At 73.3% G+C, this 55,451-nt stretch carries 58 protein-coding genes (2 of these 58 running past the window's edge); 34 read left to right on the top strand and 24 right to left on the bottom strand.

The window, feature by feature from the left end; genetic code table 11:
- Together ABT095_RS07690 and ABT095_RS07685 are read left to right on the top strand one after the other, a co-directional pair.
- Positions 1-399, top strand: partial view of an FAD-dependent oxidoreductase gene (locus ABT095_RS07690; RefSeq protein WP_350528391.1) — the end only. The gene continues 678 nt to the left of window position 1, outside the view; only the last 399 of its 1,077 coding nucleotides appear in the window; its start codon lies beyond the left edge, outside the window; the stop codon is at positions 397-399.
- A gap of 230 nt (positions 400-629) precedes the next feature.
- A complete protein-coding gene (locus tag ABT095_RS07685) occupies positions 630-1,535 on the top strand; it encodes a hypothetical protein (protein WP_350528390.1) in 906 nt (301 codons plus the stop codon).
- 27 nt (positions 1,536-1,562) lie between these two features.
- On the opposite strand, the gene ABT095_RS07680 is transcribed toward ABT095_RS07685, so the two are convergent.
- From ABT095_RS07680 to paaA, 6 genes are all read right to left on the bottom strand, one after another.
- Positions 1,563-2,051, bottom strand: coding sequence for a phosphatase domain-containing putative toxin (locus tag ABT095_RS07680; protein WP_350528389.1), 489 nt, complete (start codon positions 2,049-2,051; stop codon positions 1,563-1,565).
- A 102-nt stretch (positions 2,052-2,153) separates the two neighbouring features.
- Positions 2,154-3,227 carry a 1,2-phenylacetyl-CoA epoxidase subunit PaaE gene (gene paaE, locus ABT095_RS07675; protein ID WP_350528388.1) on the bottom strand — a complete coding sequence of 358 codons (1,074 nt, stop codon included), beginning with the start codon at positions 3,225-3,227 and terminating at the stop codon, positions 2,154-2,156.
- A complete protein-coding gene (paaD, locus tag ABT095_RS07670) occupies positions 3,228-3,734 on the bottom strand; it encodes a 1,2-phenylacetyl-CoA epoxidase subunit PaaD (RefSeq protein ID WP_350528387.1) in 507 nt (168 codons plus the stop codon).
- Entirely contained in the window at positions 3,728-4,612 is an 885-nt protein-coding gene (gene paaC, locus ABT095_RS07665) for a 1,2-phenylacetyl-CoA epoxidase subunit PaaC (protein WP_350528386.1), read from the bottom strand. Before paaC ends, paaD begins: the two co-directional genes overlap by 7 nt.
- Before the next feature lie 26 nt (positions 4,613-4,638).
- A complete protein-coding gene (gene paaB / locus ABT095_RS07660; RefSeq protein ID WP_502884832.1) occupies positions 4,639-4,944 on the bottom strand; it encodes a 1,2-phenylacetyl-CoA epoxidase subunit PaaB in 306 nt (101 codons plus the stop codon).
- Positions 4,941-5,903, bottom strand: a complete 963-nt coding sequence (gene paaA, locus ABT095_RS07655) for a 1,2-phenylacetyl-CoA epoxidase subunit PaaA (protein ID WP_350528385.1) — start codon at positions 5,901-5,903, stop codon at positions 4,941-4,943. The genes paaB and paaA overlap by 4 nt, the downstream gene beginning before the upstream one ends.
- A gap of 115 nt (positions 5,904-6,018) precedes the next feature.
- Here paaA and ABT095_RS07650 point away from each other — a divergent pair, with 115 nt between their 5' ends.
- On the top strand, positions 6,019-6,639 hold the full coding sequence (locus ABT095_RS07650) for a class I SAM-dependent methyltransferase (protein WP_350528384.1): 621 nt from the start codon (positions 6,019-6,021) through the stop codon (positions 6,637-6,639).
- Between the two features lie 26 nt (positions 6,640-6,665).
- On the opposite strand, the gene ABT095_RS07645 is transcribed toward ABT095_RS07650, so the two are convergent.
- Positions 6,666-7,421 carry a hypothetical protein gene (locus tag ABT095_RS07645; protein WP_350528383.1) on the bottom strand — a complete coding sequence of 252 codons (756 nt, stop codon included), beginning with the start codon at positions 7,419-7,421 and terminating at the stop codon, positions 6,666-6,668.
- Between the two features lie 123 nt (positions 7,422-7,544).
- A complete protein-coding gene (locus tag ABT095_RS07640; protein WP_350528382.1) occupies positions 7,545-8,876 on the bottom strand; it encodes a M20/M25/M40 family metallo-hydrolase in 1,332 nt (443 codons plus the stop codon).
- Between the two features lie 593 nt (positions 8,877-9,469).
- Here ABT095_RS07640 and ABT095_RS07635 point away from each other — a divergent pair.
- From ABT095_RS07635 to ABT095_RS07615, 5 genes are all read left to right on the top strand, one after another.
- Positions 9,470-9,772: a GNAT family N-acetyltransferase gene (locus tag ABT095_RS07635; protein WP_350528381.1), complete on the top strand. Its 303-nt coding sequence runs from the start codon at positions 9,470-9,472 to the stop codon at positions 9,770-9,772.
- Between the two features lie 140 nt (positions 9,773-9,912).
- Complete coding sequence (locus ABT095_RS07630) at positions 9,913-10,281, top strand: (4Fe-4S)-binding protein (protein WP_350528380.1); 369 nt, start codon at positions 9,913-9,915, stop codon at positions 10,279-10,281.
- A 177-nt stretch (positions 10,282-10,458) separates the two neighbouring features.
- Complete coding sequence (locus ABT095_RS07625; protein ID WP_350528379.1) at positions 10,459-11,469, top strand: aldo/keto reductase; 1,011 nt, start codon at positions 10,459-10,461, stop codon at positions 11,467-11,469.
- Between the two features lie 59 nt (positions 11,470-11,528).
- Positions 11,529-12,116, top strand: coding sequence for a TetR/AcrR family transcriptional regulator (locus ABT095_RS07620; RefSeq protein ID WP_350528378.1), 588 nt, complete (start codon positions 11,529-11,531; stop codon positions 12,114-12,116).
- Between the two features lie 376 nt (positions 12,117-12,492).
- A complete protein-coding gene (locus tag ABT095_RS07615; protein ID WP_502884831.1) occupies positions 12,493-14,478 on the top strand; it encodes a putative Ig domain-containing protein in 1,986 nt (661 codons plus the stop codon).
- Between the two features lie 60 nt (positions 14,479-14,538).
- Here ABT095_RS07615 and ABT095_RS07610 read toward each other — a convergent pair whose 3' ends face one another.
- On the bottom strand, positions 14,539-14,805 hold the full coding sequence (locus ABT095_RS07610; protein WP_350528377.1) for a GlsB/YeaQ/YmgE family stress response membrane protein: 267 nt from the start codon (positions 14,803-14,805) through the stop codon (positions 14,539-14,541).
- 192 nt (positions 14,806-14,997) lie between these two features.
- Between ABT095_RS07610 and ABT095_RS07605 the strand changes: the two genes are divergently transcribed.
- The 10 genes from ABT095_RS07605 to ABT095_RS07560 all read left to right on the top strand — a co-directional run bounded on the left by ABT095_RS07605 (position 14,998) and on the right by ABT095_RS07560 (position 22,471).
- Positions 14,998-15,708 carry a response regulator transcription factor gene (locus ABT095_RS07605; protein WP_350528376.1) on the top strand — a complete coding sequence of 237 codons (711 nt, stop codon included), beginning with the start codon at positions 14,998-15,000 and terminating at the stop codon, positions 15,706-15,708.
- A complete protein-coding gene (locus ABT095_RS07600) occupies positions 15,705-17,138 on the top strand; it encodes a sensor histidine kinase (protein WP_350528375.1) in 1,434 nt (477 codons plus the stop codon). Before ABT095_RS07605 ends, ABT095_RS07600 begins: the two co-directional genes overlap by 4 nt.
- A 97-nt stretch (positions 17,139-17,235) precedes the next feature.
- A complete protein-coding gene (locus tag ABT095_RS07595) occupies positions 17,236-17,658 on the top strand; it encodes a hypothetical protein (RefSeq protein ID WP_350528374.1) in 423 nt (140 codons plus the stop codon).
- Positions 17,655-17,867, top strand: coding sequence for a hypothetical protein (locus ABT095_RS07590; protein ID WP_350528373.1), 213 nt, complete (start codon positions 17,655-17,657; stop codon positions 17,865-17,867). Before ABT095_RS07595 ends, ABT095_RS07590 begins: the two co-directional genes overlap by 4 nt.
- A 291-nt stretch (positions 17,868-18,158) precedes the next feature.
- The gene (locus ABT095_RS07585) at positions 18,159-18,644 is read left to right on the top strand and encodes a cysteine dioxygenase (protein WP_350528372.1); all 486 of its coding nucleotides are present in this window, start codon (positions 18,159-18,161) and stop codon (positions 18,642-18,644) included.
- Positions 18,638-19,015, top strand: coding sequence for a rhodanese-like domain-containing protein (locus tag ABT095_RS07580; protein ID WP_350528371.1), 378 nt, complete (start codon positions 18,638-18,640; stop codon positions 19,013-19,015). The genes ABT095_RS07585 and ABT095_RS07580 overlap by 7 nt, the downstream gene beginning before the upstream one ends.
- A gap of 118 nt (positions 19,016-19,133) precedes the next feature.
- On the top strand, positions 19,134-20,171 hold the full coding sequence (locus ABT095_RS07575) for an ABC transporter ATP-binding protein (protein ID WP_350528370.1): 1,038 nt from the start codon (positions 19,134-19,136) through the stop codon (positions 20,169-20,171).
- Positions 20,161-20,829: an ABC transporter permease gene (locus ABT095_RS07570; RefSeq protein WP_350528369.1), complete on the top strand. Its 669-nt coding sequence runs from the start codon at positions 20,161-20,163 to the stop codon at positions 20,827-20,829. The genes ABT095_RS07575 and ABT095_RS07570 overlap by 11 nt, the downstream gene beginning before the upstream one ends.
- Positions 20,826-21,512 carry an ABC transporter permease gene (locus ABT095_RS07565; protein WP_350528368.1) on the top strand — a complete coding sequence of 229 codons (687 nt, stop codon included), beginning with the start codon at positions 20,826-20,828 and terminating at the stop codon, positions 21,510-21,512. The genes ABT095_RS07570 and ABT095_RS07565 overlap by 4 nt, the downstream gene beginning before the upstream one ends.
- Positions 21,513-21,544: 32 nt before the next feature.
- Positions 21,545-22,471, top strand: coding sequence for an ABC transporter substrate-binding protein (locus ABT095_RS07560; RefSeq protein ID WP_350528367.1), 927 nt, complete (start codon positions 21,545-21,547; stop codon positions 22,469-22,471).
- A 60-nt stretch (positions 22,472-22,531) separates the two neighbouring features.
- Here the strand turns inward: ABT095_RS07560 and ABT095_RS07555 are convergent, their stop codons facing one another.
- Positions 22,532-23,146 carry an aggregation-promoting factor C-terminal-like domain-containing protein gene (locus tag ABT095_RS07555; protein ID WP_350528366.1) on the bottom strand — a complete coding sequence of 205 codons (615 nt, stop codon included), beginning with the start codon at positions 23,144-23,146 and terminating at the stop codon, positions 22,532-22,534.
- Between the two features lie 505 nt (positions 23,147-23,651).
- Between ABT095_RS07555 and ABT095_RS07550 the strand changes: the two genes are divergently transcribed.
- On the top strand, positions 23,652-24,449 hold the full coding sequence (locus ABT095_RS07550) for a class I SAM-dependent methyltransferase (protein ID WP_350528365.1): 798 nt from the start codon (positions 23,652-23,654) through the stop codon (positions 24,447-24,449).
- 361 nt (positions 24,450-24,810) lie between these two features.
- Positions 24,811-26,556, top strand: a complete 1,746-nt coding sequence (locus ABT095_RS07545) for a glycosyl hydrolase family 18 protein (RefSeq protein WP_350528364.1) — start codon at positions 24,811-24,813, stop codon at positions 26,554-26,556.
- A 54-nt stretch (positions 26,557-26,610) separates the two neighbouring features.
- On the opposite strand, the gene ABT095_RS07540 is transcribed toward ABT095_RS07545, so the two are convergent.
- Positions 26,611-27,027: a hypothetical protein gene (locus tag ABT095_RS07540; protein ID WP_350528363.1), complete on the bottom strand. Its 417-nt coding sequence runs from the start codon at positions 27,025-27,027 to the stop codon at positions 26,611-26,613.
- Positions 27,028-27,147: 120 nt separating this feature from the next.
- On the opposite strand from ABT095_RS07540, the gene ABT095_RS07535 reads away from it, so the two are divergent.
- Positions 27,148-28,092: a hypothetical protein gene (locus ABT095_RS07535; protein ID WP_350528362.1), complete on the top strand. Its 945-nt coding sequence runs from the start codon at positions 27,148-27,150 to the stop codon at positions 28,090-28,092.
- Positions 28,093-28,183: 91 nt separating this feature from the next.
- Here the strand turns inward: ABT095_RS07535 and ABT095_RS07530 are convergent, their stop codons facing one another.
- Both ABT095_RS07530 and ABT095_RS07525 read right to left on the bottom strand, forming a co-directional pair.
- A complete protein-coding gene (locus ABT095_RS07530) occupies positions 28,184-28,420 on the bottom strand; it encodes a hypothetical protein (protein WP_350528361.1) in 237 nt (78 codons plus the stop codon).
- Between the two features lie 70 nt (positions 28,421-28,490).
- Positions 28,491-29,741, bottom strand: a complete 1,251-nt coding sequence (locus ABT095_RS07525) for a multidrug effflux MFS transporter (protein ID WP_350528360.1) — start codon at positions 29,739-29,741, stop codon at positions 28,491-28,493.
- Positions 29,742-29,922: 181 nt separating this feature from the next.
- Here ABT095_RS07525 and ABT095_RS07520 point away from each other — a divergent pair, with 181 nt between their 5' ends.
- From ABT095_RS07520 to ABT095_RS07510, 3 genes are all read left to right on the top strand, one after another.
- On the top strand, positions 29,923-30,489 hold the full coding sequence (locus tag ABT095_RS07520; RefSeq protein ID WP_350528359.1) for an NADPH-dependent FMN reductase: 567 nt from the start codon (positions 29,923-29,925) through the stop codon (positions 30,487-30,489).
- Positions 30,490-30,535: 46 nt separating this feature from the next.
- The gene (locus ABT095_RS07515) at positions 30,536-31,045 is read left to right on the top strand and encodes a DinB family protein (protein ID WP_350528358.1); all 510 of its coding nucleotides are present in this window, start codon (positions 30,536-30,538) and stop codon (positions 31,043-31,045) included.
- A 99-nt stretch (positions 31,046-31,144) separates the two neighbouring features.
- On the top strand, positions 31,145-31,639 hold the full coding sequence (locus ABT095_RS07510; protein ID WP_350528357.1) for an N-acetyltransferase: 495 nt from the start codon (positions 31,145-31,147) through the stop codon (positions 31,637-31,639).
- A 25-nt stretch (positions 31,640-31,664) separates the two neighbouring features.
- Here ABT095_RS07510 and ABT095_RS07505 read toward each other — a convergent pair whose 3' ends face one another.
- Positions 31,665-32,846, bottom strand: a complete 1,182-nt coding sequence (locus tag ABT095_RS07505) for an acyl-CoA dehydrogenase family protein (RefSeq protein WP_350528356.1) — start codon at positions 32,844-32,846, stop codon at positions 31,665-31,667.
- 221 nt (positions 32,847-33,067) lie between these two features.
- Here ABT095_RS07505 and ABT095_RS07500 point away from each other — a divergent pair, with 221 nt between their 5' ends.
- Complete coding sequence (locus tag ABT095_RS07500; RefSeq protein ID WP_350528355.1) at positions 33,068-34,069, top strand: chitinase; 1,002 nt, start codon at positions 33,068-33,070, stop codon at positions 34,067-34,069.
- A 15-nt stretch (positions 34,070-34,084) separates the two neighbouring features.
- Here the strand turns inward: ABT095_RS07500 and ABT095_RS07495 are convergent, their stop codons facing one another.
- Entirely contained in the window at positions 34,085-34,408 is a 324-nt protein-coding gene (locus ABT095_RS07495) for a hypothetical protein (RefSeq protein ID WP_350528354.1), read from the bottom strand.
- A 222-nt stretch (positions 34,409-34,630) separates the two neighbouring features.
- On the opposite strand from ABT095_RS07495, the gene ABT095_RS07490 reads away from it, so the two are divergent.
- The 5 genes from ABT095_RS07490 (at position 34,631) to ABT095_RS07470 (ending at position 40,154) form a co-directional block, all read left to right on the top strand.
- Positions 34,631-35,761 (top strand): hypothetical protein, encoded by a 1,131-nt coding sequence (locus ABT095_RS07490; RefSeq protein WP_350528353.1) that lies wholly within the window; start codon positions 34,631-34,633, stop codon positions 35,759-35,761.
- A 314-nt stretch (positions 35,762-36,075) separates the two neighbouring features.
- Entirely contained in the window at positions 36,076-36,780 is a 705-nt protein-coding gene (locus ABT095_RS07485; RefSeq protein ID WP_350528352.1) for a carbon-nitrogen hydrolase family protein, read from the top strand.
- Between the two features lie 102 nt (positions 36,781-36,882).
- Positions 36,883-37,248 carry a YrdB family protein gene (locus tag ABT095_RS07480; protein ID WP_350528351.1) on the top strand — a complete coding sequence of 122 codons (366 nt, stop codon included), beginning with the start codon at positions 36,883-36,885 and terminating at the stop codon, positions 37,246-37,248.
- A gap of 165 nt (positions 37,249-37,413) precedes the next feature.
- Positions 37,414-38,700 carry a DUF4190 domain-containing protein gene (locus ABT095_RS07475; RefSeq protein WP_350528350.1) on the top strand — a complete coding sequence of 429 codons (1,287 nt, stop codon included), beginning with the start codon at positions 37,414-37,416 and terminating at the stop codon, positions 38,698-38,700.
- Between the two features lie 59 nt (positions 38,701-38,759).
- Positions 38,760-40,154, top strand: a complete 1,395-nt coding sequence (locus ABT095_RS07470; protein WP_350528349.1) for a class II fumarate hydratase — start codon at positions 38,760-38,762, stop codon at positions 40,152-40,154.
- Between the two features lie 66 nt (positions 40,155-40,220).
- Here ABT095_RS07470 and ABT095_RS07465 read toward each other — a convergent pair whose 3' ends face one another.
- The gene (locus ABT095_RS07465; protein ID WP_350528348.1) at positions 40,221-40,673 is read right to left on the bottom strand and encodes an SPW repeat protein; all 453 of its coding nucleotides are present in this window, start codon (positions 40,671-40,673) and stop codon (positions 40,221-40,223) included.
- Between the two features lie 107 nt (positions 40,674-40,780).
- The gene (locus ABT095_RS07460; protein WP_350528347.1) at positions 40,781-41,812 is read right to left on the bottom strand and encodes a winged helix DNA-binding domain-containing protein; all 1,032 of its coding nucleotides are present in this window, start codon (positions 41,810-41,812) and stop codon (positions 40,781-40,783) included.
- An 89-nt stretch (positions 41,813-41,901) separates the two neighbouring features.
- Between ABT095_RS07460 and ABT095_RS07455 the strand changes: the two genes are divergently transcribed.
- From ABT095_RS07455 to ABT095_RS07445, 3 genes are all read left to right on the top strand, one after another.
- The gene (locus ABT095_RS07455; RefSeq protein WP_350528346.1) at positions 41,902-42,444 is read left to right on the top strand and encodes a PadR family transcriptional regulator; all 543 of its coding nucleotides are present in this window, start codon (positions 41,902-41,904) and stop codon (positions 42,442-42,444) included.
- Positions 42,445-42,466: 22 nt separating this feature from the next.
- Entirely contained in the window at positions 42,467-44,176 is a 1,710-nt protein-coding gene (locus ABT095_RS07450; RefSeq protein ID WP_350528345.1) for an acyl-CoA dehydrogenase family protein, read from the top strand.
- 116 nt (positions 44,177-44,292) lie between these two features.
- On the top strand, positions 44,293-46,056 hold the full coding sequence (locus ABT095_RS07445; protein WP_350528344.1) for a multicopper oxidase family protein: 1,764 nt from the start codon (positions 44,293-44,295) through the stop codon (positions 46,054-46,056).
- Between the two features lie 46 nt (positions 46,057-46,102).
- On the opposite strand, the gene ABT095_RS07440 is transcribed toward ABT095_RS07445, so the two are convergent.
- The 3 genes from ABT095_RS07440 to ABT095_RS07430 form a co-directional block, all read right to left on the bottom strand.
- Complete coding sequence (locus tag ABT095_RS07440) at positions 46,103-46,336, bottom strand: hypothetical protein (protein ID WP_350528343.1); 234 nt, start codon at positions 46,334-46,336, stop codon at positions 46,103-46,105.
- Between the two features lie 141 nt (positions 46,337-46,477).
- A complete protein-coding gene (locus ABT095_RS07435) occupies positions 46,478-48,691 on the bottom strand; it encodes a sensor histidine kinase (RefSeq protein ID WP_350528342.1) in 2,214 nt (737 codons plus the stop codon).
- 97 nt (positions 48,692-48,788) lie between these two features.
- The gene (locus ABT095_RS07430) at positions 48,789-49,460 is read right to left on the bottom strand and encodes a response regulator (protein ID WP_350528341.1); all 672 of its coding nucleotides are present in this window, start codon (positions 49,458-49,460) and stop codon (positions 48,789-48,791) included.
- Between the two features lie 84 nt (positions 49,461-49,544).
- Here ABT095_RS07430 and ABT095_RS07425 point away from each other — a divergent pair, with 84 nt between their 5' ends.
- Positions 49,545-50,438 (top strand): hypothetical protein, encoded by an 894-nt coding sequence (locus ABT095_RS07425; RefSeq protein WP_350528340.1) that lies wholly within the window; start codon positions 49,545-49,547, stop codon positions 50,436-50,438.
- Positions 50,439-50,498: 60 nt separating this feature from the next.
- On the opposite strand, the gene ABT095_RS07420 is transcribed toward ABT095_RS07425, so the two are convergent.
- The 4 genes from ABT095_RS07420 to ABT095_RS07405 form a co-directional block, all read right to left on the bottom strand.
- Positions 50,499-52,802, bottom strand: a complete 2,304-nt coding sequence (locus ABT095_RS07420; protein ID WP_350528339.1) for a right-handed parallel beta-helix repeat-containing protein — start codon at positions 52,800-52,802, stop codon at positions 50,499-50,501.
- A 134-nt stretch (positions 52,803-52,936) separates the two neighbouring features.
- Positions 52,937-53,515 carry a GNAT family N-acetyltransferase gene (locus ABT095_RS07415; RefSeq protein ID WP_350528338.1) on the bottom strand — a complete coding sequence of 193 codons (579 nt, stop codon included), beginning with the start codon at positions 53,513-53,515 and terminating at the stop codon, positions 52,937-52,939.
- 66 nt (positions 53,516-53,581) lie between these two features.
- Entirely contained in the window at positions 53,582-54,688 is a 1,107-nt protein-coding gene (locus tag ABT095_RS07410; protein WP_350528337.1) for a TerD family protein, read from the bottom strand.
- Positions 54,689-54,779: 91 nt separating this feature from the next.
- A protein-coding gene (locus ABT095_RS07405; RefSeq protein WP_350528336.1) for an NAD(P)-dependent alcohol dehydrogenase crosses the window boundary here: on the bottom strand, positions 54,780-55,451 show its 3' portion. It continues 471 nt past the right edge of the window; 672 of the gene's 1,143 nt are visible here — the last part of the coding sequence; its start codon lies off the right edge, out of view; it ends in the stop codon at positions 54,780-54,782.

The raw sequence follows: 55,451 nt of genomic DNA, 5'->3' as shown, positions 1-55,451 counted from the left end.
GGACTGCCGGTGCGAAGCGTGGTGAGCGTGACCGGGCTCGGACCGTCCGTCGCCTTCCGCCGGGCCCAGGAGCTGGGCGCGCTGGAGCGGCGCCCGATGTTCGACCGGCTCACCGAGCGCGGCATCGCCTGGGGCGGGACCGAACTCCCCGTCGACGCCATCGTCTGGGCCACCGGCTTCCGCCCCGAGGTCGGCCACCTGGCCCCGCTCGGCCTGCGCGAGCCGGGCGGCGGCATCCGCCTGGCCGGCACCCGTGCCGCCGCGGACCCCCGCATCCACCTGGTCGGCTACGGCCCCTCGGCCTCCACCATCGGCGCCAACCGGGCCGGCCGGGCAGTCGCCAACGAGCTCGTGGCCCTCCTCCGGGGCGCGCCGGAGCACGCCGGACTCCCCGTCTGAGCCTGCCCGGCGAACCGGGCAGGAGCGCGCACCCGGCGGCCCACGCCGTCGGCGCGCGCCACGCCTCCGCTCCCCCTGTCCCAACTCGCCGGAGCCGCCCTAGGCTTGCTCCGCACCCGAACAAGGGGGGTCGACCGCGAGTCCGGGATGACCACCGCCGTCCCGGCCTTCGCCCTGCGCGCTGCGCCCCGAACCAGGCACCGGATCCCCGCAGGCGAGGAGCCCCGCCGATGACCACCGCCGTCACCACCCTGCTCACGCCGTACCACCAGGCCCTGCCCAACGCCCAACGGATCTGGCTCGCCGAGCAGTTGCTGGACGAGTCACTGGCCCGCTGCACCTGCCGCCGGGGTGCGGCCCGGCACGCGCGGGAGGCGGTGCACTCCGCCGCGTTCACCGAGCCCTGCGCACCCGCGGGCGCGAGCCCCGCGGAGCTCCTGACGGCGGGCCGCTACCCGATGCTGTTCCTCCTGGTCGAGGACAGCCCGGCCGAGGAGGCCCGCTCCCTCGCCGAACTCCTGCGCGAGCCCGCCCGCCCCACCGGCCCCGGCCCCGGCCCCGGCCCCGGCCCCGGCAGCGCCAGCGGCACCGGCACCGGCACCGGCGAGGCGCGATCCCAACTCGACGCCCTGCTGGCCGACTTCGAGCAACGCGGCCTCCCCACCGGCCGCCTCCTCGCCCTGCTCGCCGAGCTCTGCTCCGCCGTCGCGGCCGAGTCGGCCACCGACCCCGCCGCTCCCCCGCCCTCCCCCGAACAGCTGCGCCGGCGGCGGATGGGCACCATCGGCACCTACCCGTACCTGGAGTGCTGGCGACTGCTGCACGGGCTGCCCCCGGCCGACCCGGGCACGGCGGCCGGGCGGCTCACCGACGCGGCGGTGGAGGCGGTCTACCTGGCCGACGACCTGCTCCGGGCCGACGGCGGTCCGGGCCTGGTCCGCGAGGCTGCCGTCACCCGCTACAACGAACTCGTCCACGAGCTGGCCACCGCCCCGAGCGGCCCCTACCCCGGCCTGCTCGCCCGGGTCGTGGACGGCCGTCTCACCGTCCACCGCGACCTCGCCGCCGCCCGCCGGCCGGGCGCGCCACCGGCCCTGACGGACCGCCTGCACCGGGTGGCGGAAGCCTGGGCCTGACCGGGCGGACGTACGTCAGGCCGTACGTCAGGCAGGTTCGAGCAGGCCCGTCGTCCACTCGCGCTGCTCGGCGGTGTCGGGCACGGCGAGGCCTCGCGCCCGCTCGATCCGCTGCCAGGCGGTGTCCGGGTCGGTGCCGTTCAGGATGAGGAGCCCGGCCGCGAGCAGCGACGAGCGGCCGATGCCGGCCCGGCAGTGGGTGACGATGTGCGCGCCCTCGCGCAGCCGCCCGGCCAGACCGTGCAGGGCGGGCAGGACCGCGCGGTGCTCGGGGACGGTGCGGTCGGGAATCGGGATCGCGACGAACTCCAGTCCGGCCGCCTCGGCGGCACGCGGTTCGTCGGTGAGGCCGAGCTCCTGGAGCTCGGGCCCGGTCAGCGCGCAGACCAGGATGTCGACGCCGCAGTACTTCAGCGCGGCCATCTCGTCCTCGAGCCAGTCGTTGCCGCGAGGCCGGGCCATGGTGCTCAGCCGCCCGGGGCCGGGCAGGTCGATGGTGAAGAGCGAGGGTCGCATGTCGGCGAGCGCTTTCGGTCGTCAGGGTTCGGTGAGCACCGACGGACGGAGGTGGAGCGCCGTGCCGGTGGGCACGGCGTTCCACCTCCCCCTAACTGTAGGTCAGCGGTCGAAGTCGACCGTCACCTGGTCGGTCACCGGGCGGGCCTGACAGGTGAGCACGTAGCCGGCGGCCAGCTCCTTCTCCTCCAGGGCGAAGTTGCGCCGCATCTCGACCTCGCCGCAGGTGACCAGCGCCCGGCAGGTGCCGCAGACGCCGCCCTTGCAGGCGAACGGCAGGTCGGGCCGGGCCCGCTGGGCGCCGTCCAGGATGGAGCGGTCACGCGGCAGCGGCAGGGTGGCCGAGCGGCCGTCGAGCACGACGGTGACTTCGCTCAGCTCCCCGTTCAGCGGCTGCTCCTCCCGCTCGGCGACCGGCTCGTCCTCGGCGTGGAAGAGCTCCTGGTGCACTCGGTCGCCGGGAACCCCCAGCTCGGCGAGGAGCTCCTTGGTGCCGAGCACCATCCCGTACGGGCCGCAGAGCCACCAGTGGCCGACCGCATCGACGTCCACCAGCGCGCCGAGCAGCGCCCGCACCCGCTCCGCGTCGAGCCGGCCGGAGAGCAGCTCGGCGTCCCTGGTCTCCCGGGAGAGCACGTGCAGCAGCTGGAACCGGCCGAGGAAGCGGTCCTTCAGGTCGGCCAGCTCGTCGGCGAACATCACGGTGTCGCTGCGCCGGTTGCCGTAGACCAGGGTGACCTTGGAGGTGGTGTCGGCGGCCAGCACCGAGGCGGCGATCGACAGCATCGGGGTGATGCCGGAGCCGGCGGCGATCAGCACGTGCTCGGCGCCGTCGCCCAGCGGCGGGCTGAACAGACCGGTCGGCGGCAGCACCTCGACGGCCTCGCCGACCCGGGCGTCCCGGACCAGCCACTTGGAGAACAGGCCGCCCGGCACCTCGCGGACGCCGATCCGCAGCGGCTCCCCGACCGGCGAGCAGATCGAGTACGACCGCCGCTCGTCGACACCGTCGACCATCCGGCGCAGCGTCAGCGTCTGGCCGGGGCGGAAGGCGAAGTCCTCGGCGAGCGCGGGCGGCACCTCGAAGGTGACGGCCACGGCGTCCTCGCAGAGCGGCTCGACGGCGGAGATCCGCAGCTCGTGGAAGACGGGCCGGCGGACGGCGGTGGCAGTCACTCAGATCTCCTTGATCCGTTCGAAGGGTTCCCGGCAGGCCCGGCAGCGCCAGAGCGCCTTGCAGGCGGTGGAGCCGAAGCGGGAGAGCTCCTCGGTGTCCTGGCTGCCGCACTGCGGGCAGTCGACCGCGTGCCGGGTCGGGCCGAGCGTGAGCCGGGTCGGCCCCGACGGCTGCGACCCGCCCGGGTGCGGGGGCGCGATGCCCGCCTCGGCCAGCTTGCGGCGGCCGGCCTCGGTGATCAGGTCGGTGCTCCACGGCGGGTCGAGCCGCAGCCGCACCCGGACGTCGCGGTAGCCCGCGCCGCGCAGGCGGCGGTCCACGTCGGAGGCCATCTCGGCGATCGCCGGGCAGCCGGAGTAGGTCGGCGTCAGCCAGGCCGTGACCACGCCGTCCGCCTCCTCGACCTCCGCCAGCACGCCCAGGTCGGCGAGCGTGAGCATCGGCAGCTCGGGGTCGGGCACGGCGGCCGCGACCTCCCAGGCGGCTTCCCGCAGGGTGGTCACCACGTCGCCCCCGGGTGTGCGCGGGCCACCACCTGGAGCTCGGCCAGCAGCGGGCTCAGGTGCTCGGTGTGCACGCCGTCCCGGCCGGCGCGGCCGCCGATCCGGGCCAGCGGCAGGGCCTCGGGCACGGTCAGCCCGGCCTCGGTGACGGCGGCGGCCAGCTCGGCCAGCACCGGCTCGCGCAGCTCGGCCGGGTCGACGCCGAGGCGCAGCTCGACCGCGTGCGCGGTGAACAGCTCGTCCATCAGCGGCCAGACCGCCTCGAGGCCGGCCTGCATCCGGGCCGAGGAGTACGGCGTGCCACCGCCCAGGCGCAGCAGCCAGGCGGTCGCGTACTCGCGGTGGTACGCCAGCTCCTTGACCCCGCGCGCCGCGACGGCGGCCACCACCGGGTCGCCGAAACCGGCCGCGAGGCGCTCGTACAGGGCGTGCCGGGCGGCGGAGAAGACCAACAGCCGGGCGATCGAGTACGCGAAGTCCCCGTTCGGGGTCTCCACCAGGCGGACGTTGCGGAACTCGTGGTCCTCGCGCCAGTACGCGAAGGCGTCCTCGTCGCGGCCGCTGCCGTCGGCCTGGCCGGCCCGGGTGAGCAGCAGGCGGGCCTGGCCGAGCAGGTCGAGGCCGATGTTGCTGAGCGCGACCTCCTCCTCCAGCTCGGGGGCGCGGGTGCACCACTCGATCAGCCGCTGGGCCAGCACGAGCGCGTCGTCGCCGAGCATCAGGCAGTACGCGGCGAGATCGGCGCCGTCCAGGCCGGCCGGCACGGTGGTGTCCACGCCGAGCAGCGGGTCGGCGAAGCCGGTGCCGTAGGCCCAGCGCTCCTCACCCTCGGGGCCGTGGGAGGCCTCGGCGAGGCTCAGGTAGACGTGGTCGTCGGACATGCGGTTCCCCTAGCAGCGGTAGGTGGTCAGATGTGCGGGACGCTCTCGGGGATGTCGTAGAAGGTCGGGTGCCGGTAGACCTTGTCGCCGCTGGGCTCGAAGAACGAGTCGCGCTCGTCGGGCGCCGAGGCGGTGATCGCGGCGGAGGGCACGACCCAGAGGCTGACGCCCTCGTTGCGGCGGGTGTAGAGGTCACGCGCGGCGAGCAGCGCCATCCGGTCGTCGGCGGCGTGCAGCGAGCCGACGTGCACGTGGTTGAGGCCGCGCCGGGGGCGGACGAACACCTCGTACAGCGGCCAGTTCGCCTTCACGGTCTGCTTGTTCTCGCTCAACTCTCGCTCCCCTGCTGCTTCTGCTTCTGCGCGTAGGCGAGGGCCGCCTCGCGGACCCAGGCGCCGTCCTCGTGGGCGGCCCGGCGGCGCTCGACGCGCTGTTCGTTGCACGGGCCCTGGCCCTTGATGACCTGCTTGAGCTCCGACCAGTCGGGCTCGCCGAAGTCCCAGCTGCCGCGCTCCTCGTTCCAGCGAAGCTCCGGGTCGGGGAGGGTGACGCCCAGGTGCTCGGCCTGCGGCACCGACATGTCGACAAAGCGCTGGCGCAGCTCGTCGTTGGTGTGGCGCTTGATCCGCCAGGCCATCGACTGCGCGGTGTTCGGCGAGTCGCCGTCCGAGGGGCCGAACATCATCAGCGAGGGCCACCACCAGCGGTCCACCGCGTCCTGCACCATCCGGCGCTGGGCCTCGGTGCCGCGCATCAGCGTCATCAGCAGCTCGTAGCCCTGCCGCTGGTGGAAGGACTCCTCCTTGCAGATCCGCACCATCGCCCGGGCGTACGGCCCGTAGCTGCACCGGCAGAGCGGCACCTGGTTGCAGATCGCCGCGCCGTCCACCAGCCAGCCGATCACGCCGACGTCGGCGAAGCTCAGCGTCGGGTAGTTGAAGATCGAGGAGTACTTCTGCCGGCCGGAGATCAGCTTCTCGGTCAGCTCGGCGCGGTCCACCCCGAGCGTCTCGGCGGCCGCGTAGAGGTAGAGCCCGTGCCCGGCCTCGTCCTGGGCCTTGGCCAGCAGGATCGCCTTGCGCCGCAGCGAGGGCGCCCGGGTGAGCCAGTTGCCCTCGGGCTGCATGCCGATGATCTCGGAGTGCGCGTGCTGGGCGATCTGCCGGATCAGCGTGGCCCGGTAGGCGTCCGGCATCCAGTCGCGCGGCTCGATCCGCTGCTCGGCGGCCACGACGCTCTCGAAGTACGCCTCAGCGTCGGTGTCGGCCACCGCCGCCGTACTCGTTGCCACTGCTTCCACTGCACCCGCCTCCCGACTGACCGTTCGGTCGGTACCATTGTGTGCGGTGAGGGGCCCGAATGACAAGGGACCACCTCGACAAGGCGCGCTGTGACAGAGTCGGCCCATGCCTTTCGATCACAACGACCACTACCACGACCTGCTGCTGCGCCAACTGCCGCCGGGGAGCCGCACGGCGCTGGACGTCGGCTGCGGCACCGGCCGCTTCGCCCGGCGGCTCGCCGCGCTCGGCCTGGAGGTGGACGCGATCGACCCGTCCGCCGAGGTCATCACGGCCGCGCGGGCCCGGTCCGTGCCGACGGGCGGCGCGCGGCCGCCGCGGTTCCGGCAGGGCGACGTCACCACCGCCGAGCTCCCGGCGGGGCACTACGACTACATCTCCTGCCTGGCGAGCATCCACCACGTGCCGTTCGAGACGGTCACCGCGCTGCGGGCCGCGCTCGCCCCGGGCGGCACGCTGGTGATCCTCGGCTGCCACCCGGAGCACAGCCGCCTGGACTGGGCCTGGAGCCTGGCGGCCGTCCCGGTCAACGCCGCCGCCCGGCTGGTGGTGGCCGCGCTGGAGCGGCTGCGCTCCGCCCGCCGCGAGCCGACCCCGGCCCCGGTGGCGCCGCCCGCCGTGCCGCTGGCCGAGATCCGCCGGGAGGCCGCGGTACTGCTGCCCGGTGCGAGCATCCGGCGGCTGCTGTTCTGGCGCTATCTGCTGGTCTTCCGCAACGACGGCTGACCGCCGGCCCTCCGCGCGGCCGGCGGTCAGCCCTCCACGTAGTGGCGCAGCACGGCCTGGTAGTCGGCGAACTCCGGCGAGGTGTGGAGCTGGCCGGCGCCTTGCTTGAGGTAGACCAGACCGGGGCAGGCCGGCTTGGCGGAGCCGCTCAGGTGCTCGGCTCCGAGCTTTTGGCCCGTCCTGGCCTCGTAGACGGTGACTTCGTACTCGCCCTGGTAGAGCTTGATGCTGTCGGCGGTGAACTTGCAGTCGGCCAGGAACCGGCCCTCGTCCGGGGAGCCGAGGCAGGCGATCAGCTGGACGCGGTGCGGGTCCAGCTTGGCGCCGCTCCAGTAGTCGGGCGCGTCGGCAGGCGGGTAGGCCGCCTGCGGCGAGCCGGACTCGGTGACGGTGAACATCGCCACCGGGTGCGGGCCGGGGCCGGTGTGCGGGGCGGCCTGGGTGAAGTACTTGCGGGCCATGTTGCCGTTGCAGCCGTCCTCGAGGTCCGAGACCCGGCTCAGCGCCTTGTCGCTGGCCTTGGGCTCGAACACCACCCAGTACCCGCCGTACCCGACCGCCCCCACCATGGCCAGCGCCGTCAGCCGCAGGGCCACCGTCACGCCCTTGCCGCGCGGCGCCCCGCCACGCCGCCCCCGGGTGGCGGCCAGACAGACCAGGCAGAGCACCGGCGCGGCCGCCACCAGCGCGAAGACCGAGCCGACGAACGGATTGCCGCCGCCGAAGGCGGTGAACGAGAAGATCACCGAGATACCGACGAGCAGCACGACCAGCACGGCCATGGGACTTGACCCTTCCCCCGAGTTGTCCTGACGTGGTCAGAACCTACCGGGAGCAAGGGAGTGCACGAACACCGGCCCGGGGTGCGGCACTTCACCGGCCGCCCGCACCCCGGGCCGCCCGGCTCAGCTCCGCAGGCGCGGCAGCGGGACGGCCAGCAGGGCCGCCAACAGGGCGATGCGCGGGGCGAGTTGGGTGGTGTCGATGTGCTCGGTCCGGGCGTGGGCACCGGCGCCGACGGCGCCGAGGCCGTCGAGCGTGGGCAGGCCGCGGGCACCGGCCAGGTTGGTGTCACCGGCGCCACCGGCCGGGGCGCCGTCGAGGTGCTGGCCGAGCACCGCCGCGAGCGAACGGACGTGCCGCAGCAGCGGGTTGCCGGAGCGCTCGGGCCAGGCCGGACGGCTGGAGAGCACCTCGGTGCGCACCCGGGCGCCGGGCCGCAGCGCGGTCAGGTGCTCCAGGTTGTCGAGGGTGCGCTGCTGGGCCTCGGCCGTCGCGAACCGCAGCCCCAGCTCCGCCTCCGCACGGCCTGCGACCACGTTCGCCCGGCTGCCGCCGGTGATCCGCCCGGCGTTCAGCTCGGTGCCCGGCAGGCCCGCGAGCCCGCGCACCACGACCAGCTGGTCAACCAGTTCGTCCACGGCGGAGACGCCCTGACCTGCGGCATTGCCGGAGTGAGCCTCCCGGCCGGTGACCGAGAGCCGCACCCGGGTGCTGCCCCGGCGGGCGGTCTTCACCCGGCCGTCCGGGTGCGGCGGCTCCAGGCCCACCACGGCCGCGGCGCCGGGCAGATGGCGCTCGAAGAGCTTGCGGCCGTCAGGGCTGCCGACCTCCTCGTCCGCGACCACGACCAGGCGGACGGTGCGGTGCGGGCGCTGCCCGAGATCCGCCAGCAGGGCCATGGCGCCTTCGAGCAGGGCCAGGCCGGCCTTCATGTCGAGCACGCCGGGGCCGCTGAGCAGCCCGGCCTCCTCCTCCAGCGGCCAGTCGGCGAGCGTGCCCACGGGCCAGACGGTGTCGTGGTGGCCGACCAGCAGCAGGTGCGGCAGGCTCTCGTCCTGCCCGGCCCACTCGAGCACCAGGTGGTCCCCCGCCGGGCCCGGCACCCGCTTGGCCTCGGCCCCGGTGGCCCGGAAGCCCGCGGCCAACTCCTCGGCCAGGCAGTTCAACCGCTCGGCGTCCCCGCTGGGCGACTCGATCGCCACCAGATCGGAGCAGCGGCTGAGGACGGCGGCGGCCAGCGTACGGGCGCGGCTGGTGAGAGCCGTCGGGACGCCGGGCAGGGCGGCCGTGCCGGGGGCGGGCGGCGGGGTCTTCGCCGGGGCCGGGCCTTCGGGCCCGGTTGCGACGGCCGCGGCCTCGGTGGCGCTGGTACTGGTGCCGGTGGTGGTGCCGGTGGTGATGCCGGTGCCGGTAGTGGCGCCAGGGGTCGGACCGCCTGCTGTGTGGGAGCTCAACGCACACCTCCGCGGGCGCCGCAGGTATTCAGCGAGCCGGCGACGGGGCCCCGACGGCGCGTGCCCCCACCGGGTACTCCGTGGGGCAATGCCTGGTGGTACGACCTCGGGCTGGGAAACACTGCGTCCTCCTCGCTCGGCCGGTGGCCCCGGCTCGTCCCGGGGCTCCGGGACGGTGGCCTCGGTGCGTCGATGCTGGGGGGCACGGGTGCAGGGAAGCCGAGGCGAGCCTAGAAGATTCGTTCGTTCCCCTGCGAGGTGGCCTGATACTACGTCGCCTTGGCGAACGGCCGGGGCGGGTGTCCACGCGGGCATCGTCCGAGGGGGCGCCCCGGTCGGTGCGCGCTCCCTTCCCACGATGAACCTCCGCCCCACGAACGGCAGCGCGAAACGGCGATACCCCACCCAACTGCCGCCGACAGGTGACGGCGGCTCAGCCTCCGGGCCCGCCCGGGCGTGGCGCGGGCCCGGTGCGAACCCGTCCCGTTCGATGATGGGCACCAGAACTTTTCGCGCTGTTTCCACCGGATATGCCGGATATCGCCGGTGCGGCGGACCTGACGGAACTCCGCCCGGAGAATCGGAGGTCACACATGGCGGTCGACATCAACGACGCCACGGCGAACAACCGCTTCGAAGCCTGGGTCGACGGCGAACTCGCGGGCTTCGCCGAGTACATCCGCAGCGCCGCGCTCGTGGTCTATCCGCACACGATCGTGGAGCGCGCCTTCGAGGGCCAGGGCATCGGCGCCGCCCTCGCCCGGGCCACCCTCGACGACGCCCGCCGACGCGGACTGCCGGTGCTGGCCACCTGCCCCTTCATCAAGGGCTGGATGATCCGGCACCCCGAGTACGCGGACCTCGCGTACGAGAACCGCAGCCAGGTCAGCGACTGAACCGGGGAGGGGCGATGGGCGAGAAGCAGGCACCGCAGGCGCGGTCCAGGTCGGGGTCGGGGTCAGGGTCGGGGTCGTCTTCGACGTCCACAGCGAAGACGTACGAGGCGGCGGCGGACGAGCAGAGCGGGCGGCCCGGGGTGGCGGTCACCTTCGACTCGGCGGTCTGCCGGCACGCGGCGGAGTGCGTGCGCGGGCTGCCAGAGGTGTTCGACACCGGGCGGCGGCCCTGGATCACCCCGGAGGCCGCCGATCCCGAACGGGTCGCGGAGGTGGTCCGGCGCTGTCCGACCGGGGCACTGACCTACCGCTTCTCCGACGGCGGCACGGAGCAGCCGGAGCGGCCGACGAGCGTGCGGCGGCTGCCGGACGGGCGGTTGCTGCTGCGCGGCGAGCTGCGGATCGGCGAGGGCGGCCAGCTGCGGGAAGCCACCCGGGCGATGCTCTGCGGCTGCGGCGCCAGCGCGGAGCCGCCGTACTGCGACCGCAGCGGCCCCTGCGGCGGCTGACTGGTGACCGATGACCACTGACGACGGACGGCGGACGGAGAACGGAGAACGGGCGACCGCTGACCGCTGACCGTTAACAGACAACGACCGACAGCTGTCGGATGACAGATATTGAAATCTGTCATCCGACATGCCATAGTCAATATCTGTCAGCCCATGTCTGTTCAGGAGTTCCCCATGACCGCCACCCGCCCCGCCCGCACCACCCTCGGCCGCACCGGCCCCACCACCTCCGCCCTCGGCCTCGGCTGCATGGGCATGTCAGACCTCTATGGCCCCGCCGACGAGACCGAGAGCATCGCCACCGTCCACGCCGCCCTCGACGCGGGCGTCACCCTGCTCGACACCGGCGACTTCTACGGCATGGGCCACAACGAGCTGCTGATCCACGAGGCGCTGCGCGGCCGTAACCGCGAGGACGTCCAGATCAGCGTGAAGTTCGGCGCCCTGCGCGGCGCCGACAACAGCTGGCTCGGCTACAACGCGAGCCCCGCCGCCACCAAGGCGTCCCTCGCCTACAGCCTGCGCCGCCTGCGCACCGACTACATCGACGTCTACCGCCCGGCCCGCCTCGACCCGAACGTCCCGATCGAGGAGACCGTCGGCGCCATCGCCGACCTGGTCAAGGCCGGTTACGTCCGCCACATCGGCCTCTCCGAGGTCGGCTCCGAGACGCTGCGCCGGGCCGCCGCCGTGCACCCGATCAGTGACCTGCAGATCGAGTACTCGCTCATCTCGCGCGGCCTGGAGGCCGAGGTGCTGCCCACCGCCCGCGAGCTGGGCATCGGCATCACCGCCTACGGCGTGCTCTCCCGCGGCCTGCTCTCCGGCCACTGGAGCAACGAGCGCCAGTTCGCCGCGAACGACTTCCGCAGCTTCAGCCCGCGCTTCCAGGGCGACAACCTGACCCACAACCTGACCCTGGTCGAGGCCCTGCGCTCCATCGCCGAGGCGAAGGGCGTCAGCGTGGCGCAGGTGGCCATCGCCTGGGTCGCCTCGCGCGGCGAGGACATCGTGCCGCTGGTCGGTGCCCGCCGCCGGGACCGGCTCGCCGAGGCGCTCGGCGCCCTCGACGTCACCCTCACCCCGGCCGACCTGGCGGCCATCGAGGCGGCCGTCCCCGCAGGTGCGGCGGCCGGCGACCGGTACGCTGCCGCTCAGATGGCTCACCTCGACAGCGAGCGCTGACCGGGAGAGCCCCGCAGGACCGCACCGCCGAACCGCCGCAAGTTAGGACGTACCTCCCCGTGACCTCGGACAGCAGTCTCACCCCCGAGCAGATCCTCGGCGCGGCCGAGGACGTCCTGCGGCGGTTCGGCCCCGCGAAGGCCACCGTCGTGGACATCGCCCGCACCCTCGGCGTCAGCCACGGCAGTGTCTACCGCCACTTCCCCAGCAAGTCCGCCCTGCGTGAGGCCGTGACCCAGCGCTGGCTCGACCAGGCGCACCACGACCTGTACTCGATCGCCGTCGACCGCGGCCCGGCCGTGGACCGCCTGCACCGCTGGCTCGCCACGCTGTTCGCCGCCAAGCGGCGCAAGGCGCTGGAGGACCCCGAGCTGTTCGCCACCTACCTGACCCTGGTGGACGAGCTGAGCTCGGCGGTCGAGGCGCACATCGAGACGCTCATCGAGCAGATCGCCGAGATCATCCAGGACGGCATCCACCAGGGCGAGTTCCGGCCGACCCACGTACGCACCGTGGCCCGCGCGGTCTTCCAGGCGACGGCGCACTTCCACGACCCGGTGCACTCCGCCGAGTGGGCCTCGCCGAACGCCGAGACCGACTTCGAGGCCGTCTGGTCGCTGCTGCTCACCGGCCTCCGCTCACGCTGAGGCCGAAACCGGCGCCGTCACCAACGCTGTCGATCAACTCCCTTGATCCGCGAGGGAGTTCCATGGAAAAGGCTGGCAAAGCCTACTGCCGCCACCCTTGCCGCCCGTCCGAACCCGCCAGTAGCGTCTTGCCCGCACCCGCCCGGCCCAGCGCCGGACGCGTGCGGGCATCCTGCTGTCATGCGCATGGCGGCACCTGCCCGGCCGCCGAGCTGCGCCCCCGCAGCCGCGGAGCACCTCGCACCAGCGCAACCCGCACACCGGTCCGCGGCCACCAGCCGCGCCCCACCCGCACGTGCCGAGATCCGCACCGGGCCCGTCCCGCCGGCGGCACCCCCACCGGCGTCCCCGGGCCCGCCCCACGGAGGGTTGACCCTTGCGCACCTTCACCCCCAGCAGCCCCACCAGAGTCCGCCGCCTGCTCGCGGCGCTGCCCGCCCTCGCCATGGCGGCGACCGGCCTGATGGCCACCGCCGCCACCGGCGCCCAGGCGGCCGCCACCCCGGCGACCCACCCGGTGACCACCAAGCGCGTCTGCGCCGCCCCCACGCACCCCGGCCAGATGGCCTGTCTGGCCCTGGCCCGCACCGACCTCGCCCCGCAGGGCAGGCTCGCGCCGAACCTGCTCCCGTCCGGCTACGGCCCGAGCGACCTGACCAGCGCCTACAAGCTGCCCGCCGGCGGCTCCGGCCAGACCGTGGCGATCGTCGACTCCAACGACGACCCCAACGCCGAGTCGGACCTCGCCACCTACCGATCGACCTACGGCCTGCCCGCCTGCACCACGGCCAACGGCTGCTTCAAGAAGGTCGACCAGCGCGGCGGCACCAGCTACCCGAGCGCCGACAGCGGCTGGGCGGGCGAGATCTCGCTCGACGTCGACATGGTCAGCGCCGTCTGCCCCTCCTGCCACATCCTGCTGGTCGAGGCCGACAGTGCGACCATGGACAACCTCGGCGCGGCCGTGAACACCGCCGTCTCGCTGGGCGCGAAGTACGTCTCCAACAGCTACGGCGGCTCGGAGGACTCCACCGACCCGGCCTCCGACAGCTCGTACTTCAACCACCCGGGCGTGGCCATCACCGTCTCCTCCGGTGACTCGGGCTACGGCGTCGAGTACCCCGCCGCCTCCCAGTACGTCACCGCCGTCGGCGGCACCAGCCTGAGCCGCAACTCCAGCACCCGTGGCTGGACCGAGTCCGTCTGGGGCACCAGCTCCGGCGGCAACGGCGCGGGCTCCGGCTGCTCCGCCTACGACGCCAAGCCGAGCTGGCAGCACGACACCGGCTGCGCCAAGCGCACCGTCGCCGACGTCTCCGCCGTCGCCGACCCGGCCACCGGCCTGGCCGTCTACCAGACCTACGGCGGCTCCGGCTGGGCCGTGTACGGCGGCACCAGCGCCTCCTCGCCGATCGTCGCGGCCGTCTACGCCCTCGCGGGCGCCCCGGCGGCGGGCAGCAGCCCGGCCTCCTTCCCGTACGCGCACGCCTCCTCGCTGTTCGACGTGACCAGCGGCGCCAACGGCAGCTGCTCGCCGAGCTACCTGTGCACCGCGGCCGCCGGCTACGACGGCCCGACCGGTCTCGGCACCCCGAACGGCACGGCGGCCTTCACCTCCGGCTCCACCGGCGGCAACACCGTGACCGTGAACAACCCGGGCAACCAGTCCACCGCCCAGGGCAGCGCGGCCAGCCTGCAGATCTCCGCGAGCGACTCGGCCTCCGGCCAGACCCTCGGCTACAGCGCGAGCGGCCTGCCCGCCGGCCTGTCGATCAACTCCGGCACCGGCCTGATCAGCGGCACGGCCTCCACGGCCGGCACCTACAACGTCACCGTGACGGCCACCGACACCACCAGCGCCTCCGGCTCGACCTCCTTCACCTGGACGGTCACCGGCGGCGGCAGCGGCTGCCCGCCGGTCAACCTGCTCGGCAACGCGGGCTTCGAGACCGGCTCGGCCAGCCCGTGGACGGCCACCGCCGCGGTCATCGACAACTCCAGCAGCGAGCCCGCCCACTCCGGCAGCTGGAAGGCCTGGCTGGACGGCTACGGCACCTCGCACACCGACTCGATCAGCCAGTCCGTCAAGCTCCCCTTCGGCTGCCACGCGAGCCTGAGCTTCTGGCTCCACATCGACACCTCGGAGTCCGGCACCACGCCCTACGACAAGCTGACCGTGACGGCCAACTCCACCACGCTGGCGACCTTCACCAACGTCAACGCCGCCGCCGGCTACACCCTGCGCACCTACGACCTCTCCTCGCTCGCGGGGCAGACGGTGACCGTCAAGTTCAACGGGGTCGAGGACTCCTCGCTCCAGACCAGCTTCGTGGTCGACGACACCGCCGTGAACGTCTCCTGACCTCCTGAAGCAATGCAGAGGGGCCGCAACGCAGTTGCGGCCCCTCTGTCGGTTCCCGGGTCAGTTGCGCGAGTTGCCGAAGAAGATCCGGTACAGCACCAGCAGCACGAAGGAGCCGGCGATCGCCGCGCCCCAGGTCGCCGGGTCCCAGAAGTGCTTGGCCACCGCGTGGTGGAGGAACCTGCTCGACAGCCAGCCGCCCACGAACGAGCCCGCGATGCCGATCAGCGTGGTGACCACCAGGCCGCCCGGGTCACGGCCGGGCAGCAGGATCTTGGCGATCCCGCCGGCGATCAGGCCGAGGATGATCCAACTGACGATACCCATGACGTGTCTCCCTGTCTGCGCCGCGCCGCCCCTACCGCGGCCCCCCGGCCAAGCTTTCCCTGTTCCACCCACCTGGACGCACGTTCCACCGCCCCGGTTGCAGCGGGCCCGCCGGCCGAGCGCCCCCGGGTGCCGCCCGACCGGGAAAGCGTGAGAGGGTCGGGCACCGACAGGCTGGGAGAGGAGCACCGGATGAGCGCCGGGCGGGTGCTGGTGGCGGACGACGACGCGGCCATTCGCCGTTCGCTCGAGCGCGGGCTGCGCCTGAGCGGCTTCACCGTGCAGCTGGCGGCCGACGGACCGGCGGCGCTGGCCGCCCTCACCGGGGCCGTCGCGCCGGACGTGGTGGTGCTCGACGTCTCGATGCCCGGCCTGACCGGCACCGAGGTCTGCCGCACGCTGCGCGCCCGCGGCGACGAGACCCCCGTGCTGATGCTCTCGGCCCTTGACGAAGTCGCCGACCGGGTCGCCGGACTGCAGGCCGGGGCCGACGACTACCTGGTCAAGCCCTTCGCCCTGGAGGAGCTGGTGCTGCGGCTGCAGGCTCTGCTGCGCCGCCGCCCGGCCCCGGCCGGCCCCGCCGACCTGCTGCGCGCCGGCCCGCTCACCGTCGACCCGGCCACCCGGCAGGTGCACCAGGACGGTGTCGAAGTCCGGCTCACCCGGCGGGAGTTCGAGCTGCTGGAGCAGCTGGTACGCAACGCCGGGATCGTGCTCACCCGGGACCAGCTGCTCGACCGGGTCTGGGGCTACGACTTCGACGTCCGCACCGACGCCGTGGACACCTTCGTCAGCTACCTGCGCCGCAAGCTGGAGGCGGGCGGACGCCCCCGGCTGATCCACACCGTGCGGGGCGTCGGCTTCGTACTGCGCCTGCCGGAGACCCCTGGAGCCGCCCGATGAAGCTCGCCACCCGGATCGCGCTCTCCGTCACCGTGGTCATCCCGCTGCTCGTCCTGATCGCCGGCCTCGCCGTGCTCGGTCTGGTCAGCCGCGATCTGCACAGCCAGCAGGACGCCCGCCTGCAGGACCGCGCCGCCACCGTGCTGCCCGACATCCGGGCGCTGCTGAACGCCGACCGCACCGGCCGCCCCAAGGTGGAGCAGAACCAGCACCGCAAGGTGCTCGACGACGCCCTGGACGCCGGGATCGAGCTGGAGAGCGCCGACGGCACGGTGGTCCTCTCCGGCGGTCCGCAGCCCGCCGACGCCGCCCGGCTGGCCGCCGAGACCCCCGGCGGCCCGGTCACCGTCCGCGCCAAGGGCCACAGTTGGCGGATGTACGCGGTGCAGGTGACCGGCCAGGCGCCGGGCACGCTGCGGCTGTTCGCCCCCGGCACGGCCACCGATCCGCAGCTGGTGGCCGTCCGCCACCGGGTGTTCTTCGTCGCCCTGGTGGCCGCGCCGGTCTCCGGGCTGCTGGCGTACGCGCTGGCCGGGCGGGCCACCGCCTCGGTGCGCCGGCTCAGCCGCCGGGCCGCCGAGCTCGACCCCCGGGCCGGGGCCGCCGCCTTCCCCGTCACTCCGGTGCGGATCGCCGAGGTGGACGAACTCACCCGCTCCATCGCCCAGTTGCTCACCCGCTACGACGAGCAGGCGGCCCGTACCAGCCAGGCCCTGGAGACCGCCCGATCGTTCTCCGCGACGGCCTCGCACGAGCTGCGCACCCCGCTGATGAGCATGCGCACCGACCTGGACGTACTGGCCGCCCACCCCGGCCTCCCGGCCGAGGAGCGGGCCGAGATCGTCCAGGACCTGCAGCGCGACCACGCCCGGATCCTCGAACTGCTCACCGCCCTGCGGATGCTGGCCCAGGGCGAGCTGGTGGAGGTCTCGGCCTTCGCCCCCCTCGACCTCGCCGAGCTGGTGGACTCCGCCGTGGGCACCGCCCGCCGGTCCCACCCCGAAGCCGCGATCGAGGCCGAACTCGCCGCCGAGGCCCGGCTGTTCGGCTGGGAGGCCGGGCTGCGCATCCTGGTGGCCAACCTGCTCACCAACGCCGTGGTGCACGGGCACCAGCCCGGCGCGCCCTCCCAGGTCCGAGTACGGCTGACCCTCGAGGGGCCGGCGGCCGTCCTGACCGTGGACGACCACGGCCCGGGCATCCCGCCCGCCGAACGGGAGGCCGTCTTCCGGCGGTTCCACCACCGCCCCGGCAGCCCCGGCTCGGGACTCGGTCTCACCCTGGTCGCGCAGCAGGCCGCCCTGCACCGCGGCACCGTCACCGTCACCACCCCGCCGGACGGCACCGGCACCCGCTTCGAACTCCGCCTCCCGCTCCCGCAGTCGGACGCGCCGACCCTGCAGCTGCCCAGTGTCCGCGGCTGGCTGTGAACCGGCCCCGGAACCCACAGAGATTCCACAAGAACGGGGTCTAGCGTCCCTTCTCGTTGGACCGCCCGACCGGGCCGGCAACGAAGGAGAGACCGTGATGAACCGTCGTACCGCCGCCGTGACCGCCGCCGCGGCCCTGGCCGGGGCGCTGCTCGCCACCGCCCCCGCGCAGGCCGACACCGGCACCGCCTCGCCCACGGCCTCGGCCACCAAGGAGGCCAAGGCGCCCAAGAGCGACGGCGCCAAGCAGATCTGCAAGCGCCTGCCCAAGACCGAGGCCCGGATCGACGCCTCCCTCAAGCGCCTGAACGGCGACAACACCGTGGCGGGCTCGGTCGCCCGCCTCGAGCAGCGGGTGGCCGACGCCAAGGCCGCCGGGCACACCGAGATCTACACCTACCTCAACGACCGGCTGACCTTCCGCAAGAGCCTGGTGCCGACCCTGCAGACCCGGCAGGACGACCTCAAGTCGGTGGCCTCCTGGTGCGCCGCCCAGGGCTTCGGGACGGATGCCAAGTGACCCGTACCACTGCTGCCCTGGCCGCCTTCATGCTCGGCGCCGGGCTCTTCCTGACCGCCTGCGGCCCGACCCACGAGGGCGCCGGCCAGGCCAAGCCGGCCGGCAACAGCTCGGCCGACACCCAGCAGCTGCAGCAGATGCAGCAGAAGGTGGACAGCGCCGAGAGCGCCGCCGCCCAGGCGGAGAGCGACGCCACCCAGAACAACTGAGCGCCGACGGCCCGCCCCCTCTCCCCGGGGGCGGGCCGTCCCGCTTGCCGGACACCGGCGTCCGAACGATGGACGGTGCTTGACCGTCGCCGCACGCTCGGTCACGATCAGCGCATGGACACCGGCACCCATCTGGTCTGCCGCCTGCACGTCGATCTGCGACGCCAGGCGAGCGACATGTGTGCCCGCTGACGGTTCGTCCCCTGTCCGCCCTGTGACCGCACCCAGGGTCTGACCGCGCCTGCCCGCGCACCCCACCGTCCGCCGCCGCACACCCGCCCGAGGTGCCTCATGACCGTGACCACCCTGCCCGCGCCCTCCCCCACCGCCCTCTCACCCGCCACGCTGCGCACCATCGTCAAGGAACTGGCCGACCGGCCCGAGGCCTGGCTGCACCGCGTCCGCCTGCAGGCCGGGGAGCGCTGGTACGAACGGCTGACACTCACCGAGGACCACGAGGTCTGGCTGATCAGCTGGCTGCCGGGGCAGTCCACCGGCTTCCACGACCACGGCGGCTCGCGCGGCGCCTTCGCGGTGGCGCTCGGCGAGCTGGAGGAGTACCACTTCGGCACCGAGGGCGCGCTGCTCAGCCACCGGGCCGGGCCCGGCACCGCCCGCTCCTTCGGGCCCGACTACCTGCACGACCTGCGCAACACCGCCACCGGGCCGGCCGTCACGCTGCACGCGTACTCGCCCCCGCTGAGCGAGATGACACGCTACGAACTGCGGGCCACCGGGCTGGCCCGCACCGCGACGGAAGGGCCGCAGCAGTGGTGAGCACCGTGGAACAGCTGGTCGAACGAGCCCGCGCCGGGGTGCACCGGCCCGGCCCGCAGGAGGCGTACCAGGCGTACCGGCGAGGCGCCCTGCTGGTGGACATCCGCCCCGAGGCCCAGCGGGCCCGCGAGGGATCGGTCCCCGGCGCCCTGGTGATCGAGCGCAACGTCCTCGAATGGCGGCTCGACCCGGCCGGCAGCCACCGCATCCCGGAGGCCACCGGCCACCACATCGAGGTGATCGTCCTCTGCTCCGAGGGCTACGCCTCCAGCCTGGCCGCGGCAAGCCTGCGCGAGCTCGGCCTGACCCGCGCCACCGACCTCGACGGCGGCTTCGTCGCCTGGGCAGCGGCCGGTCTGCCCACGGCCTGACAGCGTGTCGCTGCGCACACAAGGTTTCCGCTGGTCACCCCCAGGGAATGCGCAACCGGTCCCGACACACTGTCGGACTGTCAGCTCGGTACCGTGCATGGAAGTTTAGGATCGGTTCGTGATCAGATTCGACGGCGCGGCCAAGCGCCACCCCGACGGGACGGTTGCCGTCGAGGGGCTCGACCTGGATGTGCCCGCCGGGCGAATAACCGTACTCGTGGGGCCCTCGGGGTGCGGCAAGACCACGCTGCTGCGGATGGTCAACCGGATGGTGGAGCCGACCTCGGGGCGGGTGCTGCTCGACGGGGCGGACGTCGCCGGGCTGCCGGCCGCGAAGCTGCGGCGCGGGATCGGGTACGTGATCCAGCAGGCCGGGCTCTTCCCGCACCGGCGGGTGATCGACAACATCGCCACCGTGCCGCGCCTGCTCGGCTGGGACCGCAAGCGGGCCCGGGCCCGGGCGGCGGAGCTGCTCGAGCTGGTCGGCCTGGCGCCCGAGACGGCCCGGCGGTACCCGTTCCAGCTCTCCGGCGGCCAGCAGCAGCGCGTCGGGGTGGCCCGCGCACTGGCGGCCGACCCGCCGGTGCTGCTGATGGACGAGCCGTTCAGTGCCGTCGACCCGGTGGTCCGCGCCGGGCTGCAGGAGGAACTGCTCCGCCTGCAGAGCGAGTTGAACAAGACCGTGCTGTTCGTGACCCACGACATCGAGGAGGCCGTCCGGCTCGGCGACCAGATCGTGGTGCTGCGCGAACACGGCCGGATCGCCCAACTCGCCGACCCGCACACCCTGCTGACCGCACCGGCGGACGAAGGCGTGGCAGCCTTCCTCGGCCGTGACCGGGGCCTGCGCGGGCTCGGCCTGCGCCCGGCCCGGACCGTCGCCGTCCGGCCGCTCAACGGCAGCGCCGTCCAAGGCGATTGGAAGCTCACCACGGACTCGGCGGGCCGTGCCACCGGCTGGCTCCACGCCGACGGCCGCCGTCAGGACGCACCGGCCTTCCACCCCGCCGCCGACACCCTGCGGGTGGCGCTGGACGCCGCCGTGCTCTCCCCCACCGGACTGGCCGTCGCGGTGGACACCGAGGGCCGGGCCGTCGGGCTGGCCGACCGCGCGGCCGTACTCGCGGCCCTCGCCGAGGACGCCCATGGACGGTGAACCGCTCGTCCGCTGGAAGTGGCTCGGCGACCACCTGGGCTACCTGTGGTCGCTCACCCTCGACCACGCGGGGCTGGCCCTGCTGCCGGTGCTGATCGCCCTGCTCGTCGCGCTCCCGCTCGGCCTGCTCTGCGCCCGGCTGCCGCGGCTCTACCAGCCGCTGGCCGCCGTGTTCAACGTGGTCTACGCGCTGCCCTCGCTGGCCGTCTTCGTGGTGCTCATCCCCTACACCGGGCTGGCCACCAAGGCCACCGTGATGGTGCCGCTCACCTGCTACGCCCTCGCGGTGCTGCTGCCCACCACGGTGGAGGGCCTGCGCTCGGTGCCCGAGTCGGTCCGCCAGGCCGCAACCGCGATGGGCTACGGCCCCTGGCGACGGCTGGCCGCCGTCGAACTGCCCGCCGCGGTACCGTACTTGATCTCCGGCCTGCGGGTGGCCGCCGTCTCCTCGATCTCGCTGGCCGCCGTCGGCGCGCTGGTCGGCCAGGGCGGGCTCGGCTACCTCTTCATCGACGGCTTCCAGCGCACTTTCACCACCGTGATCCTGGCCGGCATCGTGCTGGTGGCCCTGCTCGCCCTGGCCACCGACCTGCTGCTGGTCCTGGCCCGGCGGCTGCTCGCCCCCTGGGCCGTCCGCGAGAAGGGGGCGGCCCGGTGAACTGGCTCGGCTGGCTGAACACCTTCTTCACCGACCCCGCCCGGCACAGCGGACCGGACGCCATCACCCACCGGATCGCCGAGCACCTGGCCTTCTGCGGCGAGGCGCTGCTCTGGTCCGTCCTGCTGGCCGTGCCGCTCGGGCTCCTGATCGGCTACACCGGGCGCGGGGCCGTCGCCGTGACGGCGCTGACCGGCGTGGCCCGCGCGCTGCCCACCCTGGGCCTGGTCACCCTCACCGTGCTGCTCGCCGGGGTCGGCGGCACGGCGGTCCTCGTCCCGCTGGTCGCCCTGGCCGCGCCGCCGCTGCTGGTCGCCACCGTCGAGGGCATCCGGGGCACCGACCCGGAGGTCCGCGACGCGGCCCGGGGCATCGGCCTGACCCACCGTCAAGTCCTGTTCGGCGTCTGCCTGCCCGCCGCCCTGCCCACCCTGGTCGCCGGGCTGCGCACCGCGACCGTCCAGGTGATCGCCACCGCGACGGTGGCCGCGTACGTGGGCCTCGGCGGCCTCGGCCGGTACGTCATGGACGGGCTGGCCACCAAGGACTTCCCCGCGACGGCGGGCGGTGCGCTGCTCGTGGTGCTCCTCGCCGTCGCCGCCCAGCTGCTCTTCGCGGCGCTGCTGCGCTACGGCCTGCCGCCGGGCCTGCGCGCCCAGCGCCGGGCCGCCCGGCGCGGCTGAACCCACTCCATCCCCTCGTAAGGACTCCTGCCATGACCTCGCGTGCGCTCCGCACCGCCACCGCGCTCTCCGCCGCCGCCCTGCTGCTCGGCGCCGCCGCCTGCTCCTCCTCGGGCGGCAGCAGCGATCCGCTGGGCGCCAAGTCACCCACAGCGTCATCCTCAGGGGGCAGCGGGAAGACGGTCGTGGTCGGCTCGGCCAACTTCCCCGAGAACGTGCTGCTGGCCTCGATCTACTCGCAGGCGCTCAAGGCCAAGGGCGTCAAGGTCGAGGAGAAGTTCAACATCGGCAGCCGCGAGGTGCTCTACGGCCAGCTGGAGAGCGGGGCGCTCGGCGTGCTGCCCGAGTACAACGGCGCGCTGCTCAGCTACCTCGACCCGAAGACCACCGCCACCGGCACCCAGGCGGTCGACGCCGCACTGCTGCAGAAGCTGCCCGCCTCGCTGACCGTGCTCGACCCGTCGGCGGCCGAGGACAAGGACTCGCTGACCGTCTCGCAGGCCACCGCCGACGCCAAGCACCTGAAGTCCATCGCCGACCTGGCGGCGGCCGGCCAGCTGACGGTGGGCGGGCCGCCGGAGTTCAAGTCCCGCAAGGAGCAGCAGTTCAAGGACGTCTACGGGCTGACCTTCAAGGAGTGGAAGCCCACCGGCGACACCACGGCCAACGCCATCAAGGACGGCACGGTGGACGTCGGCAACGTCTTCACCACGGACCCGAAGATCGTGCAGCTGAAGCTGGTCACCCTGGCGGACCCGAAGAACCTCTTCAGCTCGCAGAACGTGATCCCGCTGGTCAACAAGTCCGCCGTGGACGCGACCACCACCGCCACCCTCAACGCCGTCTCCGGCAAGCTCGACACCGCCGGGCTGACGGCGCTGATGAAGCGGGTCGCGGTGGACAAGGACGACCCGTCGGCCGTGGCCAAGGACTGGCTGAAGGCCAACGGGCTGGGCTGACGGAATGCCGCGAGGGGCGCGAGCTGCTGCTCGCGCCCCTCGGGCATGTCTTGGTCCGGCTCAGTACCAGTGGTGGTTCTGCCAGAACGACCAGGCGGCGTTCGGCGAGCCGTAGCGGCTGTTCATGTAGTCCAGGGCCCAGCGGATCTGGGTCTCCGGGTTGGTGCGCCAGTCGCTGCCCTGGGAGGCCATCTTGGAGCCCGGCAGGGCCTGGGCCAGGCCGTAGGCGCCGGAGGAGGCGTTGGTGGCCTTGATGTTCCAGCTGCTCTCGTGGCTGATGATGTTGCTGAAGGCGGCGAACTGGTCGGCCGGGACGATGCTCTTGGCCAGCGCCTTCACACCGCTCGGGCTGGTGTCGGAGACGTCCAGCGCCGGGCGCTCCTCGGAGCGGGAGGCGGCCTGCGGCTGCTCGGCGGGGGCCGGGGCGGCCGGAGCCGGGGCGGCGGGGGCCTGAGCAGCGGGGGCGGCCGGAGCCGGGGCGGCGGGAGCGGCCGGGGCCTGGGGGGCCGGGGTCTGGGCGGCCGGGGCGGCGGCAGCGGCGTTGACCTTGGCGGGGGCGTGGTCCTCGGGCAGTGCCACCGCCACGGCGGAGGCGGCACAGGCGGTCGCCAGACCGGCGGCGGCCACCACGAGGGTGGAGCGTCGGCGCATGGCGGCGGTGAGGGACTTACGCATGGAGTGTGGCCTTCCTGGACCGGGCGGGGCCCGGTCGGGTTGGTCCGGCCACGGGCACAGCGCGGCATGGCGGCGTGGCGCCGTCTGCTGCGGGGTGTGCCGGTGACCGTGGGGGCACCCAGCGGTACCGGCCCTCATGGGGCCGCGTACGGGTGCCGGACGATTCGCGCTCCCCCATCTCCGGCCCGGTCCGAAGACCGGCGCCGACCGGGCGGAGCGCCTTGCGACTCCACCAATGTGCCTGCCCCGCCGACGGGTATCAACCACCCCCTGCTACGACCCCGCGTCGTAGTCACGGGGCCCGCCTTGGCTTCCTCGACCCCGGCCTCGGGCCGCCCCCTGAGCCTCCGCCGCCCCCGGCGAGGCAGCTACTACGCCGGATCGTTGCTTGGATTGCCCTGTGGCTGGTGTCACCGGCTGGACCCTCCGATTCTCACCCCGAGTGAGCGTCACACCACCGAAATATCGTTGCCCGCCTCCTCGCACCCTCGAAATCCTGCCGCCCATGACCTCACAGCCGGCCATCGACCCCGCCCTCCTCGCCTACTACGACCTGGGCCGCGAACAGTCCCGCCTCCACCACGGCCACGACCGCCTGGAGTACTGGCGCACCCAGGACGTCCTGCGCCGCCTGCTGGGCCCCGCCCCGCTACGGGTACTGGACGTCGGCGGCGGCGCGGGGGCACACGCCGAGTGGCTCGCGGCCGACGGCCACCGCGTGGACCTCCTCGACCCCGTCCCCCTCCATGTGGCCCAGGCCGCCGAGCTGCCCGGCGTCACCGCCCGGCTCGGCGACGCCCGCGCGCTGGACGTGCCGGACGCCGCGTACGACGCCGTGCTGCTCCTCGGCCCGCTCTACCACCTGCCCGACCGGGCCGACCGGATCCGCGCCCTGGCCGAGGCCCGCCGGGCCGTCCGCCCCGGCGGGTTGGTGGTGGCCGCGACCATCAACCGGTACGCGAGCCTGCACGACCACCTCCGCCGTGGCGGGTACTTCGACCCGCGAACCAGGGGGCAGATCGACGCCACCACCGAGTCCGGCCTGCTCGGAGCCGCTCCCAGCGGCTTCACCACGGCCTATTTCCACCGGCCCGCCGAAGTCCCCGGGGAGTTCCACGACGCCGGCCTGACGACCACCGGCCAGTACGGCCTGGAGGGCGCCGCCTGGCTGCTCGGCTCGGTCAACGACCACCTCGACGACCCCGGCCGGCGCCGGATCGTCCTCGACGCGCTGCGCCGTACCGAGGCCGAGCCCTCACTCCTGGGCGTCAGTGGCCACCTACTGACCGCTGCCCGGACCTGAGCCGACGGTGCGTCCGGCCGGGGCGCCCCCCGGCGCCCCGGCCGGACGGCGGCATTCCGCCGCTATTCGCACACCCGGCCGATCATTCCGGATCACGCCACCGGCAGCAACCGAGTTGGCCACACCCGCCGCCGCCATCAGGGACGTTGACGAACTGTTAGGGGCCTTGACAGATCAGTGGTCCAGACCAACCATAGGCGTTGTCAATCCGACCGGGCATTGCATCGTGGGGGTGTGAACACCGGCCGGCCGTGCTGTCGCACCGCCGTACCACCCCTGCGTCTCCCGAGTCAGGCCCTGTCCTGCCGTCATGCCCGGATCCGGGCGAACGGCGTTCACCCACATGTCTGTTGGAGCACTCATGCGCCTTCGCAGATCCATCCGGTCCTTGCTGACCAGCGGCGTCACGCTGGCCGCCGCCCTCGGCGTCGCGGTCGTCGGCGGTGGCACCGCCCAGGCCGCCGCCACCCCGCTGCCGCAGCACGTCTTCGCCCCGTACTTCGAGGCCTGGACGGGGGCGAGCCCGGCGGCGCTGTCGCAGCAGTCCGGTGCCAAGTACCTGACCATGGCGTTCATCCAGGCCGCCAGCAAGGGCTCCTGCACGGCGTACTGGAACGGCGACACCGGCCTGCCGATCAACCGGAGCAGCTTCGGCTCCGACATCGCCACCATCCGGGCGAACGGCGGCGACGTCATCCCCTCCTTCGGCGGCTACACCGCCGACAACACCGGCACCGAGATCGCCGACAGCTGCACCGACGTCAACTCGATCGCGGCGGTGTACCAGAACCTGATCACCACCTACGACATCAGCCGGATAGACCTCGACATCGAGGACAACTCGCTGACCAACACCGCCGGGATCGACCGCCGCAACAAGGCGATCAAGGTGGTCGAGGACTGGGCGGCGGCCAACGGCCGTTCGGTGCAGTTCTCCTACACCCTGCCGACCACCACCAGCGGGCTGGCCGCCAGCGGGCTCAACGTGATCAAGAACGCCGTCTCCAACGGCGCCCGGATCGACGTGGTCAACCAGATGACCTTCGACTACTACGACGGCGCCACCCACAACATGGCGACCGACACCCAGACCGCGAGCACCGGGCTCTACAACCAGCTGGCCAAGCTCTACCCGAGCAAGACCCCTGCCCAGCTGTGGGGTTCGATCGGCATCATCGAGATGCTCGGCATCGACGACTTCGGCGCGGGCGAGACCTTCACCACCGCCGACGCCACCTCGGTCTACAACTGGGCCACCAGCAAGGGCGTCAACACCCTGTCGTTCTGGGCCCTCCAGCGCGACAACGGCGGCTGCGTGGGCACCGCGGGCAGTGACTCCTGCTCCGGAATCGCCCAGGGCACCTGGGACTTCAGCCACATCTTCGAGCCGTTCACCACGGGCGGCGGCCCGGTGCAGAACGACTTCTCGCTGAGCGCCTCCCCCGCCGCCGGCTCGGTCGTCGCGGGCGGCTCCGCCACCGCGACCCTGGCCACCGCCGTCACCTCCGGCACCGCCCAGTCCGTCGCCCTCAGCGTGAGCGGCGCCCCCGCCGGAGTCACCGCCACCCTCAACCCCGGCACCGTCCAGGCCGGTTCCAACGCCACCCTCACCATCACCACCACCAGCGCCACAGCCCCCGGTAGCTACCCCCTCACCATCACCGGCACCGCCGCCTCCGCCACCCACACCACCACCTACACCCTGACCGTCACCGGGGCGACCGCCTCGGGTCTGGTCAACGGCGGTCTGGAGAGCGGGAGTCTGAGCCCCTGGACCTGCCAGAGCGGCGGCGCGGTGGTCACCAGCCCGGCGCACAGCGGCAGTTACGCGCTGCAGGCGGCGGCCACCGCCGGGCAGACCGGTGAGTGCGACCAGGTGGTGACGCTGGCGCCCAACACCAAGTACACGCTGACCGCCTGGGTGCAGGGCAGCTACGCCTTCCTCGGCGTCAGCGGCGGGGCCACGGCCTCCACCTGGACCTCCGCGAGCGGCTGGACCAAGCTGAGCGTGCCCTTCACCACGGGCGCCAACGGCCAGGTCACGGTCTACCTGCACGGTTGGTACAGCCAGGGCAGCGTCTACGGCGACGATTTCGCCATCGCCTGAGCACAGCCCGTCCCACCGGTGCCCCGGCCAATGTGCCGGGGCACCGGCAGTTGGTCAGGAGTGCGTGTAGCGGCAGCCGACACCCTCGTCAGGGTCGCCCACCGTGACGGCGAGGACGAGCTCACCGTGGGAGCTCTTGGCCAGGTCGACCACACCCCGGTGGGTGCCGACCGCGACATGGAGCGAGGTCGGAGTCTCCCCCTGCAGGACAGCTTCGAACTCCCAACTGCCGGTGCCGGAGAACCGGGTGGTGATCTTGAGGTCCTCCTCGGCGGCGGGGAAGTCCTTGACCGTGATGGCCTGGCCCGGCCCCAGCACCAAGGTGGAGTCGCAGTCGCCGGTCCACGTCCCGGTCAGCTGATCGAGAGTCACCGGCTTGCCGTAGAGCTCCAGACCTCCGGTCAGCGCGGCGCAACCGGTCAGCCCGAGCACAGCGGTCAGAACTACGGCAGCCGAACGGGATATGCGCATGTCGGGGGCCTCCTGGGTGCGAGCGGGGTCAGATCATTGCACGGCCACCGGAGTTAACGATCATCAGGGTGTACGGCCCATCGGATTCGTCCCGAACCGCTGGTCCTATGATCTGCTCCCATGGATCAGGCGAGTGGACACGGGTGGGCGGCGACGGCCGGGGGCAGCCCCGAGCCGGACTGGGCGGCACTCGCCGAGCAGCACGAGCAGGAGGGCCGCCGCCGCAAGCAGCGGCAGGTGATCGGTGCCGTGGTGGGTGCCACGCTGGTGATCGGCGGGATCACGGCCACCGCGGTCGGCGTCGCGGGGAAGGACGTCGCGGGGAAGGACAGCGGCAAGAACTCCGCAGCCCCCGCCCAGCCGGGCCCAGGCCCGGCGGCCGGCAGCGACCCCAGCCTCGCCCACGGCTTCACCGCGAGCACGAGCGCGACCCCGGACGCCACCGCGAGCACCGGCGCGGCCCCGAGCGCCACCGCGAGCAGCGCGACGAGTGCCGGGCCCGGCAGCGCCGCCCCGTCGCCGAGCAGCGGCCCGGCCGCACCGCCCGGCACCCGGCCCGACCCGCTGACCGTGATCTCCGCGGCGGGCACCGACACCGCCCCGCTCGACCCGGCCGGTCTCTTCCCCGACCAGACCCTGAGCGTCGGCGGCCGCAGCTGGAAGCGGATCACCACCGCGACCACCGTGCCCTGCTGGAAGGGCACCACCGGCGGCCTGGGCGACGTCCTCGCCGCCCAGGGCTGCCAGAGCCTGCTGCGCGCCACCTACGCCTACGGCAACAGCGCCGTCACCGTCGGCGTCGCGGTCTTCGACCACCGAGCCCGGGCCGACGCCGTCCAGTCCGCCTACAAGGGCCAGGTCCAGGGCCTGGTGACGGCCGGTTCGATCTCCTTCTGCACCAGCGCCGGCTGCGCGGGCACCCACGGCGCGATCGGCCGCTACCTCTACCTCACCGTCGCCGGCACCCTCAAGCCCGGCGGCACCACAGCCGACCCCACCGCCACCACCGCCGCCCCCGCCTTCGGCACCACCGCCCGCGACCACCTGCTGGCCCGGGGCCGTTAGGGCCGGTATAGGAGCTGGCGATCCTTGTGTTCCGCAGGAGTGATGATCTCCGCTGTGGGACTCCGACGGCGGCCCGCGACATCGGCCGCGTCTAGAACACGGTCTCGCCGCGCCTTCGGATCTCGTCCGCCTGAGCCCGGGCCGCGACCGCCTCTGCTCTCGCGCTGACCTGGTCCTCCTCGAAAGGAAGCACGACCGCAAGGGCGTCCAGCGAATCAGCGATCTTCTCCCGCCAGTCGGCAAACCTGCTGGGCTCCATGCCGGCCGGCCGCTGCGACTTCACAGCGCGAAGGCGACGCAATGCTTCCTTGAGCGCGGGGTCAACCACGAGAGCTTCTTCCTATCGGCACGCGGTTCACCGAATTGTGCAGCACATCCAGAACACGGCCGGACCGGCCCTATCGCCCCTGGGCCTCGGCGGTCGGCCGGCACAGGGTGACGAAGGAGAGCGTGGCCAGCGCCGCGCAGCTGAGCACCACCGCGCCGAGCAGCACGGCCGAGGGTGTGCCTCCGGCGCTGCTGAGCGGGGCGACGACCGCGCCGCACAGGTAGGTGCCGAGGCCGATCAGGGCCGAGGCGGAGCCGGCGGCGTGCGGGGCCATGGTGAGGGCCTGGCCGGCGGAGTTGGGCAGCACGATGCCCATGCTGGCCATCAGCAGGAAGAGCGCGGGCCAGACGCCGGCCAGACCGGTGTCCCAGACCGCCGTGCAGAGCACCAGCGCGGTGCCGGCGGCCACCGCGCAGCCGAGGCCGATCCGCATCAGCACCGCCGAGTCGAGGCGCTGCACCAGCACCCGTCCGTTGAGCTGGGTGAAGCCCACCACGGCCACCGAGTTGGTGGCGAACAGCAGGCTGAAGGTCTGCGGGGATATCTGGTACACCGTCTGCAGCACCACCGAGGAACCGCCCACGTACGCGAAGAGCGCACCGAAGGCGAAGGTGCTGGTCAGCACGTAGCCGAGGAAGATCCGGTCGCGCAGCAGGCCGCCGATCGCCCGGACCGTGCTGCCCACGCCGTCGCTGTGGCGGCGCTCCGCCGGGAGGGACTCCGGCAGTCTGAGCAGGGCTCCGAGCGTGAGCAGGCCGCCGAGCACGGCGAGGGTGGCGAAGGTGCCGCGCCAGGAGGTGAAGCGCAGCAGCTGGGCGCCGATCAGCGGGGCGAAGATCGGCGCGAGGCCGGAGACCACGCCGAGGGTGGCCAGGAAGCGGATCATCGCCGGGCCCTCGTACCTGTCCCGGGCGATGGCCCGGCCGATCACCAGGCCCGAGGCACCGGCGGCGCCCTGCAGCGCCCGTCCGGCCACCAGCACCGGCACCGAGGGCGCGAGCGCGCACAGCACCGTGGCCAGGGTGTAGACCGTCATGCCGAGCACCAGCGGCAGCCGGCGGCCCAGCCGGTCGCTCAGCGGGCCGAAGAAGAGCTGACCGAGCGCCAGACCGATCAGCGAGGAGGTCAGGGTGAGCTGCACGGCGGGCGCGGTGGAGCCGAGCTCGCGGGTGAGGGTGGGCAGTGAGGGCAGGTAGAGGTCGGTGGTGAGCGGGCCGAGCGCGACTAGGCCGCCGAGCAGCACGACCACCACCCGCGCCGGCCGGTCGGCCGCGGTGGTGCCGGTGTCGGTCGGCTGCTCGCTCAGGGCAGGGGTTGGCATTTGGTGGCGGCTCCTAGCACAGACGGGCGGATGGCACTCGAACAGAGTGCCCTAACCGCCCCGGCCCGGTGCAGTGGGCCCCAGCCTCTGTCAGCTTCGGCCGGCTGCGGGAATGCCGCCGGTACGGGTCGGGTTCGATCTGCCCGGGGGCCGACCTCCCGTTCCTAGATCGGAGGTACCGATGCCCGTGCCCGACCGTTCGTACCGCTTCCTCACCCTCTGCGGCAGTCTGCGCGCGGGTTCGCTGAACCGGGCGGTGGCCCGGACGCTGGCCGAGCTCGGCGGGGCGCCCGGCAGCGTGGTGAACTACGAAGGCCTGGGCGGGCTGCCGTTCTTCAACCCGGACGTGGAGCTCGCGGGCCCGCCCGCCGAGGTGCTGGAGCTGCGCGGGCTGATCGCGGCGGCCGACGGCGTGGTGGTGGTCAGCCCCGAGTACGCGCACGGCACTTCCGGGGTGCTCAAGAACGGCCTGGAGTGGATCGTCGGCGGCGGCGAGTTCACCGACAAGCCGACGGCCGTGGTCACCGCCTCCCCCGCCGTGACCGGCGGTGACCGGGCGCAGGCCTGGCTGGTCGAGACCCTGGAGGTGATGGGCGCCCACCTGGTGCCCGGTTCGATGACCGTCCCCACCGCTGGGCTGAAGATCACCGACGGCCGGGTCACCGACCCGGCCACCCTGGCCGGGCTGCGGGCGGTGCTGGCGGCGCTCGCCGAGGCCGCCGACCGGACGGACCGGGAGCAGCGGTAGTAGTAGGGTGCGGCCACTGAAGATCCATCAGACCTCGGGGGTACCAGTGACCACGGACGACCGGACCGGACCGCCGCTGCTCGGCGACGAGCGCGAGACCCTGCGGGCCTTCCTCGACTACCACCGCGCCACGCTCGCGATGAAGTGCGCAGGCCTGACCGACGAGCAGCTGCGCGAGCGCTCGGTGGCTCCCTCCACGCTGACCCTGCTCGGGCTGGTGCGGCACATGGCCGAGGTCGAACGGGCCTGGTTCCACCGCACCTTCGAGGACCACGACGCGCCCATGGTCTGGTCGAAGGAGATCGACTTCCAGGCCGCCTACGACGCGAGCGCCTCGACCCGCTCGGAGGCCTTCGCCGCCTGGGAGGCCGAGGTCGAGCGCTCCCGCCGGATCGAGCGCGAGGCGCCCTCGCTCGACCACGTCGGCCACCAGCCGCGCTGGGGCGAGGACGTCTCGCTGCGCCTGGTGATGACCCACGTGCTGCTCGACTACGCCCGCCACAACGGCCACGCGGACTTCCTCCGCGAGGCCATCGACGGCACCACGGGCGCCTGAACCACCCCGGGCGGGCGGGAGAACCGGGCGGGCGGGAGAAGCAGGTGGGCGGGGAAAACCGGGTGCACCCCGCCCACCTGGTCCGTTAGCCTCCGCCGCATGAACTGGCTGCCCGACGACTTCGTCCACCCCGTCCGCGTCCCCGTGCTCGACGGCTACTTCCTGCGCCCGATCTCCGGCGCCGACACCGAGCTCGACTACCCGGCCGTGATGGGCTCGCGCGAGCGGCTGTGGTCGATCTACGGCCAGGCCTGGGGCTGGCCCCCGGCCGAGATGACCTTCCAGCAGGACTACGACGACCTGGTCCACCACGCCGTGGAGATCGAGGCTCACGAGTCCTTCAACTACGCGCTGTTCGACGAGGCCGAGACGGCCCTGCTCGGCTGCGTCTACATCGACCCGGCCCGCAAGGCCGGTTACGACGCCGAGGTCTCCTGGTGGGTGGTCGACTCGCAGGTCGGCACCGAGCTGGAGCAGGCGCTGGACGCCACCGTGCCGCGCTGGCTGGCCGAGCAGTGGCCGTTCACCAAGGTCGGCCTGATCGGCACCGAGATCAACTGGGACGAGTGGCTGGCCCTGCCGGACCGCGACTGACGGCGGTCCGGCGGGCCGGTCCGGCTCAGCGGTAGGCCGACTCCCCGGTGATCGCCTCGCCGAGGACCAGGGTGTGGATCTCCGAGGTGCCCTCGTAGGTGAGCACCGACTCCAGGTTGTTGGCGTGCCGCAGCACGGGGTACTCGGTGGTGATGCCGTTGGCGCCCAGGATCGTACGGGCCGAGCGGGCGATCTCCAGCGCGCTGCGGACGTTGTTGAGCTTGCCGAAGCTGATGTGCGCCGGGCGGCACCGCCCGGCGTCCTTGAGCCGGCCGATCCGCTCGGCCACCAGGTAGGCCTTCTCGACCTCCAGCATCATCTCGACCAGCTTGGCCTGGGTCAGCTGGAAGCCCGCGATCGGCCGCTCGAACTGGATCCGGCTCTTCGCGTACTCCAGCGCCGTGGTGTAGCAGTCGCGGGCCGCGCCGACGGTGCCCCAGAGGATGCCGTACCGGGCCTCGCCGAGCGAGGAGAGCGGCCCGCGCAGGCCCTCCACCCCGGGCAGTACGGCGTCGCCGGGCAGCAGCACCTCGTCGAAGTGCAGCTCGCTGGTCACCGAGGCGCGCAGCGAGAGCTTGCCGTGCACGTCCGTTGCGGTCACACCGGGGGTGTCGGTGGGCACCACGAAGCCGCGCACGCCGGTCTCGGTCTGCGCCCAGACCACGGCGACGTCGGAGACCGAGCCGTTGGTGATCCACATCTTGGTGCCCGAGAGCACCCAGTCGGCGCCCTTGCGGGTGGCCCGGGTGCGCATGTTGGCCGGGTCGGAGCCGAAGTCCGGCTCGGTGAGCGCGAAGCACCCGATCGCCCGGCCGGCCGCCAGCTCCGGCAGCCAGCGCTGCTTCTGCTCCTCGGAGCCGTAGGCGTGGATCGAGCGCATCGCCAGCGAGCCCTGCACCGAGACGAAGCTGCGCAGGCCCGAGTCGGCCGCCTCCAGCTCCATGCAGGCCACGCCGTACTCGACGGCGGTCGAGCCGGCACAGCCATAGCCCTCCAGGTGCATTCCGAGCACGCCCAACGCGCCCAGCTCGGGGGCGAGTTCGCGGGCCGGGAACACGCCCCGCTCGAACCACTCGCCGACGTGCGGCCGGATCTTCTCGTCCGCGAACTTCCGTACGGTGTCGCGGATCAGCCGCTCTTCGTCGGTGAGCAGGTCACCGACGGCGAGCAGGTCGGCCGGGTCGAGGCGGGAGGGGGTGGGCGCCATGACGGGACTCCTCGGTGGATGTTGCCGTGATGCGGCGAGTATCGCCTACCGGCGAGTACCGCGGGTACGACGCAGCCCACATCCGCGTGCTGCGCAACCTCTTGACGCGAGCACGGTGAACTGGTTGCCTTCCGGCATGCCTCGCACCGTTAGGAAACTTTCCTAACTCGATGCCGTGCACCACCCTCCGTACCCCCCAACTCTCCACGGACCGGTGAACCATGACTGCTCGTACCCTGCTGCGCTCCTCCGCCACCCTCCTGCTCGCCCTCTCGCTGGCCCAGATCACCTCCCCGGCCACCCCCGCCACCGCCGCAACCGCTCTCTCCGCCGACCCGGTGGGCCTCAACGCCCCGTACGAGTACCTGGGTTGGGGCAGCCCGCAGACGCCGACGGACGTCATGGCGGCCAGCGGGGTCAAGCAGCTGACCCTGGCCTTCATGCTCAGCGACGGGGGCTGCAACCCCAAGTGGGACGGCACCCGGGCGCTCGCCGGGGGCAGCGACCAGTCGGCGATCAACAGCATCCGGGCGGCGGGCGGCGACGTGGTGGTCTCCTTCGGCGGCTGGAGCGGCAACAAGCTGGGCGAGAAGTGCAGCTCGGCGGGCGCGCTGGCCGGTGCGTACCAGAAGGTGATCGACGCCTACCGGCTCAAGGCGATCGACATCGACATCGAGAACACCGAGGTGGCCAGCGCGACGGTGCGCCAGCGGGTGGTCAGCGCCCTGAAGACGGTCAAGGCGAACAACGCCGGCCTCAAGGTGTACGTCACCTTCGGCACCACCCCGACCGGGCCGGACTCCGACGGCGCCGACCTGGTCAAGCGCGGCGCGGCCACCGGGACGGCAGTGGACGGCTGGACCATCATGCCGTTCGACTTCGGCAGCCACAGCGGCTCGATGGGCTCGGTCACCACCAAGGCGGCCGACGGCCTGAAGTCCGTGGTGGCGGGCGCCTACGGCTACGACTCGGCCACCGCCTACCGGCACATCGGCATCTCCTCGATGAACGGCCACACCGACGAGGCGGACGAGTCCGTCTCCACCGGCGACTTCACCACCATGTTCAACTACGCCACCACCCACCACCTGGCCCGCTTCACCTTCTGGGCCGTCAACCGGGACCGCCAGTGCGGCAGCGGCGAGTCGGCCGGGGACACCTGCAGCGGGATCACCCAGTCCTCCTACGCCTTCTCGAAGATCATCGCCAAGTACCACGGCTAGGGCAGGACAGGCTCCCTAGCGTTTGGCGAGCAGTGCCGCCTCCGCCAGGTTGTCCCAGTGGCCGGCGGAGGCGGCCGGCACGCAGACCCAGTCCTTCATCGGGCGGCCGCCGGCCGGGTCGAAGAGGTGGGCGCCGGGCAGGCGCATCGCCTCCTCGAAGGCCGGGGTGTCCCGGCCCAGGCGGCAGACCAGCTCGCCCTGGTACAGGCCCGCGAAGGCCTTGCCCGCCTGGTCCTTGAGGCAGGGCATGCCGAACATCTGCGAGCGCCGCGCGCCCCGGGGCGCCAGCTCCTCGGCGATCTCGTCGTAGCGGCCCGCCGCTTCGTGCTGGTCCGTCATCGGACACCTCCAGGGCAGTCCCGGCCCGGAGGCCGAGCGGGTTCGAGGGCCCCGCTCGGGCGGGACCGGTACAAGGGTGAGTATTGCCCCGCGCCCCGGCGGGCGCGGCCAAAACCCGCTGGGGCGCCACCGGAACGGGTGCGGCGCGGCCCCGGCCCGGCCCGGACCCCAGGCTCTAGTTTGGGCGTGGTCCCCGTCCCGCCGCCCCCGCCGAGGTGCCCCGTGCCCAGCCGTACCGGCCCCCTCCCCCGCCGAGAGAAGGCGGGGGCGACGGCCGCCTGCGTGGCGGGCGCGGTGCTGCTCGCGGTGGCGGTGTTCCTGGCGGTGCGGGTGGTGCCGGCCGGGCAGCGCGCCGAGGACGCCTACCGGGCGGCGCCGGTGTGCGCGGCCGGTCGCAGCGCCCCGGAGTGCATCGGCGCGCAGGCGGCCACGGTGGTCGGCACCCGCGAGGACGGGAGCAGGAAGAACCGGCACTACGCGCTCGCCGTCCCCGACGGCCCGGCCCCGGGCCCGGTGCGGTGGATCGGCCTGCGGAACGGGGAGCAGCTGTACCGGGGCGCCCGGCCGGGTGAGGCCGTCACCCTGTACCAGTGGCGGGGCGAGGTCCGTGCCGTGGCCTGGCGGGGCGTCACCTGGCGCACGGACGCGAGCCCGGTCGGCAGCTGGGGCACCGCTCTGGGCTGGGCCGCCGGGCTGCTCCCGGTCGGCCTGGCCCTGCTCGCCGCGGGCGCCTGGTGGCTGCGCCGCGCCGCCCGGCACCCGCGCGTGGCGCCGTGGCAGCTCAACCTGATCGTGCTGGCCGGGGTGCTGCCCGCCGCGTTCCTGGGCCCCTGGGCGGCGGCGGTCCCCACCGGCATCCGCACGGCCTGGACGGTCACGGTGATCGGCTACGGTGTCGCCCTGGCCGTGGCGGCCGGGTGCTGGGCGGTCCTGGCCCGGGCCGAGCGCCGCGACGGCGACACGCTCGCACTGAAGCCCGCCCTGCCGTCCGTCGGCCTGGGCACCGACGCCGAGCCGTGGCTGATCCGGGTGTGGCTGCCCTTCGAGCCGGACCACCCCGGCCGCTTCCTCGCCGTGACCGAGGAGGGCCTGTTCACCACCTCGGACCCCACCGGACGGATCACCCGGCGCCGCCTGCCCGAGCCGCTCACCCTCGTCCGGGCGCGCCGCCGGCTGCGCTCCGACCGCCCCGTGCCCAGCTCCGGACGCTCCTTCCGCGCAGTCCACCTCGCCGAGTGCCGGGCCGGCGAGCGCACCCTCCTGTTCGCCGGGCGACTCCCCGACCTCGAGCAGCTCGCCGGCGCCCTCGCCATCCGCTCCGCCCCTTCGGACGAGGAGCGGACGCCGTCCTGACACAGTCCGTCACCGCGCCCCACCCGCACGGACCGCCGCCCGGCCGCCCCTTGCCCTGCTCGAACGGGGCCGGATAGGTTGAAGATCAACCCTGTACGCACCCGCCGGTGGCCTGGGGTCTGCCTTCCGGGTCACGTCGGATAGCGGGCGTCGTTGGGGTGCGTGCATCGGCGGCGCCGAGAAGGAAGTCCATGCGGAGCATCGGCGACCGACGAGAAGCCGTCGAGGTGCGTGCCCCGGCGGCGCCCGCCCGGCGTGACCCGGAAGGCAGACCCCGAACCTGGCTCCCGGTGACGAGCCGTGGAGTCGCACCCGTGCCCGGACCGCTGACCGTCGCCCTCGCCCAGCCCGCCTGCATCGATCTCGACATCGCCGCCAACGCCGCCGAGCACGCCCGGCTGGTCCGCGCGGCCGGCGCCCGCCTGGTGGTCTTCCCCGAGCTCTCGCTCACCGGCTACGACCTCAAGGCCCCCGCGATCACCGTGGACGACGAGCGGCTGGCGCCGATCTCCGAGGCCTGCCGCGAGACCGGCAGCGTGGCGCTGGTCTGCGTCGCCCTCGCCGAGGCGGACGGCACCGAGTCGCTCGCGCTGCTGGCCCTGGACGGCGCGGAGGTCAGCGCGGTGTACCGCAAGATGCACCTGCACGGCCTGGAGGTGGAGCGCTTCACCCCCGGCGGCGAGTACACCGTCCTGGAGCTGGACGGCCGCCGGATCGGTCTGGCGATCTGCGCCGACGTCTCCTTCCCCGAGCACGCCGCGGCGACCGCCGCGCTGGGTATCGAGGCCTACCTCGGCAGCACCCTGTACGGCGACAACGAGGTGGCGATCGAGCGCCGCGACAGCCACGTCTCCTCGGCCGCCGCCGCGCACGAGGTCTGGGGCCTGCTCGCCAACGGCGCCGGCCCCAGTGGCGAGTTCGCGAACACCTGCGGCGGTTCGGGCTTCTGGTCCCCCGGCGGCACCCTGGTCGCCCAGGCCGGGCGGGAGACCGGGGCCGTCGTCCGGTACACGATCTGACGTCCCGTCAGCCGAGCACCACTCAAATCGGTGGTGTCACGGGGCTCTTGGCGGGAACCATGGAGTCTGACCGCTGGACTCGTACCACCCGGAAGGTGCCCCGTGCTCCCTCAGCCGCTGCACGTGTTCAACGAGGGCCTCGCCTTCATCCTGGAAGTCGCCGCCCTGGCCGCCCTCTGCTGGTGGGGCTTCAGCACGGGCAGCAACGTGGGGGTCCACGTGCTGCTCGGGCTCGGAGCGCCGCTGCTCGCCGCCGTCCTCTGGGGCACCTTCGCGGCGCCCAAGGCCCGGATCAACGTCTCCCTGCCCTACGTCCTGCTGGTGAAGTTCGTGGTCTTCGCGGCCGCCACCCTGGCCCTGTGGGCGATTGACCGGCACTCGCTGGCGATCGTCTTCGGCGTCGTCGCCCTGATCAACACCACGGTCGCCACCAAGGACCGGCAGGCCCTGGTCAACCAGCGTTTCTGACCCCGCCGGGCGGCCGCCGAAACGGTGAGGCGCGCGACCGGCGGGATCGGCTAGGGTCTGTCCGGCCGCGCCCGCCTGGCGTGATCGGCCGGACAGGCCCTAGAGTCGCGCGTCCACCGAACAGCTGTGTGCGGTGGGGCGACCGCCCTGGGAGGGGAACCACACATGCCACCGGTCGACGGTCCGGCCCAGCCGGACGAGCCGATACCACCCGTCTCGCTGGACAAGCCGGCCACCGAGCCCACGCCCCCGGCCCCGGTCACTGAGACCGCACCCCCGGCCGACCCCTGGGCCCCGCCCTCCGCCGACGCCGGGCCGCCGCCCGCCGGGCCGGGGCCGTACCCGCCCCTCTTCCAGTACCCCCAGCCCTGGGGCCAGCCGCCGGCCGGCCCGCCGCAGACCTACAACGGGCTCGCGATCGCCGCCATGGCCACCGGCCTGCTCGGCGGTTTCTGCTTCCTCTGGGTGCTCGGCATCGTCCTCGGCATCATCGCGCTCCGCCAGATCAAGGCCCGCAACGAGAAGGGCCGGGGCATGGCCGTCACCGGCATCGTGGCGGGCGTGGTCTGGGTGATCGTGCTCGGCGCCGTCATGGTCGTGGCCCTGTCCGGCCCGTTCATGGACGGTTACAACAACGGCCGCGCCTCCTACCGCGCCGCGCACACCAGCGTCTTCGACCTCACCCGGGGCACCTGCTTCAAAGACGGCACCGCGATCGGGTCAACGGTGAAGTCCGTGAAGACCGTGCCCTGCTCGGACCCGCACGACGGGGAGATGTACGCGCGGGTCTCCCTGAGCCTCGGGAACGGCCGGGAGGACTTCCCCGGCGCCGCGGAGCTGACCAGGCGGACCGACCGGGCCTGCGCCAAGGAGCTGGTCAAGTACGTGATGGACTCCCAGGCCCTGCCCGCCACCGTGCGCTCGAGCTTCTTCTACCCCGACCGGACGGCCTGGTCCGCCGGCTCCGTCCACACCGGGGTCTGCACCCTGGCCACCAAGGACGGGCCGCACTCGGGCTCGCTGCAGCAGGACACCAGCAACCTGACCAGCGCCCAGATCGTCTACCTCAACGCCTCCCACGTGCTCGAGACGGCGCTCTTCGACAAGCCGGACGGCACGGCGACCGAGCACCCGGCCGAGTACCGGTCCTGGGCCCGCCAGGTGGCCGCCGGGATCGACGGCGAGCTGGAGCAGCTGGGCTCCGGCACCTGGGACGGCTCGGCCTCCAAGGCCGTCTCGGTCCTGGTCACCGACCTGCACGCCGACCTCGCGCACTGGCGGGCCGCGGCGCTCTCCACCGACACCGCCGTGCTCGCCTCGGAGGTCCACCAGGGCCTCGGCCACCTGGCCGGCAACACCTCCGAGGTGCGGTCGGCCCTGGGGCTGCCCACGATCACCGTGGACGACCCCGTGGGCGGCTCCGGCTCCGGCGATCCCACCCAGGTGGTCTGACCCGGCCGGGAATAGCCGTGGCGCGGGCACAGCTCTGGGGTGCAGGAGGTGTTCGCGTCATGGCTGACGAGCAGGAGTACCGGATCGAGCACGACTCGATGGGTGAGGTGCGGGTGCCGGCCGGCGCCAAGTGGCAGGCGCAGACACAGCGCGCCGTGGAGAACTTCCCGGTCTCCGGCCGGCGCCTGGAGCGCTCGCACATCGCCGCCCTGGCCCGGATCAAGGCGGCCGCCGCCGAGGTGAACGGGCGGCTCGGGGTGCTGGATCCGCAGACGGCCCGGGCCGTCCGGGAGGCCGCCGAGGAGGTGGCCGAGGGGCGCTGGGACGACCACTTCCCGGTGGACGTGTTCCAGACCGGCTCGGGCACCTCCTCCAACATGAACGCCAACGAGGTGATCGCCACCCTGGCGAGCGAGCGCCTGGGCCGCCCGGTGCACCCCAACGACCACGTCAACGCGAGCCAGTCCTCGAACGACGTCTTCCCCTCCTCGATCCACATCGCCGCCACCGCCGCCGTCACCGCCGAGCTGATCCCGGCGCTGGAGCACCTCGCGGCGGCGCTCGGCGCCAAGTCCGCCGAGTTCGCCGAGGTGGTGAAGTCCGGCCGCACCCACCTGATGGACGCCACACCGGTGACCCTGGGCCAGGAGTTCGGCGGGTACGCGGCCCAGGTCCGCTACGGGGTGGAGCGGCTGCGGGCCACCCTGCCCCGGGTCGCCGAGCTGCCGCTGGGCGGCACGGCGGTGGGCACCGGGATCAACACCCCGCCGGGCTTCTCGGCCGCCGTGATCGCCGAGCTGGCCCGCGCCACGGGCCTGCCGCTGACCGAGGCGCGGGACCACTTCGAGGCCCAGGGCGCGCGGGACGGGCTGGTCGAGCTGAGCGGCCAGCTGCGCACGATCGCGGTCGGCCTCACCAAGATCGCCAACGACCTGCGCTGGATGGGCTCCGGCCCCCGCACCGGGCTCGGCGAGCTCAACCTGCCCGATCTCCAGCCCGGCTCCTCGATCATGCCCGGCAAGGTCAACCCGGTGCTGCCCGAGGTGGTGCTGATGGTCGCCGCCCAGGTGGTGGGCAACGACGCGACCGTCACCCTGGCCGGGGCCAGCGGCAACTTCGAGCTGAACGTGATGCTCCCGGTGATCGCCCGCAATGTGCTGGAGTCGGTCCGGCTGCTCGCCAGCTCCACCCGGCTGCTCGCCGACCGCGCCGTCGAGGGTCTGACCGCCAACGTCGAGCGGGCCCGCGAGTACGCCGAGTCCTCCCCCTCGGTGGTCACCCCGCTCAACCGGTACATCGGTTACGAGGAGGCCGCCAAGACCGCCAAGCAGGCGCTGGCCGAGCGCAAGACGATCCGTCAGGTGGTGGTCGAGCGGGGGTACCTGGAGCGCGGGCTGCTCACCGAGGCCCAGCTGGACGAAGCGCTGGACGTGCTGCGGATGACCAGGCCGTGAGGCCCCCGGGGCGGTGGCGAAGCCGGGGCGGCGGCGAGGACCGCCACCGCCCCGGCTCTCTCCTGCTCAGCCGCCGGACCTCGCCCGGCGCGTGCCCATGAGTGTCATCGTCATGCCGAACGCCGCGAGCGCCAGACAGACCATCACACCGCCGGTGATGCAGTTGGTGAGGATCGTCCGCCGCACGTGCGCCCCGCCGTTGATCGCCCACGGGGCGATGACGGTGAAGGCGCCGATCAGGGTGCAGGCCCAGGCCCGGGCGTGGGTGCGCTCGAACGCGGAGCCGTACCCGGCCATCAGGCCGGCGTAGCCGAGCCCGAGGATCAGGTTGCACACGGTCAGTGCCGAGAAGGTGGTGTAGCCGACCACCCACGGCGAGATCGCCAGGAAGAGCCCGGCGCTGATCGACAGCGCCTCCACGGCCTGAGCCCTCGGCGTCACGGACGCCCGCTCGTACCGCTCACGCAGTTCCACTATGTCCGGGTGGTGCTCCATGCTCATCGGAAGCTGGGTCGACACCGGGACCACCTCCTCAGGGTTCGGAACATGGCAGGCGCATGCCCACTACCCATTCTGTGCCATAAATAACAGATCGTCCCGTTCTGTCCAGGTTTCACTGATCCGGGCTAGGAATCGGCCACCCGCAGCGTCAGTTCCAGGCCCAGGTACTGCCCGAGCGCGGCCGCCTCGGCCGCGAGCCCCGGGCCGACGGCGCGCGGCAGCGGCTGCTCGAACGGCTCCACCAGGAGCTCGCCCCCGGCCCGCCGCCAGGTGCCGAGCACCCGCCCGTCGGCCACCAGGGCCGGTTTGATCACCCCGCCGCCCGCGTTGATCCGCTTGGCGAAGCGCTGGTCCAGCATCAGCGCGCGGTCGCGGTAACCGAGCAGGTAGCCGTCGTACGCACCCAGCAACCGCACCAGCGGCGGCCCGGCCTCGGGCGCCGCCACCCCGGGCGGCACCGACCAGCCCTGCGCCGAAGCCCCCGCCTCCTGGAACGCCCGCCGGGCCACCGTCAGCGGCAGGCCGGACCAGCCCGCGAAGTCCTCGGGCGCCGCGGGGCCGTACCCCGCCAGGTAGCGCACCGCCAGCGCAGCGGCGTCCGGCGCCACCGGCGCGGCCGGCTCGGTGAGTACGTACCCCGGCTCGCCCGGGGCGACCTCGGCGCCCCGGCGCAGCAGGCCGCGCGAGGCGGCGTGGATCACGAAGTGGGCGGGCGCCTGGCCGGTGGGCTCGATCCCGATCCCGCGCTCGTTGAGCGCGGCGATCAGCCGCCCCCGGCTCAGCGGCCGTGCCAGCACCTCGGGCAGCGCGGCGAAGGCCCGCTCGCACAGCTCCTCGGTGAGCCCCAGCTGCCGCCGCCGCCCGGCGTACATCGCACTGGTCCGGGCCCCGAACAGCGCGAGCATCGGCGCCAGGTCCGCCACCGGTACCAGGTGCAGCGTCCCGCGCATCAGCCAGCTGCTCACCACCTCCCCCGCCGCGTACGCCGCCGCCACCGCCCCCTCCCCGGCCACCCCCCGGGCCCGCAGCCCCAGCCGGGTGGCCCCCGCATCCTGCGCCTGCACCCCCACGGCCCGCCCCGCCACCTCCGCCACCGAGCCCGGCCCGCCGCCGAACTGGGCGTGCATCCGCCACCGCAGTACCTCGTCCTCGCTCATCACTCCCCCACCGTAGCCACACGTGACCGCCGTCTCATTGGCTATGCAACGCATTGCCTATGCAACTCGGTGCATAGCAAGATGCGGATATGGCCCTCGAACACGCGATCCTCGTCTCGCTCCTTGAGCAGCCCGGCTCCGGGTACGAGCTGGCGCGCCGCTTCGACCGGTCGATCGGACGGTTCTGGACGGCGACGCACCAGCAGATCTACCGCGTGCTGCGCCGGATGGAGGCGGACGGCTGGATCGCCGCCGAGGCCGTCGCGCAGGACGGACGGCCCGACAAGAAGGTCTACGAAGCGGCCGGGCCCGGCCGGGCGGCGCTGGCGGCCTGGCTGCGCGAGCCGGTCGAGCCGGAGACCGTCCGGCACGAGCTGGCGGTCCGGATCCGGGCCGCCGCCTTCGACGACCCGGCCGCGCTGATCCCCGAGGTCGAGCGCCACCGGGCCGGGCACGCCGCCCTGCTCGCCCGCTACCTCAGCGGCGAACAGCGCGACTTCCCCGACCTCACCGCCCTCTCCCCGCGGGACGAGCTCCAGCACGTGGTGCTCCGCGGCGGCATCGAGTACGAGCGGATGACTCTCGCCTGGCTGGACGACGTCCTCGCCACCCTGCACAAGCTCGCCAAGTAACCCTCTGAGACCAGGAGTTCCGGTGCTCTTCAACCCGCGCAACTACGACCCGACCCAGTTCGACGAGCCGACCCGCCGCCTGCTGCGCGCCACCGTCGACTGGTTCGAGACCCGCGGCAAGAAGGCACTGATCGATACCTACATCGACCGTGCCTGGTACGGCGACTTCCTGGAGTTCGCCGCCAAGGAGGGCCTGTTCGCGGCCTTCCTGACCCCCGCCGCCGAGGGCGCCGGTGACGAGGCCAAGCGCTGGGACACCGCCCGGATCGCCGAGCTGAACGAGATCCTCGGCTTCTACGGCCTCGGCTACTGGTACACCTGGCAGGTCACCATCCTGGGCCTCGGCCCGGTCTGGCAGAGCGAGAACGAGGCCGTCCGCGCCCGCGCCGCCCAGCTGCTCGGCGAGGGCCACGTGATGGCCTTCGGTCTCTCCGAGCGCAGCCACGGCGCCGACATCTACTCGACCGACATGATCCTCACCCCGGACGGCGACGGCGGCTTCACCGCCACCGGCTCCAAGTACTACATCGGCAACGGCAACGTGGCCGGCCTGGTCTCCGTCTTCGGCCGCCGCTCCGACGTCGAGGGCCCCGAGGGCTACGTCTTCTTCGCCGCCGACAGCCGCCACGAGGCGTACCACCTGGTGAAGAACGTCGTGAACGCGCAGATGTACGTCAGCGAGTTCCGCCTGGAGGACTACCCCGTCCGCGCCGAGGACGTGCTGCACACCGGCAAGGAGGCCTTCTCGGCCGCCCTGAACACCGTCAACGTCGGCAAGTTCAACCTCTGCACCGCCTCGATCGGCATCTGCGAGCACGCGATGTACGAGGCGATCACGCACGCCCACAACCGGGTGCTGTACGGCCAGAAGGTCACCGACTTCCCGCACGTGCGCCGGGAGTTGACCGACGCGTACGCCCGCCTGGTCGGCATGAAGCTGTTCAGCGACCGCGCGGTGGACTACTTCCGCACCGCCTCCCCCGAGGACCGCCGCTACCTGCTCTTCAACCCGATGACCAAGATGAAGGTCACCACCGAGGGTGAGAAGGTCATCGACCTCATGTGGGACGTCATCGCGGCCAAGGGCTTCGAGGCGGACACCTACTTCGACAAGGCCGCCCGCGACATCCGCGGCCTGCCGAAGCTCGAGGGCACCGTCCACGTCAACCTGGCGCTGATCCTCAAGTTCATGGCCAACTACCTGTTCGCCCCGGCCGAGTACGAGCCCGTGCCGAGCCGCCTGGACCCGGCCGACGACACCTTCCTGTTCCAGCAGGGCCCGGCCCGCGGCCTGGGCGCGATCCGCTTCCACGACTGGCGCACCGCCTACGACAAGCACGCCCACCTGGCCAACGTCGCCCGCTTCCGCGAGCAGGCCGACGGCCTGTGCGCGCTGCTGCTCACCCACGCGCCGAGCGAGGCCCAGCAGGCCGACCTCGACTTCCTGCTGGAGATCGGGCAGCTCTTCGCCCTGGTGGTCTACGGCCAGCTGATCCTGGAGCAGGCCGAGCTGACCGGCCTCGACAGCGACGTCCTCGACCAGATCTTCGACTTCCTGGTCCGGGACTTCTCCGCGCACGCCACCGAGCTGCACGGCAAGACCTCCACCACCGAGGAGCAGGCCGCCTGGGCGCTCTCCCAGGTCCGCCGCCCGGTCCCCGACGCCGAGCGCACCGCCCGCGTCTGGGCCCAGGTCGAGGCGCTCTCGGGCGCGTACGAGATGCAGCCGTAACTCCCGCCTGCGGCACCGGTCTCGCGCAAGGCGGGACCGGTGCCTCATGCGGCCGGGACGTCGGGCTCGGGACGCTGAGTGATGGCATCTGTCACTCTCCGTCCTTGGAGCACCGCATGACCGATCTCACCAAGTTCGCCGACCCGCTGCCCGTGCCGCCGCTGCTGCGGCCGGGCCCGGAGCTGACCGTCCGGCTGGTGCCGGCCGAGGTGCGGCTGCACTCCGAGCTGCCGCCCACGCCGCTGTGGACCTACGAGGGCAGCTTCCCCGGGCCCACCATCGAGGTGCGGCGCGGGCGGCGGCTGCGGGTCGCCTGGGAGAACCAGCTCACCACGCCCTACCCGGCGCAGGTGGGCAACCTCCCGACGATCGACTCGCCGCCCGCCGAGAACTCCCCCGGAATCGACGCCGCCTTCCTCAACCCCAAGGCGGCCGTACTGCCCGGCTGGGCCGTCACCCACCTGCACGGCGCCGTGACCGGCGGCGGCCACGACGGCTGGACCGACAACGCCGTGCCGGCGGGCGAGGCCCAGCTCTCCGAGTACCCGAACGACCAGGCCGCCACCGCACTCTGGTACCACGACCACGCGATGGGCATCACCCGCCTCAACGTCAACGCCGGGCTGGCCGGGCTCTACCTCGTCCGGGACGAAGAGGAGGACCAACTAGGCCTGCCTGCCGACGAGTTCGAGGTGCCGTTGGTGCTCTGCGACCGCAATCTGGCGACCGCGGCCGACGGCTCGCTCACCGGGCAGCTGCTCTTCAAGACCGTCGGCCCGCTGCCCTTCTCCGGGCGCTACACCCTGGTCAACGGCCGGATCTGGCCGTACCAGCAGGTGCGGGCCCGCTGGTACCGCTACCGGGTGCTCAACGCCTCCAGCTCGCGCGCCTACCGGCTGCACCTGGTGGACGAGAACGGCACCCGCGTCCCCGACGCCGTCTGGCAGATCGGCACCGACAGCGGACTGCTCGGCGCGCCCACCCCGCTCTCCGCCCAGGGGCTCAACCTCTCCCCCGCCGAACGGGCCGATCTGCTCATCGACTTCCGCGCCTTGAAGGGCCGCCGGCTGCGCCTGGTGAACTCCGCCCCGCAGCCCTACGACGGCCAGCCGATCGGCGACGCCGACCCAGTCGGTGTGCCCGACCCGGAGCACCGGCTCTCGGACCCCGAGGTGATCGAGTTCCGCGTCTCCCCCGACCAGGAGCCCGAACCCTTCACCCTGCCCGCGCAGTTGGCCGCCAGCTACCACCGGCTCACCCACGACGCCCTGCCCGAGCACACCCACCGGGTGGTCGCCCTCGGCCGAAACGCCGCCGGGGTCTTCCAGCTCTGGGAGCTGGCCGAGGTGCCGGACGCGGACGTCCCGCCCGCCGGGACGCTGCAGGACGGGCTGATCCAGATCCAGCAGGGCACCGGCCCGGTGCGGACCTACCGCCGGGTCGCCGCCGACTTCGAGGACACCCTCAACTTCCGTGTCCGGCGGGATTCCTGGGAGCAGTGGACGTTCGTCAACCTGAGCGTCGCACTGCACCCGGTGCACCTGCACCTGATCCGCTTCCAGGCCCTCACCCGGGCCGCCTGCGACGTCTCCTCCGTCAAGGACGGCGGCACCCCGATCGGCTCGCCGGTCACCTGGGACGCCGAATCGCCGATCCTGCCCTCGGACCAGGGCTGGAAGGACGTCATCAAGGTCTCCCCCGGCGAACTCGTCCGGGTGGCCGGCCAGTTCACCGGCGCCACCGGCCGCTTCATGTACCACTGCCACATCCTCGACCACGAGGACGACGGCATGATGCGGCCCTTCACCGTCACCCCCGGCGCCGTGCTCGACCTGACCGGCGACGGGATGCCGGGCATGCCCGGGATGCCGGGCATGTGAGCACGGAGCGAGAGGCCGGAGCGGATGCTCCGGCCTCTCGGCGTTGTCAGTGGTGCTTCGGCGGCGGGTCGACTCCGCCGGCCGGGGTCACGACGGTCCGTCCGCCGGTCGTCGGCGGGGGCGGCGGGTCGACCCCGCCGTCCTGCGGGCCGACCATCGCCGCCACCTGGGTGGGGAGCGTGGCGACTCCGAGCCGCGTCCGCACCCACTGGACCGCCGCCCCCGCGACGGCCAGCACCCCTGCCACAGCTGCACCCTTGCGTGCTGATATCGCTGCCATCTCTTCTCCTCCTCTCGGGAGGTCCTTCTCAAGGGGTCCTTCCCCGTTACGTCGACTATCGGCCCGGCCCCGTCCCGGGGACATGAGTCCGTCGTCCCGACTTCCGGAGCGGGACGACGGACTCAGGCCGGAGCCGGCGGCTCAGGCGCCGGGGCTGTCACCGTTCGGCCGGGGGAAGACCGCCCGGACGACGGCCCCCTGCAGGTCGTTCGAGGCGCTGAAGCAGCCGCCCAGCTCCTCGGCCCGCTCGGCCATCGAGCGCAGTCCCACCCCGGCACCGTTCGCGTGCGCGGGGAAGCCGGCGCCGTTGTCCTGTGCCTCCACGGTGACGTCCTGCTCGTCCACCCGCACCACGAGCCGCACGTCGCTCGCCCCCGAGTGCCGCACCACGTTGTTGAGCGCCTCGCCGCTGATCCGGTAGACGGCCACCTCCACGGCGGCGGGCAGCGCCGGCAGCGGGTCGGGGGTGAGGTCCAGCGCGATCCGCACATGGCTGCCGCCCAGCCGCTCCGCGAGCTGGCGAAGCGCCCCGCCGAGGCCCTCGCTGCCGAGGGCGGCGGGCGCCAGGCCGTCGGTGATCCGGCGCAGCTCGGTGATCGCCTGGCCGATCCCCGCCGAAGCGGAGGCCAGCGAGCCGGCGGCCGGGCCGGTGACGCTCTCGCGGGCCGCATCCACCTGGAGGCGCAGCCCGGAGAGCGCGGGGCCGAGGCCGTCGTGCAGGTCGTGCCGCAGGCGGCGGCGTTCCTCCTCCCGGGCCAGCACCAGCTGCTTGCGGCTGGCCTGCAGGTCCTCGTACAGGCGCAGGGAGGCGATCGCGGGCGAGGCCTGGTCGGCGAGCAGTTGCAGCACTTCGGCGTCCTGACGGTCGAGCGCGCTCTCCCCGGCGCGCGGGGCCACCACCAGATCGCCTATCTCCAGCCCTTCGTAGCTGAGCGGGAAGCTCTCCCCGCTCAGCCCCTGGTCGCCGAGCGCGGCGAGTTCGCGCTGCCCGTCCCGGCCGTGCACCCTGACGGCGGCGGCGGGCATCCCGAGCGAGCCGACCACCGTCCGGCAGAGCAGCCGGGGCGTCTCGGCGGGGTCGACGGTGCGCCGCAGCTGCTCGGCGAGCCGGCGGGCGACCAGGTACGGCTGCGCGCGGTCGCCGTAGTAGTACCGGTCGACGGCGTGGAAGACCCGCCCGGCCGCGGGGCGCAGCAGCAGGCCGGCCACCAGCGCCGCCAGCACGCTCCACCACCAGACCGCACCGCCCCAGTGGACCTCGGGCAGCAGCTCGTGCACCAGGTACGTCAGCGCGATGGCCAGGACGTAGAGCAGGGTGCTGAAGGTGTAGGCCCCGAGCCAGCGCAGGGTGGCGCGGTCCATCGACAGCGAGCGGTCCCGCAGGTAGCCCCGCACCAGGCTGGGGACCACCACCAGGGTGCCGACGAAGGGCAGCGAGTCCAGCAGCCAGGCCTCCTGGAGGTCCAGGTAGTACGGCAGGACGGCGACCAGGGACCAGGCCACGTACGGGACGACGATGCCGAGCCGGTTCGGGCGGGGCGCGGGGGTGCGGTACCAGCGGACCAGGCCGTACAGCAGGTTGAACGCCATGAACCCGACGAACACGTGCTCGCCCACCTGAACGAGCGCGTCCGGATCGCCGAGGACCCTGCTGAGGCCGTCCTCGATCCGGGCCCAGACGCCCGCGTTCAGGGGGTTGCGCAGGCCCCACCAGAGGTCGTTGTGCGAGGCGGCGAAGAAGTACCCGAGCACGATGCCCACGAGCACCGTCAGAGCGGTCAGCGAGCGGCCCGCCCGGCTGCCGGGCAGCCGCCCGTCGGGCAGCCCGAGCGGGAAGACCATCATCAGCACGGCCTCGGCCATCATGAACAGCGTGTAGCCGACGGCGATCGCGTCGACCACGGCGCCGCCGGCCCCGGCCTGGGCGGCCGCCAGCGCCGCCGTGTTGGTCAGGACCCGCAGCAGGCCGGCCACCAGGAAGGCGGCACCCAGGCCGACCGCCTTGCGGCTGACCACCAGGGCGGCACCGACCAGCGAGAAGCACATCGCCAGTGCCAGCAGACCGCCGTGGTAGAGGTACAGGTCCGAGAAGTGCGGGTGGGAGAGCGCGAGCACCACCCACGCGAGGCCGCAGAGCAGGGTCAGGCCGCAGGTGGCCAGCGCGAGGCGGTGGCGCACCGGCGGCCCGCCGGACGAGCCGCGGGCCCCGGGCGGGCCCGCCGCGGGCGGCACCGCCCGGCCCGGCATCCGGATCGACCCCCAGCCCCAGGCGCCCGGGGGGCGCGGGGCGGCGGAGTCGTAGGGGTGACCGTCCGGCGAGGTGGTGGGCTCGCGGGGCTGCTCGGGCTGGCTCATGGCGACCCTCCAGGGGGCTCGGGGCGTTCACCATGCTCCGCCGCCCGCTGTCCCAAAGGGCAGGGCCGGGTGTCCCGTCCCGGCCCTGAGCGGGCCGTCACTCCTCGCCGAGGCCCATGTCGCGGGCGCGGGCGACGGCCTCGGCGCGGGTGGCCACGTGGAGCTTCTCGAAGATGTGCGTGACGTGGTTGCGGACGGTCTTCTCGGCGACCACCAGCTCGCGGGCGATCCGGTGGTTGTCGAAGCCCCGCGCCACCAGGGCCAGCACCTCCGCCTCCCGCGCGGTGAGGGTGGGGAAGAGCTGCCCGGCCTCGCGCAGCTTGGTGCCCGCCAGCAGGCTGGTGATCCGCCCGGCGATCTCGGCGCCGAACACCGCTCCCCCGGCCGCCACCGTCCGGACGGCGTGCAGCACCTCGTCCCGCCCGGCGCCCTTGACCAGGTAGCCCCTGGCCCCGGCCTGCAGGGCGGCCAGCAGGCTGCCGTCGTCGTCGGCCATGGTCAGCATCAGCACCGGCGCCGTCAGCTCCTGCTCGGCCAGGCGCCGGGTGGCGTCCAGGCCGGAGCCGTCCGGCAGTGACAGATCCATCACGATCACGTCGGGGCGGCACTGCACCACCGCCTCCGGCACGGCGGCCACCGTCTCCGCCTCCCCGACCACGTTCACGCCCTCGGCGCTCTCCAGCGCGACCTTCAGCCCCTCCCGGAACAGCGGGTGATCGTCGACGATCAGTACCCGAACCGGCCCGGTCTCCCTCTGCTGCTCATCCACCTGGCCGACACTATCAGTGAGCCCAGTATGACTTTCTGTGACATGCTGGGCGGACGGGGGTGAACCGGATCGCGAGGTGCTCCCATGGCCATCCGCACGACCCTCCCGCGCACGCTGCTCGCCCTCAGCGCCCTCGCCGCCCTCGCCCTCCCGGCCCCGGCGGCGGCCGCCTCCGCGCACTGCTCCCCGGCAGGCTGCCGCTCGTACGGGCCCGCCGTACCCCTCGGCAACGGCGCGATGCGCACCTACGCCGAGCTCGACGGCGACCGGCCGCTCGCGGTGGGCCTCTCGCTGACCGGTGGCGCACTGGACGGACTGCCGACCGAACCCAACGACGGCCACCACTGCTTCGACCGCGACGGGGACGGCACGATCGACCTCGCCACCGAGTGCTCGGACGGCCACGAGAACGTGCTGGCCCTGCCGCCCGCGCTGCACCGGCTGCCCGGGATGCCGCTGCGATGGGCGCTGGTCAACTGGAACCCGATGGGCCACGGCCCGGTGGGCGTCTACGACCGGGCGCACTTCGACGTGCACTTCTACCTGCAGCCCAAGGCCGAGCGGGACGCGATCCGGCCGGGCCCGTGCATGATCCTGGTCGACTGCGCGGACTTCGCCACCGCCACCGAGCCGCTCGCCCCCGACTACCTGCCCCAGGACTACACCGACCGCCACCTGGTGGAGCCCGCGATGGGCAACCACCTGGTCGACCCCACCGGCCCCGAGTGGCACGGCATCCCCTTCACCCGCACCTTCATCTACGGCGCCTACGGAGCCCGGATCACCTTCCTCGAGCCGATGATCGCCGTCGCCGCCCTGGACCAGGCCGCCGCGGGCACCGCCCCCGGCGACTGCTCGCCCGTCAAGCAGCCCGCCGCCTGGCAGCAGCCCGGCTGGTACCCGCGCCAGTACTGCGTCCGCTACCGGCCGGCCACCGAGGAGTACACCGTCTCCCTGGAGGACTTCGCCCGCGGCTGACCCGCGAACGCACGACGGCCCGGCTCCCCGGCGTGGAGGCGCCGGGCCGTCGGGGCGCCGTCAGGGGGCGTAGTAGCCGCTGACGTCGGCGATGACCTGCACCGGGCCGCCGCTGCCGTTGTAGAACACGACCTGCCCGTAGGCGTCGGGCGCGGCCACCACGGAGTTCGCGATGGTCTGCCCGGCCGTCCAGTTGAGGTTGGAGGCGACCGGACGGTCCGACCCGAGCGGGTAGACCGTCAGGTAGCCGGGGGCCGTGCCGCCGGTCACCGTGACGTTCATCGCCACCGAGGTGGCACCGCTGCCGTCCACCCGGACTTGGAGGCCCTGCTGCGCGTCGACCGGCTTGGCCGGCTGCCACTCGCCGATGCCGTCGAGGAACCACGGGTAGCGCGTGTCCACCACCCGGTGCGGCGCGGCCGCGTGGAACTTGTCGCCCCCGCTCGCGGTGAAGTACCCGGCCAGGTCCGCCACCACGTGCACGGTGCCCCAACTGCCGTTGTACAGCGTGACCTTGCCGTCCTTCACCGGGACCGTCACCAGGTTGGGGACGGTGGCGCCCGCCGTCCAGTTGAGGCTGGACGCCATCGGACGGACGCCGCCCGCGGGGTAGACCGTGAGGAATCCGGCGCCGGTCGGCTGGGTGGCCGTGACGTTGAGCGTCACGGCCGTCAGGTCGGCCGGGATGCCCTGCACGCCGACCAGCTGCAGATCGAGCGAACCACCGGGCGCGATCGGGGACTCGGTCGTGCGGGTGTCCAACAGCCGCGCCGGGCTGGTGGCGTGGAAGCCGCTTCCGCTCGTGCTGTAGAAGCCCAGCAGATCGGCCACCAGGTGCACCGTGCCGGCGCTGCCGTTGTACAGCGTGACCTTGCCGTCCCTGACCTGCACCGTCACCAGGTTCGGAATGGTCTGCCCCGGCGTCCAGTTGAGGCTGGACACCACCGGGCGGTCGTCCCCGTGCGGGTAGACCGTCAGGTACCCGGGGGCCGTCCCCGCCGTCACCGTGATGTTCATGCTCACGGCCGTCACGCCGCTCGCGGGCAGACCGTTCGCACCGGTGAGCTGCAGGTCCACACTGCCGCCGGCCGGAACGGCCGCCCCGTTGCTCCCCGTGCGGGTGTCGAGCACCCGCACCGGGCCGACCGGCGTGTAGTACGCACCGAAGTTGGCCAACTCGACCGCGCCCCTGTCCCGGTGGCCGGAACCCGTGCCGGTGTCCGGCACCCACGGGTCGTCGGTCGGGCGCACGCCGAGGGCGTCCGTGTCCACCATGCCCGGCGCGTTCTCGTCGGCCGAATCGACCACCGGTGAGGCCGTACCGCCGGAGTCGCCCTTCCAGGACTGCACCTCGGTGTTGCCGATCCTGTCATTGCCGCCCTGGCCCGAGGCGGCGGCGAACTCCGCGACGGTCGAGTACGGGGTGCCCGCCCAGTTGTAGGCGGGGCTGCCGTCGCGGTCGTCGAAGGCGTTGTACGCGACCTTCGTGCCGGCCGCGGCAGCGGCATCGACCCGCAGACCGGCGAGCGAGCCCGCCTGGGCGCAGGGCTGCTGCTGGTGGTTGTTCGCGTCGGAGGTCGAGACGACGTTGTTCTCGACCACCGTGCCGGGGGAGGCGCCGGTGAGCGAGACCGCGTCCTGGCAGTCCGCGGAGAACGTGTTGGAGACGATCACCGTCCCGGTGGCGCCGTCGGCCACCAGGGCGGTGACGGACCGCGAGGGGACGATGTTGGTGGAGACGAGGGTGTCCTTGACCCCGGGGTCGAGCTTGAGGAAGCCCGCGGAGTTGAACGCGCTGTTGCGGACGATCTGCACGCCGCTCGCGCCGCCCGTCACCCGGATGGCCGCCGTGTTCGGGTTCACCGTGAAGGAGCCCCCGGGCACGCTGTGGGTGACGGTGACGTCCGAACCGCCGTCGACCAGCACGGACTCCGAGCCCGCCGTCAGCATCATGCCGGTCAGCCGCACGTGCTGGACCCCCTGGAGCAGGAAGGCATGGCTGCCCGCCGCCTGCGTGTCACCGACCTCGGTCTTCTGGTCCCACAGGACGCCGACGGCACCCGCGCCGGCGAAGGTGATCGGCGCCTCCGCCGTGCCCGAGCGGGTCAGGGTGACCTGCTCGTGGTACTCGCCCTTGGCGATGTGCACCGTCTGCCCCGGCTGCACCACGTTCGCCGCCGCCGAGACGGTGCAGAACGGCTGCGCCTGCGCCCCCTGCCCGCCGTCGGAACAGTGCGCGGAAGCCGCATTGTCGACGTAGAGCTCCGTGCCCGCTGCCCCCGCCGCACCGGCGGCGGCGAGCACCGGAAGAGCGGTCGCGGCCAACAGCACCGCCCCCGCCAGAGCACCTGAACGCCTGCTCATGCTTTCCCCCAGCTAACCGATCGTGGATCGGCCGCAACCACGGCCGGTCTGTCGGACGGCCCACCGGCGCGGAAGGTTGTACGCCCCGCTGCCGGTGGGCACGGTGCCCGCCGGTTCGCCCGGTTCAGGCAAGGTCACTGAATCTGGTCGGTCTGCCACTCGTGGGCGAGGATGCTCATCAGCACCTGGTCGTGGAACCTGCCGCTGCGGAAGACGGCCTCGCGGCGGCGGCCCTCCTCGGTGAAACCCGCCTTGGCGTAGGCGACCTGGGCACGGTCGTTGTAGCCGTTGACGGTCAGCTCGATCCGGTGCAGGCCGAGCTCCTCGAAGCCGTAGCGCAGCGTGGTGCGCACGGCGTCGGTGCCCAGGCCCTTGTCCTGGTGGGGCGGGCCGATGATCACGGCCAGGGTGGCGCAGCGGTCCTTGGGGGTGGCGCCGTAGAGGGTGACGTGGCCGAGCAGCTCGTCCGACTCACGGCCGACGACGCAGAGGCCGAGGTCGGCGCCGGTGTTGCGGCTCCAGGTACGGAACATCTCGGCGAGCTGCTCGGCCGGCTGCGGGTGGATCGGACTGGTGAGCTGCTGGACGGCCAAGTCCGCCTCCTGCCACCAGGAGACCAGGTGCGGGAGGTCGCTCTCGCGCAGCTCCCGCAGGCGGACCCGGCGACCCGTCAGCGGCGCCCGGTGGATCGTCTCCCCGTTGATCATCATCATGAGGCCGCATCCTAGGAGTGAACCCCGGAGAACGCGGCCGGATTATGGCGACTTTGCGGAGTCTCCTCAGTCCTCGTACACGTTCGTGATGTTGATCTCCGGCTGGTCGTCGCTGAAGACCTCGTTGAGCAGCGCGCCACCGACCAGACCGGCCGCGCCGGCGCCGATCAGCGCACCGGTGCCGTAGCCGCGGCGCTGCGGCTGCTGCACCTCGGGCTGGTACTGCTGCGGATAGCCCTGCTGGGGGTAACCCTGCTGGTACTGCTGGGGGTAGCCGCCCTGCTGCGGGTAGCCCTGCTGGGGGTAGCCGGGCTGCTGCGGCGTGTAGAACGGCGGGGTGGTGGTCTGGACCCGCTGCGCGCAGGCCGGGCAGGCCTGGATCTGGCGCGGCACGCCCCACTGCGGCGACCAGAGCGCGACCGCTGTGCCGGGGCCGTGGTTGGGGTCGAAGAAACAGGTCACTGCACTCTCCTGGGGTACGGGGAAACTCGGCACGGGGGCCGCTACGGCTGGGGCGTAGCCGGGCGCGGGCACGGGGGCAGCGGCCGGCGCGGGTACGGGGGCAGCGGCCGGCGCGGGTACGGGGGCGGCGGCCGGAGCCGGCGCGGGCCCGCCCACGTCGACGCCGAAGTCGGCGGCGATCCCGCGCAGGCCCGAGGCGTAGCCCTGGCCGACGGCGCGGAACTTCCAGTCGGCGCCGTGCCGGTAGAGCTCGCCGAAGACCATCGCCGTCTCGGCGGCGACCGCCCCCTCGGCCAGCTCGTACCGGACCAGCTCCCGGCCGCCCGCCGCGTCGAGCACCCGGACGTACGCCCCGCGCACCTGGCCGAAGCTCTGGCGGCGCTGCTCCGCGTCGTAGACCGCCACCACGAAGACGATCTTCTCCACCCCGGCCGGCACCGAGCCGAGCGAGACGGCGATCTGCTCGCGGTCCCCGTCGGTGGCCTTGCCGCCCGCGTGGGTGACCGAGCCGTCGGGGCTGCGCAGGTTGTTGAAGAAGACGAAGTGCCCGTCGGAGACGACCTTGCCGGTCGCGTCGCACATCAGGGCCGAGGCGTCCAGGTCGTACCCCTGGCCCGCCTGCCAGCCCAGGCCCACCGTGACCTCGGCGACCCCGGGGGCCTCCTTGCCCAGCGATACGTTCCCGCCTCGGGACAGGACCGCGCCCATCATCTCCTCCGTACTGCCCGGACACCCCGGGCTCGGCCGACATCGTCGCAGCTCGCCAACGGACGGCCGAGTCCCTGTTGTTCCCGCCCGTGTATCAAGTCAGCAACAGCACCGGTTTGACCACCTCGCCGCAGGCCGCGGCCGCCGCGGCCCGCTCGATCTCGGCGAAGGCGTAGGTGCGGACCAGCCGCTCCAGCGGCAGCCGCCCGGAGCGGACCAGCCCGGCCAGCGCGGGCAGGAAGCTCTGCGGCACCGATCCGCCCTGGTTGATCCCGAGGATCCGGGGCGCCCGCCCGAGCAGCGCGGGCACGTCGAGGGCGACCTCGCTCCCGGCGGGCGGTGCCCCGACCACGCCGCAGCTGCCGCCGACGGCCAGCGAGCCGACCGCCTGCCGCAGGGCGGCCACGCTGCCGCTGGTCTCCAGCGCGCACTCCGCGCCCCGGCCGCCGGTGAGCTGCCGCACCGCCGCCACCGGGTCCGCCGCCCCCGCGTCGACCACCTCGTCCGCGCCGAGCTCCCGGGCCAGCGCCAGCCGGGCCGGCTGGAGGTCCACGGCGATCACCCGGGCGGCCGGGGTCAGCCGGGCGGCGAGCACGGCGGCCAGCCCGACCCCGCCCGCGCCGAACACCACGAGGGTGTCCCCCGGTGCCGGGCGCAGCACGTTGAGCACCGCCCCCGCGCCCGTCTGCACCCCGCAGCCGAGCGGGGCGAGCAGCTCGGGCGGCAGCCCGTCCGGCACCGGTACGGCGTTGCGCTCGCTGGCCAG

It is taken from the genome of Kitasatospora sp. NPDC002227 (assembly GCF_040296285.1).
In the GTDB taxonomy this organism is placed as follows: Bacteria; Actinomycetota; Actinomycetes; order Streptomycetales; family Streptomycetaceae; genus Kitasatospora.
This window is presented reverse-complemented; position numbering and strand designations above follow the sequence as displayed.

Bases quoted from the DNA above. Each gene is read 5' to 3' on its own strand.
- ABT095_RS07540 (WP_350528363.1), bottom strand. From the start codon at position 27,027: ATGCGCATATCCCGTTCGGCTGCCGTAGTTCTGACCGCTGTGCTCGGG.
- ABT095_RS07435 (WP_350528342.1), bottom strand. From the start codon at position 48,691: ATGAGCCAGCCCGAGCAGCCCCGCGAGCCCACCACCTCGCCGGACGGT.
- ABT095_RS07635 (WP_350528381.1), top strand. From the start codon at position 9,470: ATGGCGGTCGACATCAACGACGCCACGGCGAACAACCGCTTCGAAGCC.
- ABT095_RS07500 (WP_350528355.1), top strand. From the start codon at position 33,068: ATGACTGCTCGTACCCTGCTGCGCTCCTCCGCCACCCTCCTGCTCGCC.
- ABT095_RS07555 (WP_350528366.1), bottom strand. From the start codon at position 23,146: ATGCGTAAGTCCCTCACCGCCGCCATGCGCCGACGCTCCACCCTCGTG.
- ABT095_RS07475 (WP_350528350.1), top strand. From the start codon at position 37,414: ATGCCACCGGTCGACGGTCCGGCCCAGCCGGACGAGCCGATACCACCC.
- ABT095_RS07550 (WP_350528365.1), top strand. From the start codon at position 23,652: ATGACCTCACAGCCGGCCATCGACCCCGCCCTCCTCGCCTACTACGAC.
- ABT095_RS07425 (WP_350528340.1), top strand. From the start codon at position 49,545: ATGGCCATCCGCACGACCCTCCCGCGCACGCTGCTCGCCCTCAGCGCC.
- ABT095_RS07455 (WP_350528346.1), top strand. From the start codon at position 41,902: ATGGCCCTCGAACACGCGATCCTCGTCTCGCTCCTTGAGCAGCCCGGC.
- ABT095_RS07610 (WP_350528377.1), bottom strand. From the start codon at position 14,805: ATGGGTATCGTCAGTTGGATCATCCTCGGCCTGATCGCCGGCGGGATC.
- ABT095_RS07415 (WP_350528338.1), bottom strand. From the start codon at position 53,515: ATGATGATGATCAACGGGGAGACGATCCACCGGGCGCCGCTGACGGGT.
- ABT095_RS07595 (WP_350528374.1), top strand. From the start codon at position 17,236: ATGAACCGTCGTACCGCCGCCGTGACCGCCGCCGCGGCCCTGGCCGGG.
- ABT095_RS07645 (WP_350528383.1), bottom strand. From the start codon at position 7,421: ATGGCCGTGCTGGTCGTGCTGCTCGTCGGTATCTCGGTGATCTTCTCG.
- ABT095_RS07685 (WP_350528390.1), top strand. From the start codon at position 630: ATGACCACCGCCGTCACCACCCTGCTCACGCCGTACCACCAGGCCCTG.
- ABT095_RS07510 (WP_350528357.1), top strand. From the start codon at position 31,145: ATGAACTGGCTGCCCGACGACTTCGTCCACCCCGTCCGCGTCCCCGTG.
- ABT095_RS07460 (WP_350528347.1), bottom strand. From the start codon at position 41,812: ATGAGCGAGGACGAGGTACTGCGGTGGCGGATGCACGCCCAGTTCGGC.
- ABT095_RS07420 (WP_350528339.1), bottom strand. From the start codon at position 52,802: ATGAGCAGGCGTTCAGGTGCTCTGGCGGGGGCGGTGCTGTTGGCCGCG.
- ABT095_RS07535 (WP_350528362.1), top strand. From the start codon at position 27,148: ATGGATCAGGCGAGTGGACACGGGTGGGCGGCGACGGCCGGGGGCAGC.
- ABT095_RS07650 (WP_350528384.1), top strand. From the start codon at position 6,019: ATGCCTTTCGATCACAACGACCACTACCACGACCTGCTGCTGCGCCAA.
- ABT095_RS07625 (WP_350528379.1), top strand. From the start codon at position 10,459: ATGACCGCCACCCGCCCCGCCCGCACCACCCTCGGCCGCACCGGCCCC.
- ABT095_RS07545 (WP_350528364.1), top strand. From the start codon at position 24,811: ATGCGCCTTCGCAGATCCATCCGGTCCTTGCTGACCAGCGGCGTCACG.
- ABT095_RS07680 (WP_350528389.1), bottom strand. From the start codon at position 2,051: ATGCGACCCTCGCTCTTCACCATCGACCTGCCCGGCCCCGGGCGGCTG.
- paaC (WP_350528386.1), bottom strand. From the start codon at position 4,612: ATGTCCGACGACCACGTCTACCTGAGCCTCGCCGAGGCCTCCCACGGC.
- ABT095_RS07410 (WP_350528337.1), bottom strand. From the start codon at position 54,688: ATGATGGGCGCGGTCCTGTCCCGAGGCGGGAACGTATCGCTGGGCAAG.
- ABT095_RS07600 (WP_350528375.1), top strand. From the start codon at position 15,705: ATGAAGCTCGCCACCCGGATCGCGCTCTCCGTCACCGTGGTCATCCCG.
- ABT095_RS07445 (WP_350528344.1), top strand. From the start codon at position 44,293: ATGACCGATCTCACCAAGTTCGCCGACCCGCTGCCCGTGCCGCCGCTG.
- ABT095_RS07520 (WP_350528359.1), top strand. From the start codon at position 29,923: ATGCCCGTGCCCGACCGTTCGTACCGCTTCCTCACCCTCTGCGGCAGT.
- ABT095_RS07570 (WP_350528369.1), top strand. From the start codon at position 20,161: ATGGACGGTGAACCGCTCGTCCGCTGGAAGTGGCTCGGCGACCACCTG.
- ABT095_RS07560 (WP_350528367.1), top strand. From the start codon at position 21,545: ATGACCTCGCGTGCGCTCCGCACCGCCACCGCGCTCTCCGCCGCCGCC.
- ABT095_RS07525 (WP_350528360.1), bottom strand. From the start codon at position 29,741: ATGCCAACCCCTGCCCTGAGCGAGCAGCCGACCGACACCGGCACCACC.
- ABT095_RS07585 (WP_350528372.1), top strand. From the start codon at position 18,159: ATGACCGTGACCACCCTGCCCGCGCCCTCCCCCACCGCCCTCTCACCC.
- ABT095_RS07605 (WP_350528376.1), top strand. From the start codon at position 14,998: ATGAGCGCCGGGCGGGTGCTGGTGGCGGACGACGACGCGGCCATTCGC.
- ABT095_RS07440 (WP_350528343.1), bottom strand. From the start codon at position 46,336: ATGGCAGCGATATCAGCACGCAAGGGTGCAGCTGTGGCAGGGGTGCTG.
- ABT095_RS07470 (WP_350528349.1), top strand. From the start codon at position 38,760: ATGGCTGACGAGCAGGAGTACCGGATCGAGCACGACTCGATGGGTGAG.
- ABT095_RS07505 (WP_350528356.1), bottom strand. From the start codon at position 32,846: ATGGCGCCCACCCCCTCCCGCCTCGACCCGGCCGACCTGCTCGCCGTC.
- ABT095_RS07495 (WP_350528354.1), bottom strand. From the start codon at position 34,408: ATGACGGACCAGCACGAAGCGGCGGGCCGCTACGACGAGATCGCCGAG.